Annotated in this window: 48 protein-coding genes, 7 tRNA genes and 1 riboswitch; of the genes, 24 read left to right on the top strand and 31 right to left on the bottom strand. The window is 59.2% G+C overall.

Annotation, left to right across the window (positions count from 1 at the left end):
• Positions 1–432: 432 nt before the first annotated feature.
• Positions 433–509: transfer RNA gene (locus KDX37_RS24885), tRNA-Arg, on the bottom strand.
• A 314-nt stretch (positions 510–823) separates the two neighbouring features.
• On the opposite strand from KDX37_RS24885, the gene KDX37_RS24880 reads away from it, so the two are divergent.
• The 3 genes from KDX37_RS24880 to KDX37_RS24870 all read left to right on the top strand — a co-directional run bounded on the left by KDX37_RS24880 (position 824) and on the right by KDX37_RS24870 (position 2,166).
• Positions 824–1,063 (top strand): hypothetical protein, encoded by a 240-nt coding sequence (locus tag KDX37_RS24880; RefSeq protein WP_231655742.1) that lies wholly within the window; start codon positions 824–826, stop codon positions 1,061–1,063.
• Positions 1,064–1,101: 38 nt separating this feature from the next.
• Positions 1,102–1,287 (top strand): PA3371 family protein, encoded by a 186-nt coding sequence (locus tag KDX37_RS24875; RefSeq protein WP_231655741.1) that lies wholly within the window; start codon positions 1,102–1,104, stop codon positions 1,285–1,287.
• A gap of 552 nt (positions 1,288–1,839) precedes the next feature.
• Complete coding sequence (locus tag KDX37_RS24870; RefSeq protein WP_002554423.1) at positions 1,840–2,166, top strand: Arc family DNA-binding protein; 327 nt, start codon at positions 1,840–1,842, stop codon at positions 2,164–2,166.
• 133 nt (positions 2,167–2,299) lie between these two features.
• Here the strand turns inward: KDX37_RS24870 and mgtE are convergent, their stop codons facing one another.
• Complete coding sequence (mgtE, locus tag KDX37_RS24865) at positions 2,300–3,742, bottom strand: magnesium transporter (protein WP_231655739.1); 1,443 nt, start codon at positions 3,740–3,742, stop codon at positions 2,300–2,302.
• A 324-nt stretch (positions 3,743–4,066) separates the two neighbouring features.
• On the opposite strand from mgtE, the gene bamE reads away from it, so the two are divergent.
• Entirely contained in the window at positions 4,067–4,558 is a 492-nt protein-coding gene (bamE, locus tag KDX37_RS24860; protein WP_231655737.1) for an outer membrane protein assembly factor BamE domain-containing protein, read from the top strand.
• Between the two features lie 44 nt (positions 4,559–4,602).
• Here bamE and KDX37_RS24855 read toward each other — a convergent pair.
• From KDX37_RS24855 to ltaE, 7 genes are all read right to left on the bottom strand, one after another.
• Positions 4,603–4,679, bottom strand: a tRNA-Arg gene (locus KDX37_RS24855).
• An 87-nt stretch (positions 4,680–4,766) separates the two neighbouring features.
• Positions 4,767–4,843: transfer RNA gene (locus tag KDX37_RS24850), tRNA-Arg, on the bottom strand.
• Between the two features lie 109 nt (positions 4,844–4,952).
• Positions 4,953–5,043 (bottom strand) — tRNA-Ser (locus KDX37_RS24845).
• 62 nt (positions 5,044–5,105) lie between these two features.
• Positions 5,106–5,294, bottom strand: coding sequence for a carbon storage regulator CsrA (gene csrA, locus KDX37_RS24840; protein ID WP_002554426.1), 189 nt, complete (start codon positions 5,292–5,294; stop codon positions 5,106–5,108).
• A gap of 171 nt (positions 5,295–5,465) precedes the next feature.
• On the bottom strand, positions 5,466–6,698 hold the full coding sequence (locus tag KDX37_RS24835) for an aspartate kinase (RefSeq protein WP_231655735.1): 1,233 nt from the start codon (positions 6,696–6,698) through the stop codon (positions 5,466–5,468).
• A gap of 87 nt (positions 6,699–6,785) precedes the next feature.
• Positions 6,786–9,410 (bottom strand): alanine--tRNA ligase, encoded by a 2,625-nt coding sequence (gene alaS, locus KDX37_RS24830; RefSeq protein ID WP_231655734.1) that lies wholly within the window; start codon positions 9,408–9,410, stop codon positions 6,786–6,788.
• Positions 9,411–9,554: 144 nt separating this feature from the next.
• Positions 9,555–10,559: a low-specificity L-threonine aldolase gene (ltaE, locus tag KDX37_RS24825; protein ID WP_231655732.1), complete on the bottom strand. Its 1,005-nt coding sequence runs from the start codon at positions 10,557–10,559 to the stop codon at positions 9,555–9,557.
• A 214-nt stretch (positions 10,560–10,773) separates the two neighbouring features.
• Positions 10,774–10,940, top strand: a riboswitch (FMN riboswitch).
• Positions 10,941–11,065: 125 nt separating this feature from the next.
• Between ltaE and KDX37_RS24820 the strand changes: the two genes are divergently transcribed.
• A complete protein-coding gene (locus tag KDX37_RS24820; protein ID WP_231655730.1) occupies positions 11,066–11,578 on the top strand; it encodes a 6,7-dimethyl-8-ribityllumazine synthase in 513 nt (170 codons plus the stop codon).
• A 106-nt stretch (positions 11,579–11,684) separates the two neighbouring features.
• On the opposite strand, the gene arfB is transcribed toward KDX37_RS24820, so the two are convergent.
• From arfB to KDX37_RS24780, 8 genes are all read right to left on the bottom strand, one after another.
• A complete protein-coding gene (gene arfB, locus KDX37_RS24815) occupies positions 11,685–12,098 on the bottom strand; it encodes an alternative ribosome rescue aminoacyl-tRNA hydrolase ArfB (protein WP_231655729.1) in 414 nt (137 codons plus the stop codon).
• Positions 12,099–12,132: 34 nt separating this feature from the next.
• Positions 12,133–13,542, bottom strand: coding sequence for an amino acid permease (locus KDX37_RS24810; RefSeq protein WP_231655727.1), 1,410 nt, complete (start codon positions 13,540–13,542; stop codon positions 12,133–12,135).
• Positions 13,543–13,833: 291 nt separating this feature from the next.
• The gene (rluB, locus tag KDX37_RS24805) at positions 13,834–15,060 is read right to left on the bottom strand and encodes a 23S rRNA pseudouridine(2605) synthase RluB (RefSeq protein ID WP_231655726.1); all 1,227 of its coding nucleotides are present in this window, start codon (positions 15,058–15,060) and stop codon (positions 13,834–13,836) included.
• Positions 15,061–15,244: 184 nt separating this feature from the next.
• The gene (locus tag KDX37_RS24800; RefSeq protein ID WP_231655724.1) at positions 15,245–15,436 is read right to left on the bottom strand and encodes a DUF1289 domain-containing protein; all 192 of its coding nucleotides are present in this window, start codon (positions 15,434–15,436) and stop codon (positions 15,245–15,247) included.
• A gap of 85 nt (positions 15,437–15,521) precedes the next feature.
• Complete coding sequence (scpB, locus tag KDX37_RS24795; protein ID WP_231655722.1) at positions 15,522–16,343, bottom strand: SMC-Scp complex subunit ScpB; 822 nt, start codon at positions 16,341–16,343, stop codon at positions 15,522–15,524.
• A 15-nt stretch (positions 16,344–16,358) separates the two neighbouring features.
• The gene (locus KDX37_RS24790; RefSeq protein ID WP_173335978.1) at positions 16,359–17,057 is read right to left on the bottom strand and encodes a segregation and condensation protein A; all 699 of its coding nucleotides are present in this window, start codon (positions 17,055–17,057) and stop codon (positions 16,359–16,361) included.
• Between the two features lie 119 nt (positions 17,058–17,176).
• Positions 17,177–17,806: an L-threonylcarbamoyladenylate synthase gene (locus KDX37_RS24785; RefSeq protein ID WP_231655721.1), complete on the bottom strand. Its 630-nt coding sequence runs from the start codon at positions 17,804–17,806 to the stop codon at positions 17,177–17,179.
• 13 nt (positions 17,807–17,819) lie between these two features.
• Entirely contained in the window at positions 17,820–18,683 is an 864-nt protein-coding gene (locus tag KDX37_RS24780) for a PHP domain-containing protein (protein ID WP_231655719.1), read from the bottom strand.
• Positions 18,684–18,748: 65 nt separating this feature from the next.
• Between KDX37_RS24780 and KDX37_RS24775 the strand changes: the two genes are divergently transcribed.
• The 6 genes from KDX37_RS24775 to KDX37_RS24750 all read left to right on the top strand — a co-directional run bounded on the left by KDX37_RS24775 (position 18,749) and on the right by KDX37_RS24750 (position 22,943).
• Positions 18,749–19,345 carry a septation protein A gene (locus tag KDX37_RS24775; protein ID WP_231655718.1) on the top strand — a complete coding sequence of 199 codons (597 nt, stop codon included), beginning with the start codon at positions 18,749–18,751 and terminating at the stop codon, positions 19,343–19,345.
• 1 nt (position 19,346) lies between these two features.
• A complete protein-coding gene (locus KDX37_RS24770; protein WP_231655716.1) occupies positions 19,347–19,655 on the top strand; it encodes a YciI family protein in 309 nt (102 codons plus the stop codon).
• Between the two features lie 137 nt (positions 19,656–19,792).
• Positions 19,793–20,203, top strand: coding sequence for a translation initiation factor 2 (locus tag KDX37_RS24765; protein ID WP_231655714.1), 411 nt, complete (start codon positions 19,793–19,795; stop codon positions 20,201–20,203).
• A 7-nt stretch (positions 20,204–20,210) separates the two neighbouring features.
• Entirely contained in the window at positions 20,211–20,888 is a 678-nt protein-coding gene (locus KDX37_RS24760; RefSeq protein ID WP_231655713.1) for a response regulator transcription factor, read from the top strand.
• A gap of 136 nt (positions 20,889–21,024) precedes the next feature.
• On the top strand, positions 21,025–21,498 hold the full coding sequence (locus KDX37_RS24755; protein ID WP_231655711.1) for a Spy/CpxP family protein refolding chaperone: 474 nt from the start codon (positions 21,025–21,027) through the stop codon (positions 21,496–21,498).
• A 95-nt stretch (positions 21,499–21,593) separates the two neighbouring features.
• Complete coding sequence (locus KDX37_RS24750) at positions 21,594–22,943, top strand: sensor histidine kinase (RefSeq protein ID WP_231655709.1); 1,350 nt, start codon at positions 21,594–21,596, stop codon at positions 22,941–22,943.
• 8 nt (positions 22,944–22,951) lie between these two features.
• Here the strand turns inward: KDX37_RS24750 and KDX37_RS24745 are convergent, their stop codons facing one another.
• A complete protein-coding gene (locus KDX37_RS24745) occupies positions 22,952–23,512 on the bottom strand; it encodes a nitroreductase family protein (protein WP_231655708.1) in 561 nt (186 codons plus the stop codon).
• Positions 23,513–23,685: 173 nt separating this feature from the next.
• Between KDX37_RS24745 and KDX37_RS24740 the strand changes: the two genes are divergently transcribed.
• Both KDX37_RS24740 and KDX37_RS24735 read left to right on the top strand, forming a co-directional pair.
• Positions 23,686–25,140: a TrkH family potassium uptake protein gene (locus KDX37_RS24740; RefSeq protein ID WP_231655706.1), complete on the top strand. Its 1,455-nt coding sequence runs from the start codon at positions 23,686–23,688 to the stop codon at positions 25,138–25,140.
• Positions 25,141–25,202: 62 nt separating this feature from the next.
• Positions 25,203–25,514, top strand: coding sequence for a DUF962 domain-containing protein (locus tag KDX37_RS24735; RefSeq protein WP_231655744.1), 312 nt, complete (start codon positions 25,203–25,205; stop codon positions 25,512–25,514).
• A gap of 32 nt (positions 25,515–25,546) precedes the next feature.
• Here the strand turns inward: KDX37_RS24735 and KDX37_RS24730 are convergent, their stop codons facing one another.
• The 4 genes from KDX37_RS24730 to KDX37_RS24715 all read right to left on the bottom strand — a co-directional run bounded on the left by KDX37_RS24730 (position 25,547) and on the right by KDX37_RS24715 (position 28,529).
• Positions 25,547–26,380, bottom strand: a complete 834-nt coding sequence (locus KDX37_RS24730) for a UDP-2,3-diacylglucosamine diphosphatase (RefSeq protein WP_231655705.1) — start codon at positions 26,378–26,380, stop codon at positions 25,547–25,549.
• Between the two features lie 92 nt (positions 26,381–26,472).
• On the bottom strand, positions 26,473–26,775 hold the full coding sequence (locus KDX37_RS24725) for a SelT/SelW/SelH family protein (protein ID WP_231655703.1): 303 nt from the start codon (positions 26,773–26,775) through the stop codon (positions 26,473–26,475).
• A 39-nt stretch (positions 26,776–26,814) separates the two neighbouring features.
• Complete coding sequence (locus KDX37_RS24720) at positions 26,815–27,672, bottom strand: ABC transporter ATP-binding protein (protein WP_231655701.1); 858 nt, start codon at positions 27,670–27,672, stop codon at positions 26,815–26,817.
• A 2-nt stretch (positions 27,673–27,674) separates the two neighbouring features.
• The gene (locus KDX37_RS24715) at positions 27,675–28,529 is read right to left on the bottom strand and encodes an ABC transporter permease (RefSeq protein ID WP_231655699.1); all 855 of its coding nucleotides are present in this window, start codon (positions 28,527–28,529) and stop codon (positions 27,675–27,677) included.
• 258 nt (positions 28,530–28,787) lie between these two features.
• Between KDX37_RS24715 and KDX37_RS24710 the strand changes: the two genes are divergently transcribed.
• Positions 28,788–29,876 carry an LLM class flavin-dependent oxidoreductase gene (locus tag KDX37_RS24710; RefSeq protein WP_231655698.1) on the top strand — a complete coding sequence of 363 codons (1,089 nt, stop codon included), beginning with the start codon at positions 28,788–28,790 and terminating at the stop codon, positions 29,874–29,876.
• A gap of 56 nt (positions 29,877–29,932) precedes the next feature.
• Here KDX37_RS24710 and KDX37_RS24705 read toward each other — a convergent pair whose 3' ends face one another.
• Positions 29,933–30,838, bottom strand: coding sequence for a LysR family transcriptional regulator (locus tag KDX37_RS24705; protein WP_231655697.1), 906 nt, complete (start codon positions 30,836–30,838; stop codon positions 29,933–29,935).
• 209 nt (positions 30,839–31,047) lie between these two features.
• Here KDX37_RS24705 and KDX37_RS24700 point away from each other — a divergent pair, with 209 nt between their 5' ends.
• Genes KDX37_RS24700 through KDX37_RS24685 form a run of 4 tightly spaced genes read left to right on the top strand, consistent with a single transcriptional unit; the run spans position 31,048 to position 35,518 of the window.
• Positions 31,048–31,656: a cysteine dioxygenase family protein gene (locus KDX37_RS24700; protein ID WP_231655695.1), complete on the top strand. Its 609-nt coding sequence runs from the start codon at positions 31,048–31,050 to the stop codon at positions 31,654–31,656.
• The gene (locus KDX37_RS24695; RefSeq protein ID WP_231655693.1) at positions 31,653–33,236 is read left to right on the top strand and encodes a rhodanese homology domain-containing protein; all 1,584 of its coding nucleotides are present in this window, start codon (positions 31,653–31,655) and stop codon (positions 33,234–33,236) included. The genes KDX37_RS24700 and KDX37_RS24695 overlap by 4 nt, the downstream gene beginning before the upstream one ends.
• A gap of 57 nt (positions 33,237–33,293) precedes the next feature.
• Positions 33,294–34,283, top strand: a complete 990-nt coding sequence (locus KDX37_RS24690) for an ABC transporter substrate-binding protein (RefSeq protein ID WP_231655691.1) — start codon at positions 33,294–33,296, stop codon at positions 34,281–34,283.
• Between the two features lie 53 nt (positions 34,284–34,336).
• Positions 34,337–35,518 carry an acyl-CoA dehydrogenase family protein gene (locus KDX37_RS24685; RefSeq protein ID WP_231655690.1) on the top strand — a complete coding sequence of 394 codons (1,182 nt, stop codon included), beginning with the start codon at positions 34,337–34,339 and terminating at the stop codon, positions 35,516–35,518.
• Positions 35,519–35,522: 4 nt separating this feature from the next.
• Here KDX37_RS24685 and KDX37_RS24680 read toward each other — a convergent pair whose 3' ends face one another.
• The 3 genes from KDX37_RS24680 to KDX37_RS24670 all read right to left on the bottom strand — a co-directional run bounded on the left by KDX37_RS24680 (position 35,523) and on the right by KDX37_RS24670 (position 39,908).
• Positions 35,523–37,793 carry a molybdopterin guanine dinucleotide-containing S/N-oxide reductase gene (locus KDX37_RS24680; RefSeq protein ID WP_231655688.1) on the bottom strand — a complete coding sequence of 757 codons (2,271 nt, stop codon included), beginning with the start codon at positions 37,791–37,793 and terminating at the stop codon, positions 35,523–35,525.
• A 100-nt stretch (positions 37,794–37,893) separates the two neighbouring features.
• Positions 37,894–38,865: an ABC transporter substrate-binding protein gene (locus KDX37_RS24675; protein WP_231655686.1), complete on the bottom strand. Its 972-nt coding sequence runs from the start codon at positions 38,863–38,865 to the stop codon at positions 37,894–37,896.
• Positions 38,866–38,999: 134 nt separating this feature from the next.
• Positions 39,000–39,908 carry a LysR family transcriptional regulator gene (locus KDX37_RS24670; RefSeq protein ID WP_231655685.1) on the bottom strand — a complete coding sequence of 303 codons (909 nt, stop codon included), beginning with the start codon at positions 39,906–39,908 and terminating at the stop codon, positions 39,000–39,002.
• Between the two features lie 145 nt (positions 39,909–40,053).
• Between KDX37_RS24670 and KDX37_RS24665 the strand changes: the two genes are divergently transcribed.
• The 4 genes from KDX37_RS24665 to KDX37_RS24650 all read left to right on the top strand — a co-directional run bounded on the left by KDX37_RS24665 (position 40,054) and on the right by KDX37_RS24650 (position 46,056).
• Positions 40,054–41,073 (top strand): alpha/beta hydrolase, encoded by a 1,020-nt coding sequence (locus KDX37_RS24665; protein WP_231655683.1) that lies wholly within the window; start codon positions 40,054–40,056, stop codon positions 41,071–41,073.
• 67 nt (positions 41,074–41,140) lie between these two features.
• The gene (locus KDX37_RS24660; RefSeq protein ID WP_231655681.1) at positions 41,141–42,568 is read left to right on the top strand and encodes a mechanosensitive ion channel family protein; all 1,428 of its coding nucleotides are present in this window, start codon (positions 41,141–41,143) and stop codon (positions 42,566–42,568) included.
• A gap of 181 nt (positions 42,569–42,749) precedes the next feature.
• Positions 42,750–43,187, top strand: coding sequence for a helix-turn-helix domain-containing protein (locus KDX37_RS24655; protein ID WP_231655680.1), 438 nt, complete (start codon positions 42,750–42,752; stop codon positions 43,185–43,187).
• Positions 43,188–43,287: 100 nt separating this feature from the next.
• A complete protein-coding gene (locus KDX37_RS24650; protein ID WP_231655678.1) occupies positions 43,288–46,056 on the top strand; it encodes an ATP-binding protein in 2,769 nt (922 codons plus the stop codon).
• On the opposite strand, the gene KDX37_RS24645 is transcribed toward KDX37_RS24650, so the two are convergent.
• Both KDX37_RS24645 and KDX37_RS24640 read right to left on the bottom strand, forming a co-directional pair.
• On the bottom strand, positions 46,036–47,556 hold the full coding sequence (locus KDX37_RS24645; protein ID WP_231655677.1) for an ATP-binding protein: 1,521 nt from the start codon (positions 47,554–47,556) through the stop codon (positions 46,036–46,038). The genes KDX37_RS24650 and KDX37_RS24645 overlap by 21 nt on opposite strands.
• Positions 47,557–47,679: 123 nt before the next feature.
• Entirely contained in the window at positions 47,680–48,630 is a 951-nt protein-coding gene (locus tag KDX37_RS24640; RefSeq protein ID WP_231655675.1) for a GlxA family transcriptional regulator, read from the bottom strand.
• Positions 48,631–48,849: 219 nt separating this feature from the next.
• Between KDX37_RS24640 and KDX37_RS24635 the strand changes: the two genes are divergently transcribed.
• Both KDX37_RS24635 and KDX37_RS24630 read left to right on the top strand, forming a co-directional pair.
• A complete protein-coding gene (locus KDX37_RS24635) occupies positions 48,850–49,572 on the top strand; it encodes a pirin family protein (protein ID WP_231655673.1) in 723 nt (240 codons plus the stop codon).
• Positions 49,573–49,759: 187 nt separating this feature from the next.
• Positions 49,760–50,407, top strand: coding sequence for a DUF2238 domain-containing protein (locus KDX37_RS24630; RefSeq protein ID WP_231655671.1), 648 nt, complete (start codon positions 49,760–49,762; stop codon positions 50,405–50,407).
• Between the two features lie 198 nt (positions 50,408–50,605).
• Here KDX37_RS24630 and KDX37_RS24625 read toward each other — a convergent pair.
• From KDX37_RS24625 to KDX37_RS24615, 3 genes are all read right to left on the bottom strand, one after another.
• Positions 50,606–50,681 (bottom strand) — tRNA-Gly (locus tag KDX37_RS24625).
• A 2-nt stretch (positions 50,682–50,683) separates the two neighbouring features.
• A tRNA-Glu gene (locus tag KDX37_RS24620) sits at positions 50,684–50,759 on the bottom strand.
• A 101-nt stretch (positions 50,760–50,860) separates the two neighbouring features.
• Positions 50,861–50,936, bottom strand: a tRNA-Gly gene (locus KDX37_RS24615).
• Positions 50,937–50,958: the final 22 nt, after the last annotated feature.

Genomic DNA, 50,958 nt, shown 5'->3' with positions numbered 1-50,958 from the left:
CCACGCACTTGAACGTTTGCCAACGGCGACATCGGTAGAGGATTACGAAGCCTTGCTGCCGTGGAACTGCGAACCTCGACTTCACAGCTAAGCGCTTTAACTATCTTTAGCCAAGTGGGGTTTATGGAGCGCTTACAACAGATCAATCATGCGCGACACCTGATTGCCGACGAGTATAGGCCTGTGGCAGAGGCAGCCCGTCTAGTTCATCGAGGTGTCGTGTGGCGATCGCGATGTTGATGCCAATGTGGAAACACTGCCAATCGAGCGCGAGGTCATCCTCGGCGATCTCGAGTGTAGGCAATGTTTACAAAGACGATGGAGAAAGAGTCATAGACGCAAACGAGCCCTGAAAGGTCTGCTGCTGCACCCGCCATGCGCCCATGGGCTTGAATGGGGCAACTCAGATTCAGCTGAAGAGCCCATAAAATATGGTGTCCCAGGGCAGGTTCGAACTGCCAACCTTCCCCTTAGGAGGGGGATGCTCTATCCAATTGAGCTACTGAGACACTGATTGCCAGCACACCGAAAGGTGCCAGCGAGGACGGCGTGCATCTTAGCGAGATGAGGGGGGTTTGTCATGTCGTCATTGTCGTTTGAGGGCGTAGTACGAATCGCGAAATGGCCCGTCCCTGAAAACCATCATGCAAATTGCACTACCGCCCGAAGCCTACCTTGCAAAACGCAATAGACCGCATATCCCAATCGTTTTCAACCTATTGATTTATATGGATTTTTTACAATAAATCACTTGGCATGCAGACTGCATTATCAGTATCAATGTAGACACCCATCCCTTACGTCCGGGCACAGGTACTGAAAAATGAACATGGCTCTCTCAGTGTTGAATGCGGCAGCTCTGGTGGCTCTTGTGGCATTTCATTTTCAGGACACGGGCATCAAGGGTGATCAGCTTGGTTCGACCGCACCCGCTCACCATACGTTCACTCAGGCGCCGCAACTTGCGGTCATGACTGACAGGAGCGTCAGTGCAGCTATGCTGGCAAATGACGCTGATGTGACCCTACAGGCACCGCGTGCAGAGCAGCGCTGGGTTTTCTGAGTCGTGATACATAGCCCCAACTTTACGAGAGAGTCGCCATGTCAAAATCCGCTTTGTCATTCATGATCCTGGCTTTTATGGCTGTAGCCGTCGATCTGCTTTTGCCCGTCCAGGCTGAAGCCCCGAGTACCGTTGCCAAAATTGCCGCAGGTCTGTTTGCTGGGCTTTTCATAGTCGCCCTGTTTCTGGGCCGTCGCTTTAAATTTGACCCGGTTCTGCGATGAGCTGAAGAACGCTGATGGCTGTACCGGTCGGTCGACTCTGTAGTGTTTGTAGTGAAAGCCGGCTGGATCATCGGCATCCCTGTTCCGGGCAGCGACTTCAGCCTTACCTTTCGTCACCTTTTGTTTTCAACCTCTCCTCTCAACCCCTCCTCTGTAGACGCCTGCTCCCTCCTGCGCTTGTCGCCAGTTGAATCGTTCGTCCCGCGGGTCATACGTTGGTCGGCATAGATTCGTATTTCAACGAGTTACCTTCTACGCTGAAGACAGATGGCCATCATGGCAAAAAGTCGTCGCGCATTTCGTGTGGCTATCAGCTGAGCTGTTCTGATTATTTTTACAAATCTGTCCGCAAATCTGATAATTGGTGCTGGCTAATCGCCTTTATCTGGGTCAATATTTGTCACAGATTTGACGCCAAGGTTTCGACGCAAAAGGGGATGATGATGCCCCTCCAACAACGCGGTTGAACATTTGCCCAAAACGACTGTCTCATGATCACAATCTTGCGGCCACTTGCTAGAACCGCTTCCCCTGAACTAACCGGTTAAATATATGAGCCCTATGAAACAGGCTACTTATTCCAGCCGCACGGCTGACAAGTTCGTCGTTCGCCTACCAGATGGCATGCGTAATCGTGTGCAAGAGGTAGCCAAGAATCATCACCGCAGCATGAACTCGGAAATCATTGCTCGTCTCGAACAGAGCCTGATTCAGGAAGGAGCCCTTGGCGACGAGCCAAGCCTGCGCCTTGATAGCCCTGAGCTGTCCCTGCACGAACGCGAGCTGCTGCAACGCTTTCGGCAGTTGTCTCATCGTCAACAAAACGCTTTAGTGTCACTGATCGCTCATGATACGGAACTCGCTTCTGAAGAGTCCTGAGTGTTAGTGCAAACAAAAAGGCCAGCGTAAGCTGGCCTTTTTGTTTATACGGCATGCGTTAGTTGCTGTAGGAAAACTCTCTGCACCATGTAAAAAAACCGCCTATAAGGCGGCTTTGTTGTTTATGTCCCGCTTAAAGCAGGAAGATAGTCGCCAGCCCGAGGAAGATGAAAAACCCTCCGCTGTCGGTCATTGCCGTAATCATTACACTGGCACCCATGGCTGGATCTCGTCCAAGGCGCGCAAGGGCCATCGGTATGGACACCCCCATCAAGGCTGCCAGCAGCAGATTGAGCGTCATGGCCGCGGTCATGACCACGCCAAGTGACCAGCTCCCATAGAGCAGATAGGCCACTACACCGATCACACCACCCCATAACACACCGTTGATCAGGCCAACTGCCAGTTCTTTGCGCAACAGGCGCGCCGTATTGCCGGTGTTGACCTGATCGAGCGCCATGGCGCGAACGATCATGGTGATGGTCTGATTACCGGAGTTGCCTCCAATCCCCGCGACAATAGGCATCAATGCAGCGAGCGCTACCAGCTTCTCGATTGAGCCTTCGAACAGACCAATCACCCGCGAAGCGAGGAAAGCCGTGACCAGGTTGACCGCCAGCCAGGCCCAACGGTTACGCAGCGAACGCCACACAGAGGCGAAGATATCTTCTTCCTCCCGCAGACCCGCCATGTTGAGGACTTCACTTTCGCTCTCTTCACGGATCAGATCGACCATCTCGTCGATTGTCAGACGGCCAATCAGCTTGCCGTTCTTGTCGACGACAGGTGTGGAGATCAGGTCGTAACGCTCGAAAGCCTGAGCGGCATCATAACCGTCGTCTTCCGGATGAAAGCTGACCGGGTCGTTGGCCATGACTTCAACGACTTGCTTGTCAGGGTCATTGACCAGCAGACGCTTGATCGGCAGCACACCTTTCAACACGCCTTCGGAATCAACCACGAACAATTTGTCGGTATGACCGGGAAGCTCTTTGAGCCTGCGCAGATAACGCAGGACCACTTCAAGGCTGACATCCTCGCGGATGGTCACCATCTCGAAGTCCATCAGTGCGCCAACCTGATCCTCGTCATAGGACAGCGCTGAACGCACACGCTCGCGCTGCTGCGAGTCAAGCGCTTCCATGAGTTCGTGAACAACGTCGCGAGGCAGCTCGGGAGCAAGGTCAGCCAGTTCGTCGGCGTCCATGTCCCGTGCAGCCGCAAGCAACTCATGATCATCCATGTCGGCGATCAGGGTTTCACGAACCGAGTCGGATACTTCGAGAAGGATGTCGCCGTCGCGCTCGGCCTTCACCAGCTGCCAGACGGTCAGACGCTCGTCCAGGGGAAGTGCTTCGAGGATATAGGCGACGTCGGCGGAGTGAAGGTCGTCGAGCTTGCGTTGCAGCTCGACAAGGTTCTGCCGATGGACCAGGTTTTCTACGCGATCCTGATGTTGACCCTCCTGACGATGCGTCAGGTCTTCAACAATACGCTGGCGTTGCAGCAGATCGACGACCTGAGCCAGGCGATCCTGCAGACTTTCCTGCGTTTTCTTTACTTCTCTTTCGGTCATAGGCGAACTCCACTCCCAGCAGCGGAGCACGCCGGGGAGATCAATCAGTTAATTCATGATTGCTGAAACAAACTATTGAGTAACTACTGGGTAAGTCCATGGAGGTATTCCACAAGCCCCGGCGGGGCTGACGGGCGCAATGATACACCGCTTTGAGCGAAGCGCACCCGAGAAATTCAGCCTATAACAGTCGTTTGCAGCACAAACCTGAATCACTGCATGAGCCCTACAGACTTCGATGTCACATCCAGCCAAGAAAGCACACTTGCCCCTGAAATGGGTCATCACTAGGCTTGCGCGACACACCGTCATGGAGGACTTGATATGCGTGTCGTCACTCACCTTTCCCTGTGGGGCGCCCTGCTCTGCGTGCCACTGCATTCAATAGCTAGCACCACTCAGCGTTGCGAAGACGCAGCCGGCAACATCATGTTCACGGCACTCGGCTGCCCTGAGGGGCACAGCAGCCAGTCACAGAAGATATCCAACACCTCTTCAGGCAGCCAGACAGGACCTCGCACTTCATCCGACGCCTGGCGCTCGGAAAAACCCAAAACCCCCGCTCGTGAAATCGTGGTCGTGGGTGGTCGGGACGATGGTTGTGAAAACCGCCTGAGTGCCGATCAGCGTCGTCGAGCCATCATCAATCAACGCACACCGCCCGGAATGACCGTTCGTGATGTGGAAAGCCTGCTGGGCCGACCCGACAAAGTCGTGAATAACAATGGCGAGTTGCGTTACGTGTACAACCAGAAGAAGGGACGCAGCAGCAGCGTGACATTTGATGAGCACGGATGCGTAAAAGGAAAACGCTAGAAAGCAAAAAGCCCACATCTTTCGATGTGGGCTTTTTGTTTGTTTGGTGCACTCGACAGGATTCGAACCTGTGACCGCTCGGTTCGTAGCCGAGTACTCTATCCAGCTGAGCTACGAGTGCATTGGTGTTTTTAGACCAGATCACCTCTGGTTGAAGCCAGTCAATCTCAACGCTGTAATGACTTACAACCTTGAAACCAACCTTAAATGGTGCACTCGACAGGATTCGAACCTGTGACCGCTCGGTTCGTAGCCGAGTACTCTATCCAGCTGAGCTACGAGTGCATGTGTTGGTGCCGCGCATTATAGGTCGTCAGATTGTTTGGTCAAGCACTTTTTCTAGTAAATTCAACAACTTACAGATCAAGCCGAATCTGACGCACTACATAAATAATGGCGGAGAACGGGGGATTCGAACCCCCGACACCCTTTTGAGGTGTACTCCCTTAGCAGGGGAGCGCCTTCGGCCACTCGGCCAGCTCTCCGCAACACGGGGCGTATAATAACCACCCTTTTCCCCGTTTGCAAACCAAAAATTCAATAAAAATTAATGGCTTGGTTCTTCGTCCTTCTCTTTCTTGATCCGCAGGTAAATCTCTTCGCGATGGACCGCGACTTCCTTGGGCGCATTGACACCAATACGCACCTGATTACCCTTCACGCCCAACACAGTCACGGTGATTTCACCGTCACCAATGATGAGACTTTCCGCGCACCGACGAGTCAGAATCAGCATAACTTTCTCCTACGCATTCATTCAGGGACAACAGTCTGCACAACCAGTAGGCACAGCCCGCAACGGCAACGCCACGGGCATGGCCTGAGTATCGTCTAACGCATGTAAAAGAAAAGTCTTTCTGCGCAACATCCCGGGAACTGGCTCAAGCCCTGCCCCGGCGACGACGAATCACTCACCCTGGCGAGCAGCATCCAGTTCAAAAGCCGTGTGCAACGCACGCACTGCCAGTTCAAGGTACTTCTCTTCGATGACGACAGACACCTTGATTTCCGAGGTAGAGATCATCTGGATATTGATGCTCTCCTTGGCCAGTGCTTCGAACATGCGGCTGGCAACGCCTGCATGGGAACGCATGCCCACACCCACGATGGAGACCTTGGCGATCTTGGTGTCACCGGAAACCTCGCGGGCGCCGATTTCACGCGCCGTGGTTTCAAGCACCTGTGTGGCGGCCTGGTAGTCATTGCGGTGGATCGTGAAGGTAAAGTCGGTGGTGTTATCGTGCGCAACGTTCTGCACGATCATGTCGACTTCGATGTTGGCCGCGCTGATCGGGCCGAGAATCTTGAACGCCACACCGGGAGTGTCTGGCACGCCACGGATAGTCAGCTTGGCTTCATCACGATTGAACGCGATGCCGGAAATGATCGGCTGTTCCATGGATTCCTCTTCATCGATGGTAATGAGGGTGCCAGGACCCTCTTTGAAGCTGTGCAGAACGCGCAGCGGGACGTTGTATTTACCGGCAAATTCCACTGCCCGGATCTGCAGCACCTTGGAACCGAGGCTGGCCATTTCCAGCATCTCTTCAAAGGTGATCTTGTCCAGGCGCTGCGCTTGCGAAACCACACGTGGGTCAGTGGTGTAAACACCATCGACATCGGTGTAGATCTGGCATTCGTCGGCCTTCAAGGCCGCAGCCAGGGCCACGCCGGTAGTGTCGGAACCGCCACGACCCAGGGTCGTGATGTTGCCGTTCTCGTCGACGCCCTGGAAACCGGCGACCACTACCACACGACCTGCTTTCAAATCAGAACGAATCTTCTGATCATCGATCTGCAGAATGCGCGCCTTGTTGTGTGCGCTGTCAGTAAGAATGCGTACCTGATTGCCGGTATAGGACACCGCAGGAACACCACGCTTCATCAGCGCCATGGCCAGCAACGCAATCGTGACCTGTTCGCCTGTGGAAACGATCACATCCAGCTCACGAGGAACCGGCTGATCACTGATCTGCTTGGCGAGGTCGATCAGGCGATTGGTTTCACCGCTCATGGCCGACAATACGACCACCAGGTCGTCGCCCGCCTCGCGGAATTTCTTGACCTTGTCAGCTACCTGCTCGATGCGCTCTACAGAGCCCACCGAGGTGCCTCCAAATTTCTGTACGATTAAAGCCATCTCAAAGCCGCCTCAGAACCCGTTAAGAGCACCATTAACATTCCCGTCTGCCAACCTGCCTTGCACAGGCAGGCTGGCAGACCGGGCTCAGATACCCTGCTCTACAAAAGGAACCGTCAGTGCCAGTGCAGCATCCAGCGCACCTGCATCGACACCGCCCCCTTGAGCCATATCAGGACGACCACCGCCTTTACCGCCTACGGCAGCGGCCGCTTGCTTCATCAAATCACCGGCTTTGAGTTGGCCAGTCAGGTCTTTGGTCACGCCTGCAACCAAGACGACCTTGTCTTCATGGACACTGCCGAGCAGGATCACTGCGCGGCCGAGTTTGTTCTTCAACTGATCGACAAGGGCCAGTAGCGCCTTGCCGTCCTGACCGTCCAGGCGGGTGGCCAGAACCTTGACTCCTTTGACATCCAGCGCGGCCGAGGACAGATCGTCACCGGCGGCACTGGCGGCCTTGGCTTGCAGTTGTTCAAGTTGTTTTTCCAGCAGGCGATTACGTTCGAGCACCGCTGTCAGCTTGTCCAGCAGGTTGTCACGATTGCCTTTGACCAGCGTCGCAGCTTCTTTCAACTGATCTTCGGCAGCGTTCAACCAGCCGAGTGCCGCTGCACCAGTAACCGCCTCGATACGACGCACGCCAGCGGCGACGCCACCTTCGCTGACAATTTTCAGCAGCGAGATATCGCCAGTGCGCTTGGCGTGAATACCGCCGCACAGCTCGACCGAGAAATCACCACCCATGCTCAGTACGCGAACGCTGTCGCCGTACTTTTCGCCGAACAGCGCCATGGCGCCTTTCTTTTTCGCTGTGTCGATGTCGGTTTCTTCGGTGAGGACCGGCGTATTCTTGCGAATTTCGGTGTTGACGATGTCTTCCAGTTGGCGCAGTTGCTCTGGTTTGATCGCCTCAAAGTGGCTGAAGTCGAAGCGCAGACGCTGACTGTCAACCAGCGAGCCTTTCTGTTGAACGTGATCGCCCAGCACCTGACGCAGTGCAGCGTGCAGCAGGTGAGTGGCAGAGTGGTTGAGCGCAGTGGCCTGACGAACCTCGTCAGAAACCTGGGTCGCGACCTGCGTACCTACCGCCAGACTCCCCGCCGCCACAACACCGTGATGCAGGAAGGCGCCACCGGTTTTGGTGGTGTCGCTCACTTCAAACCGTACATCGCCCGCCAACAGGTAGCCGCTGTCACCGATCTGACCGCCCGACTCGGCATAGAACGGCGTGGTGTCAAGGATCACAACGCCCTCTTCGCCTTCGTTCAAATGCTCGACAGACTGGCCGTCCTTGTACAGAGCAACCACTTTGGCGTCGCCGCTGGTGGCATCGTAACCGGTGAACAGGGTTGCGACGTCGACCTTGACCAGGCTGTTGTAGTCCATGCCGAAAGAGCTGGCGGAACGGGCACGCACACGCTGAGCGTCCATTTCGCGCTCGAAGCCAGCTTCGTCCAGCGTCAGGTTGCGTTCGCGAGCAATATCACCGGTAAGATCCATCGGGAAGCCATAGGTGTCGTAGAGTTTGAACACCACTTCACCAGGCACCACGGTGCCCTTGAGGTCAGCCAGATCCTGCTCGAGGATTTTCAGGCCCTGTTCCAGAGTTTTCGCGAACTGCTCTTCTTCAGCCTTGAGCACACGCTCGATGTGCGCCTGCTGCTGAACCAGTTCCGGGAACGCAGTGCCCATTTCGGCAACCAGCGCAGCCACGATCTGATAGAAGAAGCTGCCCTTGGCACCCAGCTTGTTGCCGTGACGGCAGGCACGACGAATGATGCGACGCAGCACGTAGCCACGGCCTTCGTTGGACGGCAGTACGCCATCGGCAATCAGGAAACCGCACGAACGAATATGGTCAGCGACGACTTTCAGCGACGCCTGATTGTCGTTGGTGCAACCAATGGCAGCAGCGGATGCAGTCAGAAGGCTCTGGAACAGGTCGATTTCGTAGTTGGAATGCACGTGCTGCAGTACTGCGCTGACACGCTCAAGACCCATACCGGTGTCTACCGACGGAGCTGGCAGCGGGTGCAGCACGCCATCGGCAGTTCGGTTGAACTGCATGAATACGTTGTTCCAGATCTCGATGTAACGGTCGCCGTCTTCTTCCGGGGAACCCGGTGGGCCGCCCCAGATTTCAGGGCCGTGGTCAAAGAAGATCTCGCTGCAAGGGCCACACGGGCCAGTATCGCCCATGGTCCAGAAATTGTCGGAGGCGTATGGCGCGCCCTTATTGTCACCGATGCGGACCATGCGCTCGGCGGGTACGCCGATTTCCCTGGTCCAGATATCGTAGGCTTCGTCGTCAGTGGCATAGACCGTGACCCACAGCTTTTCCTTGGGCAGGTTCAGCCACTTTTCAGAGGTCAGGAACGTCCAGGCGTAGGTGATGGCATCACGTTTGAAGTAATCACCAAAGCTGAAGTTACCCAGCATTTCGAAGAAAGTGTGGTGACGAGCGGTGTAGCCGACGTTTTCAAGATCGTTGTGCTTGCCACCGGCCCGCACGCACTTCTGGCTGGTAACGGCGCGGGTGTAGGCACGTTTTTCCTGGCCCAGGAAGCAGTCCTTGAACTGGTTCATGCCTGCGTTGGTGAACAGCAGGGTTGGGTCATTGCCCGGGATCAAGGAGCTGGAGGCGACACGTGTGTGGCCTTGCTCTTCGAAGAAGCCAAGGAAGGCTTCACGGATTTCTGCGCTTTTCATAGGTTCTTCCACGGAGACTGCGGCCAGAGGCAAGTGCAAAACGTCAGATGACGTAGCGACGGCAAAGGGCCGCATTATATAGGCGTTGCGCCCTCGGTACAGTCTGTTTGTACGATAGACACAAGTAACTGGACTATTGGCATCTTATAAGCGGCCAAACTCGGCAAATACAGCGACAACCTGCTCGAGGTGCGCACGCGAAACGTTCAAATGCGTGACCAGGCGCAGCCGCGGTGCGACAGAGAGCGAGATGCCCTGCTCGCCACAGAACGGCTTGAGTGCAGCGGCCCGATCACCGATATCGACATACACCATATTGGTCTGCACGGGCTCGACACTGTAGCCAGCCTCTTTCAACCCTTCAGCCAGAAAGACAGCATTGGCATGGTCATCTGCCAGCCGCGCGACCTGATGGTCCAGCGCATACAGACCGGCAGCCGCAAGCATGCCTGCCTGACGCATGCCGCCGCCGACCATCTTGCGCAGGCGACGCGCCTTGGCAATCAGCGCATGTGAACCGCACAGCACTGAGCCGACCGGGGCGCCAAGCCCTTTGGACAGACAGATCGAAACGGAATCGAAATAGTCGGTGATCTCACGCGCATCAACGCCCAGCTTGACGGCTGCGTTATACAGGCGCGCGCCGTCAAGATGCAGACTCAGGCCGTGCTCCCGGGTCAACTTGCGTGCGGCGGCCAGGTACGCCAGTGGCAATACCTTGCCCTGCATGGTGTTTTCCAGCGCAAGCAGTCGGGTGCGGGCAAAGTGAAAGTCATCGGGCTTGATGGTCTGCAGCACTTGCTCCAGGTCCAGCGAGCCGTCCGCTTGCACATCCAGCGGCTGAGGCTGAATGGAGCCGAGCACCGCAGCACCGCCACCTTCATATTTATAAGTATGGGCCTGCTGGCCGACGATGTATTCGTCACCACGTTCGCAATGGGCCATCAATGCCAGCAGATTGCTCATGGTGCCAGACGGCACAAACAGCGCGGCCTCGAAACCCAGGCGCTCGCTCAGCGTGGCTTCCAGAAGATTGACAGTAGGATCTTCGCCGTAGACATCGTCGCCAACCGGCGCATGCGCCATTGCGTCGAGCATGCCAGCGGTGGGCAAGGTCACGGTGTCGCTGCGCAAATCGATGACTGACACGAAGTAGCTCCCTGGAATCCATAATCGACAATGGCTGCAGCCCTCTGGCTGCAACAACACATTACTAAGGCCGCGGATCGTGATAATCAAGGTGTTCCGCTGTCGACACCCTGTCTCCTTATAAGAAAAAGGTAGGCGCACCTTACGAAAGTGTCGATGCATGATTCATTGATCTGTGATAAAAATCCTGCGCCGGCACCGAATTGGGTGTCAGCAACGTTCTCAGGGCGGGGCGTAATTCCCCACCGGCGGTAATGGCACGCAACGTGTCTAGCCCGCGAGCGCTTCAGGGTTCAGGCTTTGGCCGACAACCCGGAAGGTCAGCAGACCCGGTGTGATTCCGGGGCCGACGGTCATAGTCCGGATGAAGAGAGAGCGGGATTGGCGTCTATAAGAACGTGGGCAGACCCGACACTGAATGGCAACGTTCATGAGGTCTTTCTACGCGACTTGAATCCCTTTCGATCCAAATGCCCTGTTTTTTCTATAAACAGGAGTCAGAACACGTGCAACCCACTGCAATTGACAGCAAAAGCAAAAGCCACCCGAACGAACGCGTCGCCTTTATCCAGGCTTGCTGGCATAAAGATATTGTCGACCAGAGCCGTTTGGGCTTTGTCGCCGAAATGGCCAACCACGGCTACGCCGAGAGCGACATCGACTTCTTTGAAGTCGGCGGCGCATATGAAATCCCGCTGCATGCAAAACTGCTCGCCAACAGCGGTCGCTACGCAGGTATCGTGGGCGCTGCACTGGTCGTGGACGGCGGCATCTATCGCCACGAATTCGTCGCGCAGACCGTCGTCAGTGCGCTGATGCAGGTCCAGCTGGAAACCGAAATCCCGGTATTCTCGGTGGTCCTCACGCCTCACCACTTCCACGCCGGCGAAGAGCACCAGAAGTTCTTCTTCGATCACTTCGTGCACAAGGGGCAGGAAGCCGCCAAAACGTGCGCCGATACCCTGAACAAGGTGCGTGCACTGCGTCGTCACGAGGCCCAGCACAAAGTCGCTCGTTGAAACCCTCTTGTCATGGGTGAGCAGTCCACTGCCACCTGCTGACTACAGGAGGCTGCGCCAAGTGCTGTTCTTTGACAGAGAAACACGATAGCGCAGCCGCCCCTGATCAGAAATCCACTTTCCCGCGTCCGGCCTTGATTGAGCCACGCTTGCTTTTGGACTCCAGTCGACGGGTTTTCGAACCCAGCGTCGGGCGGGTCGGGCGGCGTTTTTTCTCGACCTTGGCGGCATTCACAATCAGCTCACTCAATCGCAACAACGCATCGGCGCGATTTTGTTCCTGGGTGCGGTACTGCTGCGCCTTGAGAATGATCACGCCATCGCTGGTGATCCGACTGTCACTCAACGCCAGCAGCCGCTCCTTGTAAAAGGGCGGCAGTGACGAAGCATGGATGTCGAAACGCAAATGCATGGCACTCGACACCTTGTTGACGTTCTGCCCACCCGCGCCCTGGGCACGGATGGCCGTCAACTCGATTTCGCTGTCCGGCAGATGGACGTTATTGGAGATCACCAGCATACAGACGCCTTCTTTTCAGCAGCACACGGCGCAATCATTGGCCCGCCTTGCCCGCATTCGCAAGGCCATGCCTGTTCTTGATCCGATAAAACACCCACATCGCCGCCAACCAGACCGGTATGGCATACACCGACACCTGAATGCCCGGGATCATCAGCATGATGCCCAGAATAAACACCACGAACGCCAGGCAGACGTAGTTGCCATACGGGTACCACAAGGCCTTGAACAAAGGCACTTGTTGCGTACGGTTCATGTGCTGCCGGAATTTCAGGTGTGAATAGCTGATCATCGCCCAGTTGATGACCAGCGTGGCCACCACCAGCGACATCAGCAATTCCAGTGCACGTTGCGGAATGAAGTAGTTGAGCAGCACCGCGACCAGCGTCACGACGGCCGAGGCAAGGATCGCCATGACCGGCACGCCACGCCGATCAACATGCGCCAGCGCCTTGGGCGCATCGCCCTGCTCTGCCATGCCGACCAGCATGCGGCTGTTGCAATACGTGCCGCTGTTGTAGACCGACAAGGCCGCTGTCAGCACCACGAAGTTGAGGATATGCGCTGCCGCATCGCTGCCCAGCATCGAGAACACCTGCACGAACGGGCTACCGCTGTACGAATCGCCGGACGCATTGAGGCTGGCCAACAGGCTGTCCCATGGCGTGAGCGATAACAGCACTACCAGCGCGCCGATGTAGAAGATCAGGATCCGGTAGATGACCTGATTGATCGCTTTGGGTATTACGGTTCGTGGCTGTTCGGCCTCGGCCGCGGTAAAACCGAGCATTTCCAGGCCGCCGAACGAGAACATGATGATCGCCAGCGCCATGACCAGCCCGCTGACGCCATTGGGGAAGAACCCGCCATGCTCCCAGAGGTTACTGACCGACGCCTGCGGGCCGCCACTGCCACTGACCAGCATGTAGCTGCCCAGCGCAATCATGCCGATGATGGCGACCACCTTGATGATCGCGAACCAGAATTCGGTCTCACCGAACACTTTGACGTTGGTCAGGTTGATCGCATTGATCAGCAGGAAGAACACCGCCGCCGACAGCCAGCTCGGGATATCGGGCAACCAATAATGAATGTATTTCCCGACGGCGGTCAGCTCCGACATGCCTACAAGGATGTACAACAGCCAGCAGTTCCAGCCCGACAGAAACCCGGCGAAACCACCCCAGTAATTGTGCGCAAAATGGCTGAACGACCCGGCCACGGGCTCTTCGACAATCATTTCGCCCAGCTGGCGCATGATCATGAAGGCAATGAAACCGCAGATTGCGTAGCCGAGGATCATCGAAGGTCCGGCCGATTTCAACACGCCTGCCGAACCCAGAAACAGGCCGGTGCCGATAGCGCCACCCAAGGCGATCAGCTGGATGTGCCGATTCTTCAGGCCGCGTTTCAATTCGCCTGACGGTGAGGTTTGTTTACTCATTCACTAGCCACCTGATTGTTCTTGTTCTGTGACGGGACAGGATCTGTTGCGCTCGTGACGTAACAGAATGAGGCGCTCCAGACGGGTAGCCCGGAGCGTTTCGAACAGCAATGAATCACAGAAAAAAGCGCAGCATTGTACACCTGCATCCACATCGAGGTTTAAAAGAGGGCGGGATGTTGAAAACCGCTGAACATCAATACTCGTGCGCGCAACGGGCAGTGAACACCGGCCGTGAAAACGACAACGCCAGTCTCGAGGACTGGCGTTGTGGTTACTCACATTGCGCAATCACTGCGGCTTGCGGCGACCGAAGCCCGGACGCTGGCCGGAGCCGGCCGGTGGACCGCGACGCTTGCCCGACGGCGCATCGTCATCGACCAGCTTGATACCGACACGCTTGGGTGCCGGTTTGGCCGGACGCTTGTTCATCTCGCTCGGACGGTCAGCCACTGGCGTGCCACGGCTGTTGTCGGCCGGACGCGGCGAGCGCGAACCAGGCTTGCCCGAGTCCTTGCGCGGCGATGGACGCTGAGTCGGATCGCCACCACGCGGACGGTCACGCTCGCTGCCAGTGATCTGCGGCTGACGCGGCGTACGGTCGCCAGATGCCGGAGCACCCGCGGCCGGACGCAGTGTGCGAACGCGCTCGCCCTTGCCCAGCGGGCGAGACGATTGACGCTGCAGACGTTCCAGCTTCTCTTTGGTCTTGGCGTTCATCTGCGGCTGAGCGACAGGCGTCAGGCCCACTTCAGCAGCAAGAATGTCGACTTCGTACTGACTCATTTCGCGCCAGCGACCCATCGGCAGATCGGAGTTCAGGAACACCGGCCCGTAACGCACACGCTTCAAACGGCTGACCACAAGGCCCTGGGATTCCCAGAGACGGCGCACTTCGCGGTTACGACCTTCCATCACCACGCAGTGATACCAGTGGTTGAAGCCTTCGCCACCCGGAGCCTGCTGAATGTCGGTAAAACGGGCAGGACCGTCTTCCAGGATCACGCCGTTCTTGAGGCGCAGCAGCATGTCGTCATCGACTTCGCCACGGACACGCACAGCGTATTCACGGTCCATCTCGAACGACGGGTGCATCAGGCGATTGGCGAGTTCACCATCGGTGGTGAACATCAGCAGGCCGGTGGTGTTGATGTCCAGACGACCGATGTTGATCCAGCGGCCTTCTTTCGGGCGCGGCAGGCGATCAAATACGGTCGGACGGCCTTCCGGGTCGTCACGGGTGCAGATTTCACCGTCCGGCTTGTTGTACATGATGACGCGGCGTACCGTTTCGGCCGCCTCTTCGCGCTTGATAACGCGACCATCAACACTGATGGCGTCATGCAGGTCGACGCGCTGACCAAGGGTCGCGTCCTTGCCATTGACCTTGATACGGCCCTGGGTAATCCAGGCCTCGACGTCACGGCGAGAACCGACGCCAATGCGCGCAAGAACCTTCTGCAGTTTTTCACCTGCGGGTCCAATTTCCTGGCTGTCCTGCTTGTCTTTTTCACTCATCTGGGCACCTCCCGGTGTGTCGAATCAGGGCTGACCGAGAACCGGCGAGACCTGTACCCTGCGCGCTGTGGATAGCCGCAAGGCGTAATATCTGAAGCCCCGCGCGCAACATGTTCGCCGGGGGTCGGCCATCATACGCTGATGCGCCGGGTTACGCACCCGGCGCCAGCTGCAATTGCCCGAATCACTTCTTCTTTTTGCGACCAGCGGTCTTGAGCTTCGCCAGCCGCTTGGCGGAGTCGGCCAGCACCTCGCGTTTTTCGTCCTTCTCCAGTTTCTTCCAGGCCTTGATTTCTTTCTTGCTGCGACCGCATCCCAGGCAAATATCGTCATCGAATTTGCACAGGCTGATGCAGGGGTTCTTGGTTGAACTCATGGACAGCAACTCTCACAGCGAAGGACTGAGTGTGTGACAGCGCAGCGGCGGCCGAATTCGAGCGGATGGGCGACGGAGCAGACGACTACTCGGTCTGCGGCGTTTTCGGCGGCGTATTACCTGGCTCCGCTTCTGGCTTTGACTCGGGCTCTGGCTCAAAGGCGGAATCAGGCTCTGGCTCCAGGCGCAGCAAATCATCGAAATCAGTCTTGAGCCCCTGCTCCATCGAGTCCAGCTCGACCAACAGGCTGCGAAAGCTGGTTTCGTCACGAGGCGGTTCGGGCTCTTCGTCCGGATCGAGGCTGGCGTCAGCCAAGGCCTGGAGATGCGCGGGCACCGGCGCATCCTCGAAATCCAGCACCGGCTCGGTTTCCATTTCACGCAGGTCCGCCAGTGGCGGCAGCTCATCCAGGCTTTTCAGGTTGAAATGGTCGAGAAAGCCCCTGGTTGTGGCAAACATGGCCGGCTTGCCGGGCACGTCCCGATAGCCCACCACCCTGATCCATTCGCGCTCCAGCAACGTTTTGACGATATGGCTGTTCACCGCCACACCGCGCACATCCTCGATTTCACCTCGAGTGATCGGCTGGCGATAAGCGATCAGGGCCAGAGTTTCCAGCATGGCACGCGAATAACGCTGCGGGCGCTCTTCCCAGAGCCGTCCGACCCAAGGCGAAAAGCGGTCGCGGATCTGCAAGCGATAGCCAGACGCGACTTCCTTGAGTTCGAATGCGCGGCCTTCGCAGGATTTGCGCAGCACCTCCAGCGCTTTTTTGAACACCGGCGGCTCAGGACGCTCGCCCTCTTCGAACAACTCGTAAAGCCGCTCCAGCGTCTGCGGCTTTCCAGAGGCCAGCAAAAACGCTTCAAGCAGCGGAGCCAGTTCGCGAGGTTCATTGAGGTTCATGGGTGTGTTCTTGCTCTACTCGGCTCGCGCCCGGACATGGATCGCCGCAAAGGGCTCGTTTTGGACCAGCTCGACAAGGGACTCCTTGACCAGTTCAAGCACCGCCATAAAAGTCACCACCACGCCAAGGCGCCCTTCTTCTGCGGTGAACAGCTCGGCAAACGGCACGAAACCACCGCCTTTCAGGCGCTCCAGCACATCGCTCATGCGTTCGCGGGTGGACAGCGCCTCGCGGCTGACCTGATGACTTTCAAACATGTCGCCACGGTGCAGTACTTCAGCCATGGACATCAGTACTTCTTCAAGGCTGACATCGGGCAACAGCTTGCGCGCCCTGGCTTCTGGTGCATCCAGTTTAGGCACGATCACGTCACGCCCTACCCGCTTCAGGCCATCTATGCCTTCTGCGGCAGCCTTGAAGCGTTCGTATTCCTGCAGGCGACGGATCAGCTCGGCGCGCGGATCGCCCTCTTCCTCTTCGATTTCCGCCGAGCGCGGCAACAGCATGCGCGACTTGATCTCGGCCAGCATGGCAGCCATGACCAGGTATTCGGCAGCCAGCTCCAGGCGCACGGTTTTCATCAGCTCGACATAGCCCATGTACTGCTTGGTGATTTCGGCCACCGGAATGTCGAGGATGTCGATGTTCTGCTTGCGAATCAGGTACAGCAGCAGGTCGAGCGGGCCTTCAAACGCTTCGAGAAAGACTTCCAGCGCGTCCGGCGGGATGTACAGGTCCAGCGGCATCTGCGTGACTGCCTGCCCGTAGACCAGCGCAAATGGGAGCTCCTGCTGGGCGTCGGCCTGACTGTCGACCCGTTCAACCACTGTCATTACGCTTGCTCACCGAACGGCGTGGGGTCGCCACAGCCGACCCGAATGATCTGAGGCTCGCCCTCGGCCAGATTGATCACGGTGGACGCCTCTGTGCCGCCCATGCCGCCATCGATGATGAGGTCCACCTGATGCTCCAGAATCTGGCGCATTTCATAGGGATCGACCAGCGGCTCGGCGTCGCCCGGCATGATCAGGCTGACGCTCATCAGCGGCTCGCCCAGTTGTTCGAGCAAAGCCTGAGCGATCGGATGGCTCGGCACGCGCAGACCAATGGTACGGCGCTTGGGGTGCAGGATCAGGCGCGGCACTTCGCGAGTGGCGTTGAGAATAAAGGTGTACGGCCCGGGCGTATGCGCCTTGAGCGCACGAAACGCTCCCGTGTCGACCTTGGCAAACAGCCCCAGTTGCGACAGGTCGCAGCACATCAGGGTGAAATTGTGTTTATCGTCCAGCTGGCGCAGGCGGCGAATACGCTCGATGGCGCTCTTGTCGCCAATCTGGCAGCCCAGTGCATAGGACGAATCTGTCGGGTACACCACCAGCCCGCCGGCCTTGATGATTTCTGCGGCCTGCTTGATCAGACGCGGCTGTGGGTTCTCCGGGTGGACCTGGAAAAATTGACTCACGGTAACTTCCTGTTCAGACGGCGGCAGTAGACTGTTCATGTTTGAATCTGGACCACAAAAGTGGCAAATCCTCAGGCACGGGGCGATAAACGCCTATCTCGCCCCAGGCGCCAGGACCATGAAAATCGCTTCCGGCAGAGACCAGCAAACCGAATTCACGCGCCAGAATGGACAGCGTCCCGACCTGATCGGCGGGCTGCATGCCGTTGACCACCTCGATGGCGTGTCCCCCTGCCTGGAGGAAATCGGCGACCAGTTTACGCCGTTTACTGCGGGTAAAGTCATAATGCGAAGGATGAGCCAGGCTGACCCATGCGTCTGAAGCGCGCAATGTTGCGACAGTGTCTTCAAGCGTGGGCCAATGCTGCTTCACATCGCCCAGCTTGCCGGCACCCAACCATTTGCGAAACGCCTCGGCACGGTCCTTGACGAAACCGGCGCGCACCAGAAAGTCAGCAAAGTGAGGACGCGCGGGGGCGTTGCCGCTGTCGCCGAGTTCCTGCTGAATGGCTCGGGCACCGTCCAGCGCGCCAGGCATACCTTTGATCGCCAACTTGCGACTGATTTCTTCAGCCCGCAACCAGCGCCCTTCATGCAAACGCGCGATGGCTTCGGTCAGTGCTGGCGCCTGTGTGTCGAATCCGTAGCCCAGAATATGGATGGTCGCGCCACCCCAGGTACAGGACATCTCGACACCATTGACCAGTTGCATGCCCAGCGAATGCGCCGCTGTGCGCGCCTCGTCGAGCCCTTCAAGGGTGTCGTGATCGGTGAGCGACAGCACTCGCACGCCGTTCTCGTGGGCACGGGCGACCAGTGCCGAAGGCGAGAGAGCTCCGTCAGAAGCGGTGCTGTGGCAATGCAAGTCAACATTCATAGTGGTGCTTTCGCGGTCATTGATGTTTGTTATTATGCCGCCACATCCTGCTTCTGGCTGCCATTGTGAAACAATTCATCGACTTCATCCCGCTGCTCCTGTTTTTCATCGTCTACAAAACCGAACCCCGCGCTGTGGATATCCTGGGCCATAGCTATATGGTAGGCGGAATCTTCAGCGCAACGGCCATGCTGATCATCAGCTCGGTGGTGGTCTACGGCATTCTGTACGTCAAGCAACGCAAGCTGGAGAAAAGCCAGTGGCTGACGCTGGTCGCCTGCCTGGTGTTTGGCAGCCTGACGTTGGCGTTCCATAGCGAAACCTTCCTCAAGTGGAAAGCACCGGTGGTCAACTGGCTGTTTGCGCTGGCCTTTGCCGGCAGCCACTTCATTGGTGATCGTCCACTGATCCAGCGCATCATGGGCCACGCCCTGACGCTGCCAGCCGCCATCTGGAGCAAGCTGAACGTCGCCTGGATCATCTTCTTCCTGTTCTGCGGTGCAGCCAATCTCTATGTGGCTTTTACCTATCAGGAATTCTGGGTCGACTTCAAAGTCTTTGGCAGCCTGGGCATGACCCTGATTTTCCTGGTCGGCCAAGGGATCTACCTGGCCCGCCACATGAACGACCCCGCCGCCCCCACGACAAAATCCGAGGACTGACATGCTCTACGCAATCATTGCCACTGACGTCGAAAATTCGTTGGAAAAACGCCTTAGCGTGCGTCCTGCTCACCTTGAGCGCATTACCGCGCTTCAAGGTGAGGGCCGTCTGGTACTCGCAGGCCCACACCCTGCGGTAGACAGTAATGACCCTGGGCCTGCCGGCTTCAGCGGCAGCCTGATCGTCGCCGAGTTCGAGTCGCTGAGTGCTGCACAAGCCTGGGCCAAGGCGGATCCGTTCGTCGAAGCAGGCGTTTATGCCGATGTAGTTGTCAAGCCGTTCAAACAGGTTCTGCCCGTACCGGCCTGAAAACGCTTGCAAGGACCCCGTCTGCAACAGGACGGGATCCTCCCCGCTTCAATGCCGCGCTTTGCTCATCATTCCTGACACGCTGCCGACAAACTTCTCAAAGCTCCGATAAAAACGGCTCTGACAAGGGAACTCATATGCGTTCAGGTAGGTGGTGTCTGTTGATGGTGGTCCTGGCGATGGCTCCGCAGTTGCGGGCCGAAGTGACAGAAAGTGCCGGAACGGTCGTCCCGTCATCGCATTCAGCTGTTGCCGCTGGCCAGATTGCAGACCTCCAGGCACAACTCAAAGAGAGCGAGCGTCAGCGTGAAGAGTTGACCCGGCAAGCACAGGTCACTGACCGCGACAGCCCGCTTGTGAGCCGTTTGCGTCAAGAGAACCAAAAGCTCAAGTTGCAGCTCAAAGAAGCACTGTCAGCCGTGCCGCCGCGCATACTGACCGAGCAACAACAATGGTTCGTCGCAGGGGGTGGCGTCGCGATGCTTGCCCTTCTGTGCGGTATATTCGTCAGCGGCTGGCGTAGGCAACGTCGGCAGTGGCTAAATTGAGTGGATCATGAGCGAGCTGTTACTGATTGATGATGACCAGGAGCTCTGCGAGCTTCTGAGCAGTTGGCTGAGCCAGGAAGGTTTTCAGGTACGCGCTTGTCACGATGGCAACAGCGCACGCGCCGCCCTTGCCGAATCGGCGCCCTCAGCCGTGGTGCTGGACGTAATGTTGCCAGATGGCAGCGGTCTCGAGCTCCTGAAGCAACTGCGTTCCGACCACCCGGATCTTCCAGTGGTGATGCTCTCGGCACGTGGCGAACCGCTGGACCGCATTCTGGGTCTTGAGCTGGGCGCCGACGACTACCTGGCAAAGCCCTGTGATCCGCGTGAGCTGACAGCGCGCCTGCGCGCCGTCCTGCGCCGCAGCCATCCGGTGGCGGCGTCAACGCAACTGGAGCTGGGCGACCTGACCTTCAGCCCCATGCGCGGCGTGGTCAGCGTCGATCAGAAAGAGCTGACTTTGACCGTCTCCGAAAGCCGCCTGCTGGACGCCCTGCTGCGTCAGCCTGGCGAGCCGTTGGACAAACAGGAACTCGCGCAGCTGGCGCTGGGGCGCAAGCTCACGCTTTACGACCGCAGCCTGGACATGCACGTCAGTAACCTGCGCAAGAAGATCGGGCCTCACCCGGACGGTCGCCCGCGAATCGTGGCGCTGCGCAGCCGTGGCTATTACTACAGCCTTTGAAATCAACGCCTGCGAGCTGACACAAACTGACGATGTCCCTTACACAAGCTTTACCAAGCGCTGACTGCGCTTGACCTTGTTCTCCCTAAACTGGGCTCAACGGCAACGAGCCGCACTAGAGACAAGGAGTTACACAATGCGCAAGACCATGATCGCTCTGATGTTTGCAGCTGCACTGCCTACCGTCGCGATGGCTGTGCCACAACCACCCGCTGGCGGCCCTGACCGAGACGCACCAGGCATGCATATTGACCGTGATGACCGTGGCCCAGGCCCTGGCATGCATCGCGGCCCGGGCCCAGGCCCACTCGGCGAACTGGACCTGACCCGCGAACAGCGTCAACAGGTAGAGCGTTTGATGCGTGAACAGCGCCACGAACGTCGCGAAATCTCACAACGCTACCTGGACAAGCTGCCCGCAGCAGACCAGAAAGCCATGCGAGACGAGATCGACGCCAAGCGAACCAAGACCGACAGCGATATTCGCGCCCTGCTCAAGCCTGATCAGCAGAAGCAGTTCGACGAAATCAAGAAGGAACAGGACCAGCGCCGTGCAGAATGGGCTGAGTTCAAAGCCTGGAAAGCCGAAAAAGCTGCAAAAGCCCAGTAATCGAAACGGCTTGACCCCCTGGCCTTCGGGCCGGATAACCCCTAGAACCCGACATGCCTGTGCATGTTGGGCTTCTTTTTTTCTGAGGAAACACCGTGCGTTCATTGTTCTGGCGAATCCTGGCAAGTTTCTGGCTGGCCATTGCTCTGGTTGCAGGCCTGTCGATTCTGGTTGGCCACATGCTCAATCAGGACGCATGGATCCTCAATCGCCATCCGGTCCTCAAGACCATCCCTGAAAAGTGGACGCAGCGCTTCGAAGAACAGGGCGCCGAGGCGGCTCAGGAATATCTCCAGACCATCAAGCGCCGCAAGCGCATTGACGTTCAGGTGCTCAACGACAACGGCGACCCGTTGGTCAGTGGCACCTTCCCGCCGCGTGCCGCTGCACTGGAAGCTCGTCAGCAGGAAAACGAAAACGGTGACCGCAAGTTGCCATGGCGGCGCCTGGCCACTGAATACACCAGCTCGAAAACCGGCGAAACGTACTTGCTGATCTACCGTGTCCCGCATCCTGAGCTCGATCAGTGGCACCGTCAGAGCCTGATGTGGCCGCTGAGTGCGATGGGCATCGCGCTGGTCGTACTGACGTTGTTCAGCCTGTTCGTCACCCTGTCGATCACCCGTCCGCTCAGTCGCTTGCGCGGCGCCGTGCATGATCTGGGGCAAACCAGTTATCAGCAGCACAGCCTGGCGCAGCTGTCCAACCGTCGCGACGAGTTCGGCGTGCTCGCCACAGATTTCAATCGCATGGGCGCACGCTTGCAAAGCCTGATCGGCAGCCAGCGTCAGTTGCTGCGCGACGTGTCACACGAACTGCGCTCGCCCTTGGCACGGCTACGCATTGCCCTGGCCTTGGCCGAACGTGCGGAAACCGCCGAGCGCGAGAAGCTGTGGCCACGGCTGGGTCGCGAATGCGACCGGCTGGAAGCATTGATCAGCGAGATTCTTGCGCTGGCGCGTCTGGATGCGGATTTTGGCGGCCCCGAGCCGGTGGACCTGAGCGCGTTGCTGCATCGCCTGCAGAACGAGACGCAGCAGGACGGTGCCGAGCACAGCATTCAGGTCGAGGTGCCGAGTGACCTGACCTTGCAGGGCTGGCCGGACATGATCGAGCGCGCGCTGGACAACCTGCTGCGCAATGCCCTGCGCTTCAGCCCGGCAGGACAGAACATCGACCTGCAGGCTGTGCGGGTCGATAACCATGTGCGCCTGAGCGTACGCGACCGAGGCCCAGGCGTGGCCGAAGAACACCTGTCGCAACTGGGCGAACCCTTCTATCGCGCGCCCGGCCAAACTGCACCGGGCCACGGCCTGGGCCTGGCGATTGCCAAGCGCGCGGCAGAACGCCATGGCGGCAGCCTGATACTCGGCAATCATCCCGAGGGCGGGTTCATCGCCACCCTCGATCTGCCGCTCGAGCCCGTCAATCCGTCATCAGTCTGACGACGGCATCAACCCTGCCATGCGCTGACAAAACCTGCCACGTCGACTTTCGGTGCTTCGCGGGGCGGGTTCAATGGCGTCCCCAGGTACAGAAAGCCGATCACCTCTTCATCGGCCTCTAGCCCCATACCCTTCGCCACCAGCGGGGCATAGGACAGCTCACCAGTGCGCCAGACCGCACCGACGCCCAGCGCATAAGCGGCCAGCAACACGCCGTGGGCTGCACATCCGGCGGTAATCAGCTGTTCTTTGCGTGGCACCTTGAAGTGATCCTGTAACCGAGCGATGACCACCACGACCAACGGTGCACGTAGCGGCCCAAGACGGGCCTTTTCCAAGGCCTGCGGCGTCACTTCGGCACCGCTTTGCTCCAGCGCCTCGACCAGCAGATCACCCATTCGCTCACGCGCCGAACCTTCGACTGTCAGAAAGCGATAAGGCCGCAACTGCCCGTGATCAGGCGCGCGCAGGGCTGCGCCAAACAGAATTTCGCGCTGTGCAGCGTCCGGGGCGGGGTCGACCAGTCGCGGGACCGAAACACGATTGAGCAAAACGTCCAGCGCCTGCATGGTTGTCTCCTTGAAAAATATGATCAGGCATTCTAGAGCCTGTTTAACCTCAATAACGAGCGCAGAGGGCAATTCCTTACAGGCAATGTCGACACAGCCCACGTCCGCTCTGGTTTACATGCCTTCAAGCGCAGGTAGAATGGCGCCTTTCTTCAGCCCAGCCCGAGTCAGTCATGTCGTTGCCGACCCTACGTATTATCGGTTTCATTATCGGCATCTTCCTGATTACGCTGGCCGTCGCCATGGTCGTGCCGATGGTGACGCTGGTCATTTATGACCGCGTCGAAGACCTGCGCTCTTTTCTGTGGTCCAGCGCCATCACCTTTATTGCCGGTCTTGCCATGGTGGCTCCCGGCCGCCCCGAGCATGTTCAACTGCGCCCCCGGGACATGTACATGCTCACCGTGTCCAGTTGGGTGGTGGTCTGCATCTTTGCCGCGCTGCCCTTCCTGCTGACCCAACACATCAGCTACACCGACTCGTTTTTTGAAAGCATGTCCGGCATCACTGCCACCGGATCGACCGTGCTCAGCCATCTGGACAGCATGTCACCGGGGATTCTGATCTGGCGTTCAATGCTGCACTGGCTGGGCGGCATCGGCTTCATCGGCATGGCGGTCGCGATCCTGCCGTTGCTGCGTATTGGTGGCATGCGGCTGTTCCAGACCGAATCTTCCGACCGCTCGGAAAAGGTCATGCCGCGCTCGCACATGGTGGCCAAGTACATCGTGCTCGCCTACGTCGGCTTTACCGCACTGGGCAGCCTGGCGTTCTGGGCTGCGGGCATGAGCCTGTTCGATGCGATCAACCATGCGATGTCAGCGATTTCGACCGGTGGGTTTTCCACCTCGGACCTGTCGCTGGCCAAATGGCCTCAGCCGGCGGTGCATTGGGTGGCCATCGTGGTGATGATCCTAGGCAGCCTGCCGTTCACCCTGTATGTGGCGACCTTGCGCGGCAACCGCAAGGCGCTGATCAAGGATGAGCAGGTACAAGGGCTGATCGGGTTGCTACTGATCACCTGGCTGGTGATGACCGTCTGGTACGCCAACACGACTGATTTGCCATGGACCGACGCGCTGCGCCATGTGGCCCTCAACGTGACATCTGTGGTGACCACGACAGGCTTCGCGCTCGGCGACTACAGCCTGTGGGGCAACTTCTCGCTGATGCTGTTTTTCTACCTGGGGTTCATTGGCGGCTGTTCCGGCTCGACGGCAGGTGGTGTGAAGATCTTCCGCTTCCAGGTGGCCTACATTCTGCTCAAGACCAACCTCAATCAGCTGATTCACCCGCGCGCGGTGATGAAACAGAAGTACAACGGGCACCGGCTGGATGACGAGATCGTGCGGTCCATCCTGACCTTTTCGTTCTTCTTCACCATCACCATCTGCCTGATCGCGCTGATGCTGTCGTTGCTTGGGCTGGATTGGATGACCGCATTGACGGGCGCTGCCAGCACGGTTTCCGGAGTGGGCCCGGGGCTGGGTGAAATCATCGGGCCAGCGGGTAACTTTTCGACGCTCCCGGATGCGGCGAAATGGATTCTGTCCGGCGGCATGCTGCTGGGTCGTCTGGAGATCATCACCGTACTGGTACTGTGCGTACCGGCATTCTGGCGGCATTGATTCAGCCGTTGCAGCCTCGCAGTGTTCGTCCTATAAAGGACGAAAGAACCGAGGGCATGCACATGGATACCGTCAGGCAATTCACCCGCTTCGCCGATTTCTACCCTTATTACCTAGAAGAACACCGCAGCAGTACCAGCCGACGTCTGCATTTCGTCGGCACCTCACTGGTCATCTTTCTGCTGGCTTTCGGGATTGGCAGTGGTCGCTGGTGGATGCTGTTGTTGCTGCCCATTGCGGGATACGGCTTTGCCTGGGCCGGGCATTTCTTCTTCGAGAAAAACCGCCCGGCCACCTTCAAACACCCGTTCTACAGCTTGCTCGGCGACTTCGTCATGTACCGCGACATGCTGTTGGGCAAAGTGCCTTTTTAAGGCACTGCCGTTAGAGCAACCGGCCAGTACTGTCAGGCGACCGGCTCACTCACCGCCACTGGCTCCGGTTCTGTCAAAGGCTGCTGGCTGGCTTGCAGGTGCGCATCAGCGAGACGGAAAAGCTCGATATGCCCGTCCAGGTGTTCGATCAGGGCCGTGCAGGACTCCACCCAGTCGCCGCAATTGAGGTATTCGACGCCGCTCACCTGACGGATTTCCGCGTGGTGGATGTGCCCGCAGACCACGCCGTCCAGCCCGCGCTTCACGCATTCGTGGGCAATGGCCTCCTCGAAATCGCTGATGAAGCTGACCGCCGTCTTGACCTTGTGCTTCAAGTACGCCGACAGCGACCAGTAACCGTAGCCGTATTTGGCCCGCCAGTGATTGAGCCAACGATTGAGCGTCAGAGTAAATTCGTAGGCCGAATCGCCAAGAAACGCCAGCCAGCGGTGATACCGGGTAATCACGTCGAACTGGTCGCCATGGATCACCAACAGGCGGCGCCCGTCAGCGGTGACATGCTCGGCTTCGTCGACCAGCTGTATATTGCCCAGAATGAGTTTCGAATAACGGCGCAGGAACTCGTCATGGTTGCCGGTGACGTAGATGACCTCGGTGCCGCGCTTACTCATGGTCAGCAACCGACGAATTACATTGGTGTGTGCCTGCGGCCAGTACATGCCGCTGCGCAGCTTCCAGCCATCGATGATGTCGCCCACCAGATACACCTTGTCTGCCTGGTAGCGCTTGAGAAACGCAGACAGATGCTCAGCCTGGCAATCGCGCGTGCCGAGATGAACGTCGGAAATCCACAACGTCCGTACACGTTGCTTGCGGCTGGGTTTGGCGAGCTGAGCACTGCTCATGGGACGACCTCCGGCAGGTTTTCCCAAACAATGCAGCATGCCGGTGAATCGAATATGACACGCTCATGGCGATGTCATGACAGCGCAAACGCTTATTGAGGATCTACCGCACCCTGCCGGTCGTTATGACCCAGATCACGCGCCGGGTCGATCTGATCACGCACGCGCTGCTTGAGAACCTTGGCCTCGGGAAAGCCGCCATCGATCTTGCGCTCCCAGAGCTGCACGCCGTCACAGCTGATACGAAACACGCTCCCCGTGCCCGGTTCAAGCGCGACTCTGCCAAGATCGTCGCTGAAGGTGCTGAGCAGCTCCTGCGCCAGCCAGGCAGCACGCAACAGCCATTGGCATTGTGTGCAATAGGTGATGACGATTTCGGGTTTATTGGCAGACATGAGCGCCTCCTTCGCAAAGACAGGCGCCCATGATACGCATCATCGACGGGCGTTGGCGACGCGGCGCAACTCACTGAGCGTCGAGTCCTGCCCTGTTTTCTCTGATGCAGTTTCCTGCTGCGCGGCGGTCTGCGCAGGCTCAGGCGCCTTGACGCCCAGCAGTCCCAGCAAGCGGCTGCGAATTGCCTGGAAACCGGCTTGTCCGCTGTCACGCTGACGCGGCAGTTCGATGCGGATTTCATCAGCGATCCGCCCATTGGCGAGCACGATCACCCGATCCGCCAACAGAATCGCTTCGTCGACATCGTGGGTGACCAGCAACACGGCAGGCGTGTGCTTGCGCCACAGATCGATGATCAACTGATGCATGCGAATCCGGGTCAGGGCGTCGAGTGCGGCAAAGGGTTCGTCCAGCAACAGCAGCTTGGGCTCGCGCACCAGGCCACGGGCCAGCGCCACGCGTTGCGCTTCGCCGCCCGACAGCGTGGCCGGGAACGCATTGACGCGATGCGCCAGGCCCACTTCCGTCAGGGCCGCTTCGGCACGGGCCTTGGCATTGTTGATGTGCAGGCCGAGGATCACGTTCTTCCAGGCGTTTTTCCAGGGCATCAGCCGAGGCTCCTGAAACACCGCCGCCCGCGCCACCGGCACACGCAGCTCACCACTGTCGATGCTGTCCAGCCCGGCCAGCGTGCGCAGCAGAGTGGTCTTGCCGGAGCCGCTGGCACCGAGCAAGGCGACGAACTCGCCCGGTGCGATGTCCAGGTCCAGCCCGTCGATGACCCGCTGCTGGCCGAACTGGCGCACCACGTTGCGTAGTTGTACCGGCGCCGCAGCGGCTTTTTCTGCCGGGGATTGAACACTTGAATGCGTGTTGAGCACGTCGAGAGCTGCCATGTTCAGTTCCTCACGAATGTAGGTCGCCAGGCCAGCGCATAGCGCTCCAGCGTGCGGATGATGCCGTCGATCACAAGGCCAAGAACGCTGTAGATCAGCAGGCAGATGACAATCACGTCGGTGCGCATGAAGTCCCGGGCATCGCTGGCCAGATAACCGATACCCGCCGTGGTGTTGATCTGCTCGACGAACACCAGCGCCAGCCATGAAATCCCGAGCGAGTAGCGCAGCCCGACGAAGAACGACGGCAGAGAGCCCGGCAGAATCACGTGCCAGATCAGTTCTCGCCGGCTCAGGCCCAGCGTATTGGCGGCTTCGATAAGTTTGGGATCGATGTTGCGGATGCCGGAGAACAGATTGAGGTACACCGGAAAGGTAGTGCCCATCACGATCAATGCCACCTTGGTGAACTCGCCAATGCCGAACCAGAGAATGAACAGTGGCACCAGCGCCAGCGAGGGGATGGTACGCAGCATCTGCATCGGCGAATCGAGGGCAATTTCGCCGCGTTTGGACAATCCGGTGACCAGCGCCGCGATCACCCCGATGCTGACACCAATACTCAGGCCCAGTAGTGCACGCTGCAAGGAAACCCACAGATGACGCGCCAGCTCACCCGAGGCAATCATTGACCAGAGCGTACCGCCGATCTGCGACGGCGCTGCGATCACACGACTGGGCAGCAGACCGGTTTGCGAGGCCAGCTCCCAGAGCAGCAGCAAGGCCAGGGGACTGAGCAGGCGCAAGACGAAGCCAGGCACCTCCCAGCGTCGCACCTGATGCGATGCCTGTGCGTTTTCGGGCTTGCTGACCACCAGAAAACCGCTATCAGCGGGGTTGAGGGTTGTTTCAGACATGTAGGGATCCTTCCTGAACGGACCGGGTAAAAATCAACCGATACAGTGAGTGGACCCATGCTAGGTGCATAAGAACGCCGCGTGAAATTCTTTTTAGGCCTAAGCTAATAGTTATATTTATTGATTACCTACAAACAACATCATGCGTATTTTTTATAATTAACTTAGACCCAAATCGAATTTCACAGCGCCTGCCCCATGCCCTTATGGTGCTCTTCGACAAGGTCGAACGGACCTCAACCATTGGCAGGAGTCTCCATGAGCATCGAATTCATCGGCTATATTGCCACTCAACCCGGATCTGAAATTCACCCGCGCAGCGGCGCGGCCATCCAGCCCGATTACGTGGAGAAAGTCGCTCGGGCTCATGAAGAGGCAGGCTTTGATCGAGCACTGATCGCCTATCACTCCAACAGCCCGGACAGCACGCTGGTAGCGTCACACGCTGCAAGCATCACCCGCACACTGAAATTTTTGATCGCGCACCGCCCAGGCTTTATTTCGCCGACTGTCGCGGCGCGTCAATTCGCAACGCTGGACGTCTTCAATGGTGGACGCACCGCCGTGCACATCATCACCGGCGGTGACGACAAGGAGCTAAGGGCCGACGGCAGTTACATCGGCAAGGACGAACGCTACGCGCGCAGCGACGAATACCTGAGCGTGGTGCGCCAGGAATGGACCCGCGACACGCCCTTTGATCACAACGGCACCTATTACCAGTTCGAAGGCGCGCACTCACAGGTCAAATCACCGCAACTGCCGCACATCCCGTTGTACTTCGGCGGTTCGTCGCCCGCAGCCATCGCCGTGGCCGGCAAACACGCCGACGTGTATGCGTTGTGGGGTGAAACCTATGAGCAGGTGCGCGATGTGGTGAAACAGGTGCGCGCGGAAGCTGCGAAGCATGGCCGCACCATTCGGTTCAGCCTGTCGTTGCGACCGATTCTGGCGGACACCGAAGAACAGGCCTGGGCCCGTGCTGACAGCATTCTGGAAAAGGCCAGGGTGCTGGCCGAGAGCAACGGTTTTGTCCGTCGCGAGCCGCCGAACGAGGGCTCCCGTCGTTTGCTCGCGGCGGCTGCGCAGGGTTCGCGTCTGGACAAGCGGCTGTGGACCGGCATCGCTGGCCTGCTCGGTGCACAGGGCAACTCCACGTCGCTGGTCGGAACGCCAGAACAGGTCGCCGAAGCGTTGCTCGATTACTACGATCTGGGGATCACCACCTTTCTGATTCGTGGTTTCGACCCGCTGGAAGACGCCATCGACTACGGCAAAAAATTGATCCCGCTGACCCGCGAGCTGGTCGCGCAACGCGAGCGTCAGGCCCGTGAACAGGTCGCCTGACTGAGCACTGGTGCGTCGAAGCGGGCGAGTCTGACATGACTGCCCGCTGGTTGAACTCAGGCGGCGACCGCGACCGGTTTGAGCGAGCGGGCCACCAGTGCGCCGAACGCTTCGACCGGCGCTTGCAGATTGCCCAGGAAGCGCGGGTAGAACAGCCAGAGGTCCATCACCGGCTTGAAATCCTTGAGCGGCAAGACGGCCAGTTGCTCCCGATGGATGCTGCGTTCCAGCAACGGGCGCGGCACCAGGCCCAGCCCCATGCCGTCTGCCACCAACCCGAGCTGCAATTCAGTGCCGAAGGTTTCCAGGTTGACCTTCATGCTCAGGCCCTGATCGGTCAGGGTGCGTTGCAGGCCGGCACGAAAACCGCAACCGTCCGGGTTGAGCACCCAGCCGTGCTCGTAACAGTCCGCCAGCTTGCCAACCTTTTTTGGCAGCGAGCCTTTGGCGCAGACCACCACCAGTTCCATCTTGCCCAGCGACTGGCCGACGATATTGTCAGGGAAGATCTTGCCTGCCGGGAACAGCGCGGCTGCAGCGTCCAGTTCGCCGTTCTCGATCTTGCCGATCAGGTGACTGCCCCAGCCGGTGATCACTTGTGCGCGCAGGTCGGGAAACTCGCCGCGCAGTTGCTTGAGAGCGTCGAGCAACACCACATCACCAATGGTCTGCGGCACGCCCAGACGCAACAGCCCGCTCGGCGGCGTATCGCGCGCCACCAACTCTCGCAGCGCGTCCATCTCGCGCATGATCGACAGGCACTTCTGGTAAACCTGCAGGCCCATCGACGTCGGCTTGAGCGGCTTGGTGTTGCGGTCGAACAACTCGACACCCAACGCCTGCTCGAAATTCTGTACCCGTCGGGTAATGGCCGGCTGTGTCAGGTCCAGGGACTCAGCGGCATGGCTGATCGACTGGCAGCGGATCACTGCAACGAACGCATCGATATCATCAATTTTCATTCGAACCGCACATAAAAATAGAGAGAGAACATAGGCAAAAAGCATAGTGCGAATGGCCATCCGTGGATAGCCCGCCAATCCATTCAAGGGGCAAGGCAGCCCGTTTCAAAAGACGTTTTCGTTATAACCTAATCATTAAAAAATAGCATATTAAATCCTCGCATTATGCTTACATCTAACCATTCTCATCTCTCTGCTCTGGAATGGACATGACCCGGAATCGACACCCTGAACGACTCGGGGCTTTTATCGACGCGCTGGCCGAATTGATCGCCAGCAAGCCGAACGAAGGTGATCTGCTCAATCGCGGCGGCAAGCTCCTGGCTCAACTGGTCAGGCACGACGACTGGCTGCCGGAAGAATTCGCGATCCCCGACTCGACCCGTTATCAGCAATTTCTGTTGCACGCCGACCCGCAGCAACGGTTCTCGGTGGTCAGCTTTGTCTGGGGGCCGGGGCAGCGCACACCGATTCATGACCACCGTGTATGGGGCCTGATCGGCATGCTGCGCGGTGCCGAAGATGCGCAGGGTTTCGTGCGCGGTGAGGACGGTCGGCTGGTCAGACAGGGGCCGTCGATCCGTCTCGCACCAGGTGACGTGGAGACCTTGTCGCCGCACAGCAACGACGTTCACCAGGTGAGCAATGCCTTCAGCGACCAGGTGTCGATCAGTATTCATGTCTACGGCGCCGACATTGGCACCGTGAAACGTGCCGTCTATGACCTCGACGGCACGGAAAAACTGTTTGTTTCCGGCTATTCCAACGCCGTGATTCCAACGACTCAGGCCGCACTGACGGAGCACTCACCCCAATGACTTCACATGCAACCCGATCATTCGCAGATATTCGTCAGGCACTGCTGGACCGCCAGGAACTGGCCCTCGTGGACGTTCGCGAGGAAGCCCTCTTTGCCCAATCCCACCCGCTGTTCGCGGTCAACATTCCGCTGTCCAGGCTGGAGCTTGAGGTGTTCTCCCGCCTGCCACGCCGTGACACCGCGGTCACACTTTATGACAACGGTGAAGGCCTGGCCGAAAGAGCCCGCCAGCGCCTGGAGCATCTGGGCTACAGCGATGTAAAACTGCTGGAAGGCGGCCTGCAGGGCTGGAGCGATGCTGGTGGCGAACTGTTCATCGACGTCAACGTGCCCAGCAAGGCCTTTGGCGAACTGGTCGAACATCATCGTGCAACCCCGTCGCTGGCCGCCGAAGAGGTGAAAGCCCTGCTCGACAACAATGCCGACGTGGTGATCCTCGATGCCCGCCGTTACGACGAATACCAGACCATGAGCATCCCCGGCGGCATCAGTGTGCCGGGCGCTGAACTGGTGTTGCGCGCCCGCGAACTGGCGCCAGACCCGAACACCCGCATCATCGTCAACTGTGCAGGGCGCACGCGCAGCATCATAGGCACCCAATCGCTGGTCAACGCCGGGCTGCCGAATCAGATCAACGCCCTGCGCAACGGCACCATCGGCTGGCTGTTGGCCGGGCAGACGCTGGACCATGGCCAGAACCGACGCTTCGCCGCGGTCAGTGAAGACACCCGGGAAGCGGCCAGTACCGACGCCCGCAAAGTCGCCGACCAGGCGGGAGTGAAGCGCGCCGGCCATGCCGATCTGCAACGCTGGCAAGCCGATACGGCACGCACTACTTATCTGTTCGACGTGCGCACCCCCGAAGAATTTGCCGACGGTCACCTGCCAGGCTCGCGCTCGACACCCGGCGGGCAACTGGTTCAGGAAACCGATCACTTCGCCAGTGTGCGCGGCGCGCGGATCGCGCTGGTGGACGACGACGGCGTACGCGCCAACATGTCGGCGTCCTGGCTGGCACAACTGGGCTGGGACGTATCAGTCATCGATGGTCTGCCCGCTGCTGCGTTCAGCGAACAGGGCGATTGGGACGCGCCGTTCCCTGCACCGTCACAGGTGGAAGAAATCACTGTAGAGACGCTGGTGCAATGGCAGACGCAAGGTGACGTGGCCGTTCTGGACTTCACTGCCAGCGCCAACTACGTGAAGCAGCACATACCCGGTGCCTGGTGGGCCCTGCGCGCCGACCTCAAACAGGCCCTGGCCAAGGTGCCTGCTGCCGACCGTTATGTAGTGACCTGCGGCAGCAGCCGGTTGGCGCGCTTTGCCGTGGCCGACATCGAGGCATTGACCGAGCGGCCGGTGTTTGTGCTCGCCGGTGGCACTGCCAACTGGATCAAGGCCGGACTGGCGCTGGAGCATGGCGAAAGCCGCCTTGCTTCACCTCGAATCGACCGTTATCGCCGTCCTTATGAGGGTGTCGACGCGCCACGCGATGCCATGCAGGCGTATCTGGACTGGGAGTACGGGCTGGTGGTTCAGCTGGAGCGTGACGGTACCCATGGGTTTCAGGTGATCTGACGGTTTGCTGCACCACCTGCGCTCACATACGTCTGTCAAATCTGGAGAAACAGTCCGATGCCGCTTTTTTTCACCTCTCCCCGGCCCCTCAAAGGTCTGCTGTTCGGCACGTTGCTGAGCCTGTTGGCGGGCCAACAGGCGCTGGCAGCCGAGCAGGCGCCGTTGCTGGTCGCCAATCAGAAATCACTGCTCAAGGTGCTGTTGCAGGTTTCCGGCGAGCTCAAGAATGCGCCCTACGAGATCCAGTTTTCCGAGTTCCCGTCAGCTGCTCCGCTGGGCGAGGCGCTGAACGCTGGTGCCGTGGACATAGGCGCCTTGGGCGATGCGCCGTACGTGTTCGCACTCGGTGCTGGCGCACCGCTGAAAGTGGTCAGCATCACTCACGCGCAAGGGCGTTTCACCACCGCTGTGCTGGTCGCGAAAGACTCGCCGATCAAGACCGTGGCCGACCTCAAGGGCAAGCGCATCGTCACCGGACGAGGCTCCATCGGTCACTATCTGGCAATTCGTGCGCTGCATGAAGCCGGGCTCAAGACCAGTGATGTGACGTTCATCAACCTGCTGCCGAGCGAGTCACGCCTTCTGCTGGACAGCGGCGACGCGGATGCCTGGGCAACCTGGGACCCGTACACCACGATTTCCATTACCCAAAGCAATGCGCGTGTGCTGGTCAGCGGCAGCGAGCTGCTGAGCAATCACCTGTATCTGGCGGCAACGCGCAAGGCGATCGACGGCAAGCGTGCACAACTGGACGACTTCGTCGCGCGGGTCGAACGCGCTTTCAACTGGACCAACGCTCACCCCGAGGAATATGCGGCGGCGCAGGCGAAGGTCACCGGATTGCCGCTGGAGGTGCATCTGGCAGTCGCCAAGGCTACCAAAATGCAGCGCACGCCGATTGACGATGCAATCATCCAGGGCTTGCAAGCCACCGCAGACACCTACCTGGCCGAAGGCATCATCAACAAGCCCATAGATGTGTCCACTGGCTTCGATGAAAGCTTCAACGCGTCACGGGCGCAGGTGGCCCAGGCTGCCGTAAAGTGATCCGCCCATTCAGTCACACTCGGCCCTGCTGCACATTGCGAAAAGGACCCCGCATGACACGCTCATCATTTCACCAACAGCATGACCTGCAGGAATCGGCACATGAGTTCGCCATACGCTTGCGAGGGCTGACCGCCACACTGGCCGAAACCGCCGAACATTACGACGCCAGCGCAGACTTTCCGCATGCCAATTTCCGCCTGCTGCACAGTCACGGCCTGCTGGGCCTCACGGTGCCGACCGAGCTGGGTGGCGGCGGCGCCGAGCTGGCGCAGGCACAACAAGTGATCAGCGCGGTGGCACGCGGCGAGCCGTCGACCGCACTGATTCTGGTGATGCAGTACTTGCAGCACGTACGCCTGCAAGACAACACAAACTGGCCTCGCGACCTGCGCGTGCGGGTTGCCGAAGAGGCGGTCCGCGACGGTGCGTTGATCAACGCTCTGCGTGTCGAGCCGGACCTGGGTACGCCGGCGCGTGGCGGGTTACCCGGCACCCTCGCGCGCCGCACCACCGCAGGCTGGCGCATCAGCGGCACCAAGATCTATTCCACCGGCAGTCACGGCCTGACCTGGTTCGCCGTGTGGGCGCGCAGTGATGATGACGACCCGCTGGTTGGTACGTGGCTGGTGCACAAGGACACGCCGGGTATTCGCATCATCGAGGACTGGGACCACTTGGGCATGCGCGCCACCAACAGCCACGAAATCCGCTTCGACGACGTGCTGGTGCCGCTCGACCAGGCGGTCAGTGTCAGCCCGTGGAGCGCACCGCAGTCCGATCTGGATGCCAGCGGCCTGCTCTGGATGTCAGTCCTGTTGTCATCGGTGTACGACGGCATCGCTCAGTCCGCCCGTGACTGGCTGGTGCACTGGCTGCAACAGCGCAAGCCGTCCAATCTCGGCGCCGCGCTTTCGACCCTGCCGCGCTTCCAGGAAGTCGTCGGGCAGATCGATACATTGCTGTTTGCCAACCGCACATTGCTGCAGTCAGCCACGCACGGCCTGACGCCTGCCGCACACGCTGCGCAGATCAAATACCTGGTGACCAACAACGCGATACGTGCCGTGGAGCTGGCGATTGAAGCGTCGGGTAATCCGGGGCTGTCCCGCAGTAATCCCTTGCAGCGCCATTACCGCAACGTGGTGTGCGGGAGGGTTCATACCCCGCAAAACGATGCAGTTCTGATCGGCGTGGGCAAAGCGGCCTTCGCTGGCCGCACGCCTGCAATTTGAGCCATCAGATCATCGGTGGCGGCTCGAAAGCTGTCACCGCTGGCAACGCCTGATCCCACTTCACGATGTCCACCGACGCTGTCTGCGCCGAGCAGCCCTGTGACAGGCTGGAAGCGCCGACGTCCTGCGTGATGACGTTGGGGTTGCCGTGCTTTTCCAGGCTGCCGCGTTCGCCGTGGACCAGCGGATCGAACCAGGCGCCCGTCGCGATCTGCACCACACCAGGCCGAATGGCGTCGGACACAATCACCCCCGCCAGAAACGCCCCGCGCTCGTTGAACACCTTGACCACGTCGCCATCGACGATACCCCGTGCCGCTGCGTCAATCGGGTTGAGGGTCAACGGCTCGCGCTGCTGAATCTTCGACGCCCGACTGTAACTGCCATGGTCATACTGGCTGTGCAGGCGGGTTTTCGGCTGATTGGAGAGCAGGTGCAAGGGATGCGTTGGCGCGGATTTGTCGAGCCAAACCGGGTGACCCGGGCAGTCGGCATAGCCAAAACCGGCGATGCGCTCGGAGAAGATTTCAATGCGGCCTGATGGTGTCGGCAGCGGATGTTTGTCCGGATTGTCACGAAAAGACTGGAGCAACACCACGTCCGTGTCGGGGTAATCGATTTCCAGTAGCCCATCGCGCCAGAACTGCTCGTAGTCCGGCAGCGTGATGCCAAATGTCTCGGCCCGTCCGCGAGATTCATCGTAGATAAAACGCAGCCAGGCGTCGGCGTCGCGACCTTCGGTGAACGCCTGAGCCACACCCAGACGCTCGGCCAGCTCGGTCAGAATCGAATAATCGTCGCGCGCCTCGCCCACCGGCTCAATGGCCCGCTGCATGGCGACCATGAAGCGATCAGACGCCGAGCTGCCGATATCGTTGCGCTCCAGCGCCGTGGTTGCGGGCAACACGATGTCGGCATATTTGGCCTGAGCGGTCCAGAACTGTTCGTGAACGACGATGGTTTCCGGGCGCTGCCAAGCCTCCAGCAATCGATTGAGGTCCTGGTGGTGGTGGAAGATATTGCCCCCAGCCCAGTACACCAGCCTGATATCCGGATAGGTGTGCTGTTGGCCGTTGTAGTCGAACGGCGTACCGGGATGCAGCAGCATGTCGGTGACCCGCGCCACCGGAATGAACGCCTTGATCGGGTTGCTGCCTTGGGAGAACCGCGGCCCCGAGAACGCCTTGCGTCCGCTGCCAGTGTTGTTCATGCAGCCGTAACCCAGACCGAAGCCACCGCCGGGCAAGCCGATCTGGCCCAGCAAGGCGGCCAGCGTCACGGTCATCCAGAACGGCTGTTCGCCATGAATCGAGCGCTGTAATGAATAGGCGACGTTGATCAGGGTACGCTTGCTCGCCATACGGCGCGCCAACTCGACGATCTGCGACGCGGGAATATCAGTCAACGCTTCGGCCCATGCCGGGTCCTTGGGTTGACCATCGACATGGCCCAGCAGGTAATCGCGAAAGCGCTCATAGCCAACGGTGTAGCGCTGCACGAACGCGTCATCATGCAAGCCTTCGGTGATCAACACGTAGGCCAGCGCCAGCATCAGCCCGGTGTCGCTGCCTGGACGCACCGCGAGCCATTCGTTATGCACCGGACCTGTCAGGTCATCACGCAACGGGCTGACATTGACGAACTGCACACCGGTCTCGGACATTTGCGTCAGTGCATCGGCGAGCAGATGATCGCTGGCTCCGCCGGGGCTGGTCTGGGCGTTCTTGGCAGGCAGGCCGCCGAACGCGACGAACAGTTCGCAATGCTCAGCGAGGTTTTTCCAGGAAGTGTGTGCCGCCAGTAGCCAGTCCATGTTGCCGACAATATGCGGCATCAACACCCGCCCCGCGCCCAGGCTGTAGCTGTCGGTGCTGGACACGTAACCGCCGATGCAGTTGAGGAAGCGGTGCAACTGGCTTTGTGCATGGTGAAAGCGCCCTGCACTGCCCCAGCCGTAACTGCCGCCGAAGATCGCCTGATTACCGTGCGCCTGTCTGACCCGGTTCAGCTCGCTGGCCACCAGGTCGAGCGCTACCTCCCAGGACACTTCGACAAACGGTTCTTGCCCTCGCCACTCGGGATGCGCGCAGGTTTTCTCAAGAAAGCTGCGGCGTACGGCGGGTCGCATGATGCGCGTGGGCGAGGTAATGGCGGCGGCAACCGATTCGCCTATTGGCGAAGGATCCTTGTCCCATGGTGCAGGCTGCAAAGCCTCCAGCTTGCCGTCCACCACATGCGGTTGGTACGTGCCCCAGTGCAGCGAAGTGAAACTCATGGTGAGGGTTCCTGATCAAGCTGTTTTCTTCGGTGAGTCCACGATGCCTGACAGGGCTTCTACGCGAGCAAGACAACGTCTCGCGCTCAAAGCCGCTCGCTCAACGAGAAACCTGAGTCTGGCCTTGCAGTGCGGCATTGAAAGATTCGTCGAACACACTGGCAGCAGGATAGCGTTTGGTCAGCCCTGCGTTGTTGAAAAAATCGATGGTCTGTTGAGCGCCCGCTACAACATCCGGCGTGATGGGCACCACGACCACGTGCGCGCGGGAGAACCAGCGGCTGGCGACCTCGGCGTCGGCCTTGGTCAGCGCGGCCCAGGCATTGGCGTAAATCTCGTTATGTTGCGGATCGCTGACCGACCAGGCTCGGGCGGCCTGCAAGCGCTGCAGAAAATCACTGATTTGCGCGCGCTTGTTCTGGATCGCCTTGTCATTGGCGACGATAAAACTTTGCGCCGGAATAAGCCCTTGCGCCGTGGTGATGATGCGTGCGCCCTGGCGCTCCTGTTGCGTGACATAAGGCTCCCAGGTCGCAATCGCATCCACAGACCCACCATCCAGCGCGTGTGAGGAGTCGAGTGCGCTCAGGTAGCGATAGTCCACGGCATCGCGTGGCACTCCGGCCTTGTCGAGGGCGGTGAGCATCAGTTGCTGACTGAACGAGCCTTTCCAGATCGCGACTTTCTTGCCCGCCAGGTCTGCAACGGTTCTGATCGAGGAGTCTTTGCGCACGACAATCGCCACGCCCTCAAGGCTCTGCCGCGACACGCCAATCACCTTGATCGGTGCACCCAACGCGCCCATGAACAATGCTGGCGAGTCCCCCAGCAAACCGACATCAAGGCTGCCCACGTTCAAGGCTTCGGCAACAGGAGAACCCGCCGTGAACTGCTTCCACTCCAGCTCATAGGGCAGATCCTTGAGCACGCCCGCGGCTTCCATCACGGTGCGGGCGCTGTAGCTCTGATCACCGACAATCAGCTCGGCAGCCTGAGCCGACCAGGGCATCGCCAGTGCAAGCGCGAGCCCGGTCAACAGAACTGTTTTCCAGCGGACAAGGGATGTAGGCACGGGCGTTTCTCCAGCAAAGTCATGATCGAAAATTCCTTCGGCATGACCCTAACACCCGGATTTAAATTACCTAAATTCATTTTTGTTCTAGCCTAATATGCAAATTAGTCAGCTAAAACCTTGAACAACCAGCATCAGCCCCGCCGATCATCCAGCTCACCACTTGCGTCCAGCCGCTCACGCAGGAATTCGATAAACGCCTGCACCGGCCGCGAAGCCTGGCGGTGTTGCGGGTAGACGGCCGAAAGTGTCAGCGGCTCGGGGCGCACATCGTCCAGCACCCGGACCAGACTCCCATCGCGCAACGCCGCGCCAACGATAAACGTTGGTAAATAAGTCACTCCCAGCCCTGCCACCGCCGCATCACGCAGCAACTCGCCGTTGTTGACCCGCATCCGGCCGCTGACGTTGAGGCTCGAGGGTTTGCCCGAACCTTGAAAACGCCACTGCACCTGACGGCTGTGGCCATACGGCAGGCAGTCATGCCCGTGCAGGTCTTCCGGTTTGTCGGGCGTGCCGCGCTCGGCGAGATACGCCGGGCTGGCGCAGTAGACGCGGTCGATGGTGGCGATGCGGCGCGCGATCAGGCTGGAGTCTTCAAGCACGCCGATGCGCAGCACCAGGTCGTAGCCTTCACTGAGCAGATCCACCGGGCGGTCGCTCAGGTCCACTTCCACCGCCACATCCCGATAGCGCTGCAGAAACAGCGGCAGCAGACAGCCCAGGTGCGCGACGGCAAATGACAGCGGCGCACTCAGGCGCAAGGTGCCGCGCGGCTCGCTGTTCTGGCCCGTGATGCCCTGCTCTACCTGCTCGACCTCGGCCAACAGACGCAAGGCTGACTCGTAATAGCTCTGGCCCAACGGGGTGACGTCCAGGCGGCGTGTAGAACGGTTGAGCAGGCGCACGCCCAGCCGCTCCTCCAGTTGCATCAAACGACGGCTGACGAACTGTTTGGACAGGCCCAGCTTGTCGGAGGCCGATGTGAAGCTGCCCGATTCCATCACCTGGCAAAAAATACGCATGTCTTCAAAAGGGTTCATTGTCACGACCTGGTTGACAGTTAAACGCGTTATAGCCGCTTTTTCATATTTCAGCACCCTATTAATCTGTGTCCATGGTGCAGCAACGGCCTCATCGCCAGACCGCACAAAACTAATAACCCATTATTTTTAAAAGGATTTACCCATGAACACCCTTCAAAAAGCATTGACCGGCAGCCTGCTCGCACTTTCCATCGGCAACGCATTTGCTGCTGGCAGCCCCGGCGTCGAGCACAACACTCAAGCGTTCCTGGAAGCGCTGGCCGCAGGTGGCGGTAAACCGCTGGAACAACTGAGCCCCAAGGATGCACGCGCCGTGCTGACCGGCGCACAGGCCTCGGTCAAGGTTGACCTGTCAGGTGTTGAGGTCAGCGAGCGCACGATTGAGGTCAATGGTCAGCCAGTCATGCTCAAAATCGTCCGCCCGGCCAAGGTCAAAGGTGAATTGCCGGTGTTCATGTTCTTCCACGGTGGTGGCTGGGTGCTGGGCGACTTTGCGACTCACCAGCGCCTGATCCGTGACCTGGTGGTGGGCTCGGGAGCGGTGGCTGTATACGTCGATTACACCCCGTCGCCAGAAGCGCAATACCCGACCGCCATCAATCAGGCGTATGCCGCAACGCGCTGGGTCGCCGAGCACGGCAAGCAGATCGGCGTGGATGGCAAACGCCTGGCGGTGGCCGGCAACAGCGTTGGTGGCAACATGGCAGCCGTCGTTGCGCTGATGGCCAAGGAACAGAAAACCCCGGCCCTGCGCTTCCAGTTGCTGCTGTGGCCGGTGACTGATGCGTCTTTCGAGGACGGCTCGTACCAGCAGTTCGCCGAGGGCCATTTCCTGACCAAAAATATGATGCAGTGGTTCTGGGACAACTACACCACCGACGCCACCCAGCGGGCGCAGATCCATGCTTCGCCGCTGCGTGCTACCCCTGAACAACTGCGCGACCTGCCTGCCGCACTGGTGCAGACCGCCGAGTTCGACGTGCTGCGTGACGAAGGCGAAGGTTATGCCCGCAAGCTGGACGCGGCCGGGGTGCCGGTCACGGCGGTGCGCTACAACGGGATGATCCATGACTTCGGGCTGCTCAACCCGCTGAATCAGATTCCGGAAGTCCGCGCAGCAATGCGTCAGGCAGCGGGCGAGCTGAAGGCCCATCTGAACTAAGGTGGTATCACCCGCACACGAACCTGCCTGATGGCAGGTTCTTTCATATGCCGTCCGGAGTTTTTCCATGTCCCTGTTAGCAAATCACCCGCTGGTATGGAGCGCCCTGTTGTTGCTGGTCGATGTGCTGGTCTGGCACTTGGCGCCAGTGCAGTTGCGGGTGGTAAGGGTCGCGATTCGTCTGGCGCTGTTTCTCGCATTCAGCACGCTCATTATCAACGCTGGCATCAGTCCGCTGCTCGCACCGTCCTGGCCGGACGACAGCGTCATGCAACTGGCGGCTACCGCATTGGCGATTCTGTGGTGGGTATACGCCGCCCGCGTACTGACGGTGCTTATTGGCCTGGCCCTGATGCATCGCATCGGCCACAGCGGTCGGCTGCTCCAGGACGTGATCGGTGCGCTGGTGTTTCTGATCAGCGTGGTCGCTGCCGCCGGTTACGTGCTGGACCTGCCTGTAAAAGGTCTGCTGGCCACATCTGGCGCCGTCGCAATCATCGTCGGCCTGGCCTTGCAGAGCACCTTGAGCGATGTATTTTCTGGAATTGTCCTCAACACCACCAAGCCCTATCAGGTCGACGACTGGGTCTCGATCGACGGCGTCGAAGGCAAGGTGATAGACATCGATTGGCGGGCCACGCACCTTTTGACATCCGCAGGCAGCACGGCGGTGGTGCCCAACTCGGTGGCGGCCAAAGCCAAGATCGTCAACCTCAGCCGCCCGACCCATATGCATGGCGTGTCGATCAGTATCCAAGTGCCCACGCATATTCGTCCGCGCCGGGTGCTCGATGCCCTGGAGCGCACACTTCAAGGCAGCAGCAGTCTGTTGCTGAGCCCGGCTCCGAAGGCGGTGCTGCATGCCTCGGGTGAAAGCATGTCCGAATATGTGGCCAGCGGCTTCATCGCTGACCTGAGCAAAAAAGCCGAAGTCCGCAATCAACTGTTTGATCTGGCCCACCGTCATCTGGAAGCAGCAGGCGTGGTCCGGCAACCCGACACGGCCAGTGAGCCGACATCCCGGGCACGAGCCCTGCTCGATGAAGTGAAGGTGTTCAGCTCGCTGAGTTCACAGGAGCGTGACGAACTGGCGCAGAACATGACGGCTCAGCAGTACGCTGCCGGGCAAGTGGTGATGGACCTGAACGAGGTGCCTGATTGCATGTTCGTGATTGCGACCGGGGTTATCAGCGTGACCGTGCCTGACGGTGACCAACGTATCGAAGCCGGACGCATGGGGCCGAGCGAAGTCATGGGCGAACAGGGCATCCTCGACGATACGCCGTCAGAAGCCTGTTTCACCGCACTGACCTCCAGCATCGTTTATCGCATTGACCGCAACGTGGCCAGCCATTGCATGGCGCAGTCCAGCCAGGTCAATACGGCCCTGCACAAGCTCCAGGCGATCCGCCAGAAAAACGCTCACTCGACGCTGCTCGCGCGTCCGGCCCTGCCCAGGAAAGGTGGCTTTCTCAGTTGGCTGAAAACCCGCTAGGCACGGCGACGGCCACGCTGGATGGCCCGGAACAGAGCGCCGCAGCAAGCCCTTGGCCATCATCGCTGGGGCACGAAATTAACAACGATTAACTCGTCAATTGCGCGCCCTGATTCAAGAATGGCAGCCTCTGCGCAAACTTTTGCCCATGGAAAGATCCCATTCACCACGGACATTTGCCATGACTCACTTTTCACGGTACCCCTGCACTTCCTGCGCCAGCGCGCAGAAAGTCGATAAACCCAGCGACAACAGCGGCGGCCTGTCGCCCTGCCGTGAGCGTATGGCCAAGCAACTGATCCTCGATAATCTGAGCGAGAACATTGAGGTGGCAGAACTTGCCAAGGCATGCGCGCTGTCACGGAGCTACTTTTCGCGAGCGTTCAAACGCAGCACCGGGCTGTCGCCCCAGGAATGGATCCGTGCCCAACGCCTGGTCCGCGCCAAATGCCTGATTCAGCACACCGCCATGAGCCTGACGCAAATCAGTCAGGAGTGCGGGTTCTGTGATCAATCGCATTTTTCGCATATCTTCTCGCGTGCCGAGGGCGTCAATCCCTTCACATGGCGAGGACACGCCCGAAACGCCGGCCATGGCGAGGCGCTGGCTGCGTTGTGAAGCGATGAACGTGTTGGCGCCCGGTTGCCCGAAACAGGCTAGTCTGCAGACTGCCGTCCAGGCACACCTCATCACCGCCGCCGCGACAGGAGCTCCAACGTTGACCGTTTTCACCGAGCAGGCCATGCGTTTTGGCCCCTACCGCATCTTCCCGCAACAGCGCGTTGTGCTTGAGGCTGATCGTCCACTGCGTCTGGGCAGGCTGGCCATGGACATCCTGCTCATCCTGCTGGAACAGGCAGGCGAAGTCGTCAGCAAACAACAGCTGATGACCCGCGTCTGGCCGACCAGCGTGGTCGAAGACGGCAGCCTGCGGGTACACATGGCAGCATTGCGCAAGGCACTCGGTGATGGCCAGTCCGGGCAACGTTACATCGTCACCGTCGCGCAGCGTGGTTACAGCTTTGTCGCACCCTTTACGCTGGAAAACAGCGACAACTCGCCGGATGCCCCGATGACCAGTTCGGCCCGCCACAATCTACCCATGCGCCGCGCACGCATGCTGGGCCGCGAAGCGCTGGCCGACCGCGTCATCATCCAGTTGGAGCAACACCGTTTCATTTCACTGGTCGGCCCTGGTGGCATCGGCAAGACCACCGTGGCGCTGAGAGTTGCCGAACAACTGATCGATCGGTATCGCGACGGCATTCGTCTGCTGGACCTCGCACCCCTGACCGATCCAGCGGTGATTGTCCCGCACTTGACCTCAATGCTGGACCTCCCGCTGCATGATGAAAAATACCTGACTGCATTTTTGCGCGACCGCCAGATGCTGCTGGTATTCGATAACTGTGAGCACCTGCTGGACGCTATCGCCATGCTCAGCGAAAGCCTGCTGCGCAGCGCCCCACGCCTGCATATCCTGACCACCAGCCGCGAAAGCCTGCGCGCTGAAGGTGAGTACATACAACGTGTCGATTCACTGGACTGCCCGCCTGCTGACGAAACGGACCGCATCGCGGCCTTGCACTACGCCGCGCTGCAATTGTTCGTCGAACGCGCCATGACCAGCCAGGAACATTTTGAGCTGACTGATGAAAACCTGCCTCAGGTCGTCGAGCTGTGTCAGCGCCTGGACGGCATACCGCTGGCCATCGAACTGGCGGCTGCGCAGGTGGGGCACCTACCGCTGGACGCGGTGCTGGAGCATGTCCAGCACAGCCACAGCCAGCGGGCAACTGATGCCGGCGCAGCTAGCGACCGTCATCAGACCTTGCACGCCACGCTGGACTGGAGCGTGAACCTGTTGAGCCCTTGCGAGCAGACCTGCCTGCGAAGGCTGGGCATTTTCAAGGGCCGGTTCACACTGGAATCAGCGAGCGCGGTTATCACCGATAGACAGGTGCCAGAAGCGCAGGTCTTCAGTGCGCTTATCCAACTGGTGGCCAAATCTCTGCTGAACGTCGAAACGGGAGACGAGGACGCCTGCTATCACCTGCTTGATACCACACGCCGTTACGCCCTGAACAAGCTGAGCCATCACCATGAACTGCTGGAAACACAAGAGCGCCACGCCAGGCGCTGCCTGGCGATCATGGAACAGGCGCGACAGGACTGGGAGCGCACGCCGACCGAGGTCTGGATCGACCGTTACAGCCGAAACCTCGAGGACATTCGCGCGACACTGGCCTGGGGGCTGAACGCTCTTCACCCTCACACACTTGCGATTCGTCTGGTCGCTCAATCGGCACCGCTCTGGCAGGAGCTTTCGCTGCTCACCGAACATGGCAACTATGTGCGCAGCGCCCTGGCCTTGCTGGACGCCAATCCCCTGCCCTGCCTTGACCTGAAAATGAACCTGAAGCTGGCACAGGGCAGCTTTTCCTACCACACTCAGGGCCCCACGCCGCACACCGTGGAGGCCTTCACCACAGCGCAATTGCTGGCCGAACAATCCGGTGAGCTGGGTGGCCAGTTGCAAGCCATTTCAGGACAGATGGCCGTCAACCTGTGTGGCGGCAATTACCAGCTCGCGCTCGAACAGAGCCAGCACTTCAATCGATTGGGGCTCAACGCCAGCGAAACACTATGCCTGAGTGCCCATCGGCTGCGTGTTCTGGCGCTGCATTACACCGGCGATCAAGGTCAGGCCCGGCGCGATGCCGATCAGGTCATCCAGCGCATGGCGCACAGCGGGCACCTCAATCGGTTTACCCACGGGTTCGGGATTCAATACGACCTGAGCGTCGCGTCGCTGACGGTTCTGGCCCGCATCCTGTGGCTGCAGGGCCTGCCCGAACAGGCATTGCAGACCGCCCGTCAGGCACTGGACGTTGCCCGACAGATCAACCATGGCGCATCGATCTGCTACAGTCTCGCCGTTGCCGCCTGCCCCATCGCTCTCTACAGCGGTGACACGCGACTGGCGGGCGAATACGTGACACTGCTGCACGAGCAGACGCTGAAGCATTCGGTGCTGCTGTTTAACGCATGGGCGCAGCGCTATGGCCAACTGCTGACAGAGCCGCCAACTGCTGTGAGCTGCGAGGACGGCACAGGGTTGATCAACGACATCATGATCACTTTGCGCCCATCTGCGGTGGATGACGCCATGCTCGAACGCGCCCAGAACGGTGCAGCAGGCTGGTGCACCGCAGAGATTCTGCGCAGTCGGGCCGAAACCCTGATGGCCGAGCAGGACGATCAGCAGGCTGAGGCGCTGTTGCTCAAGGCCATCGCTGTGGCGCAAAACCAGCAGGCGCTGGCGTGGGAACTGCGCAGCGCGACAACCCTGGCGCGCTTGTGGCAAAGCCAGGGCCGAGCCTCTCAGGCCAAAGACTTGCTGGCGCCTGTACACGCACGCTTTGTTGAAGGCGCCGGGCTTCCGGATCTGGTCGCGGCCAGGCGTTTACTCCACCAATTGGGCTGACTGGCCTGCAGCCACCCAACGCATCAGGTCGAGATGACGGGCGTGCCGCGCGCGAAACCTCTGAAGGTCGCCGTGCTGCTCAAGCTTTTGCAGCGCATACAGCCGAGTGGCATGGGCAAATCGATACCGCAGCCCACCGTCACTCTGGACCGTAAACAGCAGCGAATGCCGCGCCAGTTGTGCCACACAGTCCCGCACGGACCGCGCGCCCAGACCGTCGCAGCCGATCACATCCACCGCCGCCTCGCAGGTGAACGGCGACTCGAAAACCGCCAGGCACTGCAATACGGTCTGCGCATATTCAGGCAGGCAGTGGTAACTCCAGTCCAGCGACGCCTTGAGCGATTGATGACGAGCAACGGCCGTACGGCGCTTCCAGCTCAACAGCTGAAAGCAGTTTTTCAGTTGGGCCTGCAGACCGGACAACGTGAACGTATCAATCTGGGCAGCGGCCAGCTCAATGGCCAGGGGCAGACCGTCCAGCCTGCGGCAGATGTCGCGTACCATTTTTAGATCAGGGTCACGCAATGAAAACTCGTGCTGGCGCGCTTGAGCCCGACTGACGAACAGTTGCACGGCGGGATAACCCATTGCCTGACTGACGCTGCCCAGCGCGGACACGGGTGGAACGGCCAACGCCGACAAGCGATAAAATGACTCGCCCTTGGCCCCCAGAGGTTGGCGACTGGTTATTAGAATCGACAGATTCCCCCCACAGCCCAGCAATGCTTCGGCCCAGCGGCGACAGCTGTCGGCAAGGTGCTCGCAATTGTCAAAAATCAGCAGACAACGGCCTTTCCCGAGTTCATCGAACAGAGCAGTCAATGACTGCCGTCCATCCCGCTTGAGTGTCTGCGCAAGAAATTCGATCAGGGCCGCCTCACTGTTCACGACCGAGCAGTCAATCAGCCAGACACCATCACGGTAATACGCCAGTAACGATTCGCCCACACGACAGGCGACCGTGGACTTGCCAATACCGCCTGGTCCGGTGATGGTCATGAAGCGCCGCGCCGGAAGTTGCCTGCTCAGCTTGCACACCACCTCGTCACGCCCCACTACCGGCGTCAAGCGCGCAGGCAGGTTATTGGCGACGCTTTTGGGTTCGGCAATCTGCACGTCGCGGGCGCGCTCCACCTGCGCTGTAAACCGATAGCCTTCCTGTGGCACTGTTTCTATATAGTGCTGACCGTCGCATCCATCTCCCAACGCTCTGCGCAGCGCCGCGATGTGGACTCGCAGATTGATTTCCTCGACGAAGGTGTTGGGCCAGACCAGCGCGATGAGGACGTGCTTGCCCACTACCGCGCCCGCATGCTCGATCAGCACCTGCAGAATGTCCAGCGCCCGCCCTCCCATGCGCACCGGTTCGAGGCCGCGCATCACAAGGCGCTGGCGCGCATGAAAGCTGTACGGTCCAAACTGCAGCACCGAATCAGGCTCGGCGATTGCGCATGTAGTGGCGGCTGTTGGCAGGCCAATAAGTGGCTCGCAGTCCATTGCATCACCCCGGTGAATAGTCTCCTTTCATCTTGGCAGGCAATGAGCGTGGTACAAGTTTTCAGGGGGGAGCAACACAGTCATTGAGGTGCCGGATACGGACACCGCTGCGTTTTAGTGCAACTAAGCGAATTGTTCACGGTATTGGGCCGGCGTCAGGCCAAGTTTTTCGCAGAACAGAAAGCGCATGTGTCGCACACTGCCAAATCCACTGCGGTACGCCACGGTCTTGAGCGGCAGGTCGCTGACTTCGAGCAGGTTTCTGGCGCGATCCACCCGAGCATTCTGGAGAAACTCCATCGGCGTCATCTGTATATCCCGGGTAAACAGCCGCGCAAAATGCCGAGCGCTCATGTTGGCAAGACCGGCCATGCGCTCGACGCTGAACGACTCGTCCAGGTGTTCCAGCACGTAATTCTGCACACGGGTAATCGCGGTTTCCTGAGCCGCGACCGAATTCGTCAATGGGCTGAATTGCGCCTGCCCACCCTGACGCTTCATCAGCACCAGCAGCACTTTGGCCACGTCCTGGGCGACTTTCTTGCCGTGATCCTGCGCGACCACGGCAAGCGCCAGGTCGATACCGGCGGTGACACCGCCCGACGTCAGTAGCTTGCGGTCCTGAATGTAGATCTGATCGGTCTCCACCACCGCTTTCGGGAAGCGTTTGATCAGACGATCCGTGTAATGCCAGTGCGTGGTCACACGATGCCCGTCGAGCAAACCTGCTTCGCCGAGGATGAACGCCCCGGTGCAGATCGAACCAATGCACGCCAGACGTGGCCTGCTGTCCAGCAACCACTGCATCAAGGCGCCGTGTTTCTCGTCATAAGCGCCTGGCCCACCCGGCACCAGCAACAGGTCATGGCTGCCCATCGCCTGCGCAAGATGAATGTCCGCCATGACCTGCACGCCATTGGAAGCCCGTATGGCGCCATGTTCAGTGCCGATGGTGGACAACTGGTAGTGCTCAGCGGGCGTCAGGTAGCGGTTGGCAATGGAGAAAACCTCCATGGGCCCAGCCATATCGAGCAGAAGAAAGTCTGGAAACAGCACCATTGCCACGGTTTTCATGAATTACGCGCCACTCAAAAAATGGAAGGTCTGTGGGTCATTATGACGAAGATGTCACCGGATGGGGCCTTGCTACATTGCTCACGAAACAACTGTCAACCTGAGCAGGACAGTCATTCATCTTTCAGCTACTTATTGCGTCGTGCGTTAACCAGTAACCTTCATCCCATCGAGTCGATCCCTGAATGTGCAGCGTCGACAACCAGATGGAGAAATATCATGCTGACTCTTCGTAAAGCTTCTGATCGTGGCGCAGCCAACCATGGCTGGTTGAAATCTTTCCACACCTTCTCGTTCGCCAGTTATCGCAATCCGCAGGAACAGGGTTTCTCGGATCTGCTGGTCATCAATGATGACCGTGTGATCGCCGGGAAAGGCTTTGGTCAGCACCCACACCGCGACATGGAGATCTTTTCCTATGTGCTGGAAGGTGCGCTGGAACACAAGGACACACTGGGCACCGGCTCGGTAATTCGTCCAGGCGACGTACAGTTGATGAGCGCTGGCAGCGGCGTTGCACACAGCGAGTTCAATCATTCGCAAACCGAAGGCGTACATTTCCTGCAGATATGGATCGTGCCGAGTGTCAGCGGCGCGACCCCGAACTACCAGCAGGAACACTTCAGCCCTGAGCAGAAACGCGGTCGCCTGCAACTGATCATTTCGCCTGAAGGTGAGAACGGTGCGCTCAAGGTTCGCCAGGATGCCCGGGTTTACGCCGGTCTGTTCGACGGTGCAGAAACCGCCACCCTCGAACTGGCAGCCGACCGCTACGCTTATGTACACGTTGCTCGTGGCAGCGTAGTGCTCAACGGTCAACAACTGGAAGAAGGCGACGGCGTGCGCATTCGCGAAGAACAACTCATCCACCTGAGCAAAGGGGCTGATGCCGAAGTGCTGGTGTTTGACCTGCGCCCCAACGACTTGCCGCAAATGCCATAAGGCTACCGTACAGTTAACGCTGACTCCGCCCCCGACGCCGCTTTTTCAAGCGGCGTTTTTTTGCCTGTTGTTCAACAGATTCCGTAACAGGAAACACTTGAATTTCATGGAATCCTCGCGCTGATGCCCAACCTAACGTCAAACAGGTTTATGCAACCTGCAAGAGAAACGGGAGAAGGACTTAACGATGCTGACCGACAACAGAGCCTCAATAACGCCATGGCTGCACTGTGCGTTTCTGGGTGTGTTTCTGTGGCTGGGCTGGGACCCTGCAGACCGCAAGACCTGGCTGATCGAAAACAGCCTGATTGCGGTTGGGGTCCTTGCGGTCTGGTTCACCCGCAGACGGTTTTACTGGACGCCCTGGTCCTGGGCGATGGTCGTGCTGTTCCTTTGCCTGCATCAGGTTGGCACTCACTACACCTATCCCGATGTCCCGTACGTTGCGGCAATCGAGCATGTAACCGGGCTGAACGTTGATCGTGTCTTCGACTTGCAACGAAACCATTACGACCGCTTCGTACATCTGGCTTATGGTTTGCTGATGGCCATCCCGCTGCGTGAGGTGATCACCCGCAAATGCCACCTTGAAGGTGCCTGGGCCTCACTGATCGCCTGGTCGTTCGTGCTGTCGACCTCCATGTTGTACGAACTGATGGAGTGGATCGGTGGGCAATACGTCGGTGGCGGAAACTCGTCGTTCGTCGGCGCACAAGGTGATTTCTGGGATGCCCAGCAAGACATGGCTGCAGCAGCAGGCGGAGCACTGTTGGTGCTTGTCTGCCGTGGTCATTCGTTGCGCGAACGAATCCGTGCCCTTTCGGCACGCAACTGAATCTGCGGTAACAAGCGCGACGCTGCCGTGACCGTGGAGCGTTCCGCCATGATTGTAGAGTCAGTCAACTTTGATTAATGCAATCGAGCGCAATCGCCCTGTAGCGTTTTGATGTGACGGGTTGAAGATCCAGCACGGGCCCATTATTAAAACGCGCATACAAAAACGCCGCTCTATTGAGCGGCGTTTTCGTGAATATGGAGCGGGAAACGAGACTCGAACTCGCGACCCCGACCTTGGCAAGGTCGTGCTCTACCAACTGAGCTATTCCCGCAATGGCGTCCCCTAGGGGACTCGAACCCCTGTTACCGCCGTGAAAGGGCGGTGTCCTAGGCCACTAGACGAAGGGGACACTGCCTGAAACACCATGGTGTGTGTTTCAGTTCCAGACTTCACCCGAAGATGTGTTCTGGTTTCACTCAACCCTGCTCAAAGAGCAACGCTGCTTAAAAATGGAGCGGGAAACGAGACTCGAACTCGCGACCCCGACCTTGGCAAGGTCGTGCTCTACCAACTGAGCTATTCCCGCAATGGCGTCCCCTAGGGGACTC

This window comes from Pseudomonas californiensis (genome assembly GCF_021147775.1).
Lineage (GTDB): Bacteria > Pseudomonadota > Gammaproteobacteria > Pseudomonadales > Pseudomonadaceae > Aquipseudomonas > Aquipseudomonas californiensis.
The sequence above is the reverse complement of the archived record's forward strand: the minus strand, read 5'-3'. Positions and strand labels throughout refer to the sequence as shown.

Excerpts from the sequence above, each read along its gene's own strand:
- KDX37_RS24800 (WP_231655724.1), bottom strand. The coding sequence starts at position 15,436 with ATGAGTTCAACCAAGAACCCCTGCATCAGCCTGTGCAAATTCGATGAC.
- KDX37_RS24810 (WP_231655727.1), bottom strand. The coding sequence starts at position 13,542 with ATGAGTAAACAAACCTCACCGTCAGGCGAATTGAAACGCGGCCTGAAG.
- bamE (WP_231655737.1), top strand. The coding sequence starts at position 4,067 with ATGCGTGTCGTCACTCACCTTTCCCTGTGGGGCGCCCTGCTCTGCGTG.
- KDX37_RS24770 (WP_231655716.1), top strand. The coding sequence starts at position 19,347 with ATGCTCTACGCAATCATTGCCACTGACGTCGAAAATTCGTTGGAAAAA.
- KDX37_RS24730 (WP_231655705.1), bottom strand. The coding sequence starts at position 26,380 with ATGAGCAGTGCTCAGCTCGCCAAACCCAGCCGCAAGCAACGTGTACGG.
- KDX37_RS24875 (WP_231655741.1), top strand. The coding sequence starts at position 1,102 with ATGTCAAAATCCGCTTTGTCATTCATGATCCTGGCTTTTATGGCTGTA.
- KDX37_RS24660 (WP_231655681.1), top strand. The coding sequence starts at position 41,141 with ATGTCCCTGTTAGCAAATCACCCGCTGGTATGGAGCGCCCTGTTGTTG.
- KDX37_RS24740 (WP_231655706.1), top strand. The coding sequence starts at position 23,686 with ATGTCGTTGCCGACCCTACGTATTATCGGTTTCATTATCGGCATCTTC.
- KDX37_RS24670 (WP_231655685.1), bottom strand. The coding sequence starts at position 39,908 with ATGAACCCTTTTGAAGACATGCGTATTTTTTGCCAGGTGATGGAATCG.
- KDX37_RS24630 (WP_231655671.1), top strand. The coding sequence starts at position 49,760 with ATGCTGACCGACAACAGAGCCTCAATAACGCCATGGCTGCACTGTGCG.
- KDX37_RS24870 (WP_002554423.1), top strand. The coding sequence starts at position 1,840 with ATGAGCCCTATGAAACAGGCTACTTATTCCAGCCGCACGGCTGACAAG.
- KDX37_RS24665 (WP_231655683.1), top strand. The coding sequence starts at position 40,054 with ATGAACACCCTTCAAAAAGCATTGACCGGCAGCCTGCTCGCACTTTCC.
- KDX37_RS24710 (WP_231655698.1), top strand. The coding sequence starts at position 28,788 with ATGAGCATCGAATTCATCGGCTATATTGCCACTCAACCCGGATCTGAA.
- KDX37_RS24680 (WP_231655688.1), bottom strand. The coding sequence starts at position 37,793 with ATGAGTTTCACTTCGCTGCACTGGGGCACGTACCAACCGCATGTGGTG.
- KDX37_RS24720 (WP_231655701.1), bottom strand. The coding sequence starts at position 27,672 with ATGGCAGCTCTCGACGTGCTCAACACGCATTCAAGTGTTCAATCCCCG.
- KDX37_RS24655 (WP_231655680.1), top strand. The coding sequence starts at position 42,750 with ATGACTCACTTTTCACGGTACCCCTGCACTTCCTGCGCCAGCGCGCAG.
- KDX37_RS24745 (WP_231655708.1), bottom strand. The coding sequence starts at position 23,512 with ATGCAGGCGCTGGACGTTTTGCTCAATCGTGTTTCGGTCCCGCGACTG.
- KDX37_RS24715 (WP_231655699.1), bottom strand. The coding sequence starts at position 28,529 with ATGTCTGAAACAACCCTCAACCCCGCTGATAGCGGTTTTCTGGTGGTC.
- arfB (WP_231655729.1), bottom strand. The coding sequence starts at position 12,098 with ATGCTGGTGATCTCCAATAACGTCCATCTGCCGGACAGCGAAATCGAG.
- KDX37_RS24635 (WP_231655673.1), top strand. The coding sequence starts at position 48,850 with ATGCTGACTCTTCGTAAAGCTTCTGATCGTGGCGCAGCCAACCATGGC.
- KDX37_RS24735 (WP_231655744.1), top strand. The coding sequence starts at position 25,203 with ATGGATACCGTCAGGCAATTCACCCGCTTCGCCGATTTCTACCCTTAT.
- alaS (WP_231655734.1), bottom strand. The coding sequence starts at position 9,410 with ATGAAAAGCGCAGAAATCCGTGAAGCCTTCCTTGGCTTCTTCGAAGAG.
- KDX37_RS24725 (WP_231655703.1), bottom strand. The coding sequence starts at position 26,775 with ATGTCTGCCAATAAACCCGAAATCGTCATCACCTATTGCACACAATGC.
- KDX37_RS24700 (WP_231655695.1), top strand. The coding sequence starts at position 31,048 with ATGACCCGGAATCGACACCCTGAACGACTCGGGGCTTTTATCGACGCG.
- KDX37_RS24695 (WP_231655693.1), top strand. The coding sequence starts at position 31,653 with ATGACTTCACATGCAACCCGATCATTCGCAGATATTCGTCAGGCACTG.
- KDX37_RS24755 (WP_231655711.1), top strand. The coding sequence starts at position 21,025 with ATGCGCAAGACCATGATCGCTCTGATGTTTGCAGCTGCACTGCCTACC.
- rluB (WP_231655726.1), bottom strand. The coding sequence starts at position 15,060 with ATGAGTGAAAAAGACAAGCAGGACAGCCAGGAAATTGGACCCGCAGGT.
- KDX37_RS24835 (WP_231655735.1), bottom strand. The coding sequence starts at position 6,698 with ATGGCTTTAATCGTACAGAAATTTGGAGGCACCTCGGTGGGCTCTGTA.
- KDX37_RS24685 (WP_231655690.1), top strand. The coding sequence starts at position 34,337 with ATGACACGCTCATCATTTCACCAACAGCATGACCTGCAGGAATCGGCA.
- KDX37_RS24705 (WP_231655697.1), bottom strand. The coding sequence starts at position 30,838 with ATGAAAATTGATGATATCGATGCGTTCGTTGCAGTGATCCGCTGCCAG.
- KDX37_RS24880 (WP_231655742.1), top strand. The coding sequence starts at position 824 with ATGAACATGGCTCTCTCAGTGTTGAATGCGGCAGCTCTGGTGGCTCTT.
- KDX37_RS24645 (WP_231655677.1), bottom strand. The coding sequence starts at position 47,556 with ATGGACTGCGAGCCACTTATTGGCCTGCCAACAGCCGCCACTACATGC.
- KDX37_RS24690 (WP_231655691.1), top strand. The coding sequence starts at position 33,294 with ATGCCGCTTTTTTTCACCTCTCCCCGGCCCCTCAAAGGTCTGCTGTTC.
- KDX37_RS24640 (WP_231655675.1), bottom strand. The coding sequence starts at position 48,630 with ATGAAAACCGTGGCAATGGTGCTGTTTCCAGACTTTCTTCTGCTCGAT.
- KDX37_RS24760 (WP_231655713.1), top strand. The coding sequence starts at position 20,211 with ATGAGCGAGCTGTTACTGATTGATGATGACCAGGAGCTCTGCGAGCTT.
- scpB (WP_231655722.1), bottom strand. The coding sequence starts at position 16,343 with ATGAACCTCAATGAACCTCGCGAACTGGCTCCGCTGCTTGAAGCGTTT.
- csrA (WP_002554426.1), bottom strand. The coding sequence starts at position 5,294 with ATGCTGATTCTGACTCGTCGGTGCGCGGAAAGTCTCATCATTGGTGAC.
- KDX37_RS24780 (WP_231655719.1), bottom strand. The coding sequence starts at position 18,683 with ATGAATGTTGACTTGCATTGCCACAGCACCGCTTCTGACGGAGCTCTC.
- mgtE (WP_231655739.1), bottom strand. The coding sequence starts at position 3,742 with ATGACCGAAAGAGAAGTAAAGAAAACGCAGGAAAGTCTGCAGGATCGC.
- KDX37_RS24765 (WP_231655714.1), top strand. The coding sequence starts at position 19,793 with ATGCGTTCAGGTAGGTGGTGTCTGTTGATGGTGGTCCTGGCGATGGCT.